Annotated in this window: 48 protein-coding genes (2 of these 48 only partly in view); 32 read left to right on the forward strand and 16 right to left on the reverse strand. The window is 66.4% G+C overall.

What is annotated here, in order from left to right:
* Nucleotides 1-71 carry the start of a YiiX/YebB-like N1pC/P60 family cysteine hydrolase gene (locus WS45_RS12760; RefSeq protein WP_059700151.1) on the reverse strand. The gene continues 493 nt to the left of window position 1, outside the view, so 71 of the gene's 564 nt are visible here — the first part of the coding sequence; it begins with the start codon at nucleotides 69-71; the stop codon falls past the left edge of the window.
* Nucleotides 72-191: 120 nt separating this feature from the next.
* Between WS45_RS12760 and WS45_RS12765 the strand changes: the two genes are divergently transcribed.
* The 4 genes from WS45_RS12765 (at nucleotide 192) to WS45_RS12780 (ending at nucleotide 2,853) form a co-directional block, all read left to right on the forward strand.
* The gene (locus tag WS45_RS12765) at nucleotides 192-929 is read left to right on the forward strand and encodes a helix-turn-helix domain-containing protein (protein WP_059525085.1); all 738 of its coding nucleotides are present in this window, start codon (nucleotides 192-194) and stop codon (nucleotides 927-929) included.
* A 77-nt stretch (nucleotides 930-1,006) separates the two neighbouring features.
* Nucleotides 1,007-1,996 carry a pca operon transcription factor PcaQ gene (gene pcaQ / locus WS45_RS12770; protein ID WP_059700153.1) on the forward strand — a complete coding sequence of 330 codons (990 nt, stop codon included), beginning with the start codon at nucleotides 1,007-1,009 and terminating at the stop codon, nucleotides 1,994-1,996.
* A 130-nt stretch (nucleotides 1,997-2,126) separates the two neighbouring features.
* Nucleotides 2,127-2,486 (forward strand): type II toxin-antitoxin system RelE/ParE family toxin, encoded by a 360-nt coding sequence (locus WS45_RS12775; protein WP_059525089.1) that lies wholly within the window; start codon nucleotides 2,127-2,129, stop codon nucleotides 2,484-2,486.
* 70 nt (nucleotides 2,487-2,556) lie between these two features.
* Entirely contained in the window at nucleotides 2,557-2,853 is a 297-nt protein-coding gene (locus WS45_RS12780) for an XRE family transcriptional regulator (protein WP_059466239.1), read from the forward strand.
* 96 nt (nucleotides 2,854-2,949) lie between these two features.
* On the opposite strand, the gene WS45_RS12785 is transcribed toward WS45_RS12780, so the two are convergent.
* The 3 genes from WS45_RS12785 to WS45_RS12795 all read right to left on the reverse strand — a co-directional run bounded on the left by WS45_RS12785 (nucleotide 2,950) and on the right by WS45_RS12795 (nucleotide 9,654).
* Complete coding sequence (locus tag WS45_RS12785) at nucleotides 2,950-4,224, reverse strand: APC family permease (protein ID WP_059525091.1); 1,275 nt, start codon at nucleotides 4,222-4,224, stop codon at nucleotides 2,950-2,952.
* Nucleotides 4,225-4,355: 131 nt separating this feature from the next.
* Complete coding sequence (locus WS45_RS12790) at nucleotides 4,356-8,852, reverse strand: DEAD/DEAH box helicase (RefSeq protein WP_059700155.1); 4,497 nt, start codon at nucleotides 8,850-8,852, stop codon at nucleotides 4,356-4,358.
* 277 nt (nucleotides 8,853-9,129) lie between these two features.
* Nucleotides 9,130-9,654, reverse strand: a complete 525-nt coding sequence (locus tag WS45_RS12795; protein ID WP_059700157.1) for a metal-dependent hydrolase — start codon at nucleotides 9,652-9,654, stop codon at nucleotides 9,130-9,132.
* A gap of 400 nt (nucleotides 9,655-10,054) precedes the next feature.
* On the opposite strand from WS45_RS12795, the gene ggt reads away from it, so the two are divergent.
* The gene (gene ggt / locus WS45_RS12800) at nucleotides 10,055-11,776 is read left to right on the forward strand and encodes a gamma-glutamyltransferase (protein ID WP_059525097.1); all 1,722 of its coding nucleotides are present in this window, start codon (nucleotides 10,055-10,057) and stop codon (nucleotides 11,774-11,776) included.
* Between the two features lie 244 nt (nucleotides 11,777-12,020).
* The gene (gene ppk2, locus WS45_RS12805; protein WP_059700159.1) at nucleotides 12,021-12,971 is read left to right on the forward strand and encodes a polyphosphate kinase 2; all 951 of its coding nucleotides are present in this window, start codon (nucleotides 12,021-12,023) and stop codon (nucleotides 12,969-12,971) included.
* 55 nt (nucleotides 12,972-13,026) lie between these two features.
* Here the strand turns inward: ppk2 and WS45_RS12810 are convergent, their stop codons facing one another.
* Nucleotides 13,027-13,314, reverse strand: coding sequence for an H-NS histone family protein (locus WS45_RS12810; RefSeq protein WP_059525101.1), 288 nt, complete (start codon nucleotides 13,312-13,314; stop codon nucleotides 13,027-13,029).
* A 209-nt stretch (nucleotides 13,315-13,523) separates the two neighbouring features.
* A complete protein-coding gene (locus tag WS45_RS12815) occupies nucleotides 13,524-14,111 on the reverse strand; it encodes an IMPACT family protein (RefSeq protein ID WP_059700161.1) in 588 nt (195 codons plus the stop codon).
* Between the two features lie 435 nt (nucleotides 14,112-14,546).
* Between WS45_RS12815 and WS45_RS12820 the strand changes: the two genes are divergently transcribed.
* From WS45_RS12820 to WS45_RS12905, 18 genes are read left to right on the forward strand one after another with little or no spacing between them, the layout of a single operon-like run.
* Nucleotides 14,547-15,233 carry a beta-ketoacyl synthase chain length factor gene (locus WS45_RS12820; RefSeq protein ID WP_059689929.1) on the forward strand — a complete coding sequence of 229 codons (687 nt, stop codon included), beginning with the start codon at nucleotides 14,547-14,549 and terminating at the stop codon, nucleotides 15,231-15,233.
* Nucleotides 15,217-16,011, forward strand: a complete 795-nt coding sequence (locus WS45_RS12825) for a lysophospholipid acyltransferase family protein (protein ID WP_059700163.1) — start codon at nucleotides 15,217-15,219, stop codon at nucleotides 16,009-16,011. The genes WS45_RS12820 and WS45_RS12825 overlap by 17 nt, the downstream gene beginning before the upstream one ends.
* Complete coding sequence (locus WS45_RS12830; protein ID WP_059525678.1) at nucleotides 15,986-16,291, forward strand: phosphopantetheine-binding protein; 306 nt, start codon at nucleotides 15,986-15,988, stop codon at nucleotides 16,289-16,291. The genes WS45_RS12825 and WS45_RS12830 overlap by 26 nt, the downstream gene beginning before the upstream one ends.
* A complete protein-coding gene (locus WS45_RS12835) occupies nucleotides 16,288-16,536 on the forward strand; it encodes an acyl carrier protein (RefSeq protein WP_059525109.1) in 249 nt (82 codons plus the stop codon). Before WS45_RS12830 ends, WS45_RS12835 begins: the two co-directional genes overlap by 4 nt.
* A gap of 2 nt (nucleotides 16,537-16,538) precedes the next feature.
* Entirely contained in the window at nucleotides 16,539-17,174 is a 636-nt protein-coding gene (locus WS45_RS12840; RefSeq protein WP_059525111.1) for a hypothetical protein, read from the forward strand.
* Nucleotides 17,171-18,862, forward strand: a complete 1,692-nt coding sequence (locus WS45_RS12845; RefSeq protein ID WP_059700165.1) for an AMP-binding protein — start codon at nucleotides 17,171-17,173, stop codon at nucleotides 18,860-18,862. Before WS45_RS12840 ends, WS45_RS12845 begins: the two co-directional genes overlap by 4 nt.
* Nucleotides 18,859-20,565, forward strand: coding sequence for a glycosyltransferase family 2 protein (locus WS45_RS12850; protein WP_059700166.1), 1,707 nt, complete (start codon nucleotides 18,859-18,861; stop codon nucleotides 20,563-20,565). The genes WS45_RS12845 and WS45_RS12850 overlap by 4 nt, the downstream gene beginning before the upstream one ends.
* Complete coding sequence (locus WS45_RS12855; RefSeq protein WP_059700584.1) at nucleotides 20,552-22,162, forward strand: HAL/PAL/TAL family ammonia-lyase; 1,611 nt, start codon at nucleotides 20,552-20,554, stop codon at nucleotides 22,160-22,162. Before WS45_RS12850 ends, WS45_RS12855 begins: the two co-directional genes overlap by 14 nt.
* A complete protein-coding gene (locus WS45_RS12860) occupies nucleotides 22,159-22,587 on the forward strand; it encodes an acyl-CoA thioesterase (protein ID WP_059525117.1) in 429 nt (142 codons plus the stop codon). Before WS45_RS12855 ends, WS45_RS12860 begins: the two co-directional genes overlap by 4 nt.
* Nucleotides 22,578-23,246, forward strand: coding sequence for a LolA family protein (locus WS45_RS12865; RefSeq protein ID WP_059700168.1), 669 nt, complete (start codon nucleotides 22,578-22,580; stop codon nucleotides 23,244-23,246). The genes WS45_RS12860 and WS45_RS12865 overlap by 10 nt, the downstream gene beginning before the upstream one ends.
* Nucleotides 23,246-25,657: an MMPL family transporter gene (locus tag WS45_RS12870; RefSeq protein WP_059700170.1), complete on the forward strand. Its 2,412-nt coding sequence runs from the start codon at nucleotides 23,246-23,248 to the stop codon at nucleotides 25,655-25,657. Before WS45_RS12865 ends, WS45_RS12870 begins: the two co-directional genes overlap by 1 nt.
* Nucleotides 25,654-26,841 carry a beta-ketoacyl-[acyl-carrier-protein] synthase family protein gene (locus WS45_RS12875; RefSeq protein ID WP_059700583.1) on the forward strand — a complete coding sequence of 396 codons (1,188 nt, stop codon included), beginning with the start codon at nucleotides 25,654-25,656 and terminating at the stop codon, nucleotides 26,839-26,841. The genes WS45_RS12870 and WS45_RS12875 overlap by 4 nt, the downstream gene beginning before the upstream one ends.
* Nucleotide 26,842: 1 nt before the next feature.
* The gene (locus WS45_RS12880) at nucleotides 26,843-27,346 is read left to right on the forward strand and encodes a hotdog family protein (protein WP_059700172.1); all 504 of its coding nucleotides are present in this window, start codon (nucleotides 26,843-26,845) and stop codon (nucleotides 27,344-27,346) included.
* Nucleotides 27,343-28,068, forward strand: a complete 726-nt coding sequence (locus WS45_RS12885) for a 3-ketoacyl-ACP reductase FabG2 (RefSeq protein ID WP_059525124.1) — start codon at nucleotides 27,343-27,345, stop codon at nucleotides 28,066-28,068. The genes WS45_RS12880 and WS45_RS12885 overlap by 4 nt, the downstream gene beginning before the upstream one ends.
* Nucleotides 28,068-29,297 (forward strand): beta-ketoacyl-ACP synthase, encoded by a 1,230-nt coding sequence (locus WS45_RS12890; protein ID WP_059700174.1) that lies wholly within the window; start codon nucleotides 28,068-28,070, stop codon nucleotides 29,295-29,297. Before WS45_RS12885 ends, WS45_RS12890 begins: the two co-directional genes overlap by 1 nt.
* Complete coding sequence (locus WS45_RS12895; RefSeq protein ID WP_059700176.1) at nucleotides 29,294-30,514, forward strand: beta-ketoacyl synthase N-terminal-like domain-containing protein; 1,221 nt, start codon at nucleotides 29,294-29,296, stop codon at nucleotides 30,512-30,514. The genes WS45_RS12890 and WS45_RS12895 overlap by 4 nt, the downstream gene beginning before the upstream one ends.
* A 32-nt stretch (nucleotides 30,515-30,546) precedes the next feature.
* Nucleotides 30,547-30,972, forward strand: a complete 426-nt coding sequence (locus WS45_RS12900) for a hypothetical protein (RefSeq protein WP_059700179.1) — start codon at nucleotides 30,547-30,549, stop codon at nucleotides 30,970-30,972.
* 11 nt (nucleotides 30,973-30,983) lie between these two features.
* Nucleotides 30,984-31,418, forward strand: a complete 435-nt coding sequence (locus tag WS45_RS12905; protein ID WP_179949243.1) for an excinuclease ABC subunit A — start codon at nucleotides 30,984-30,986, stop codon at nucleotides 31,416-31,418.
* A gap of 45 nt (nucleotides 31,419-31,463) precedes the next feature.
* On the opposite strand, the gene WS45_RS12910 is transcribed toward WS45_RS12905, so the two are convergent.
* A complete protein-coding gene (locus tag WS45_RS12910) occupies nucleotides 31,464-32,183 on the reverse strand; it encodes a class I SAM-dependent methyltransferase (RefSeq protein WP_059700181.1) in 720 nt (239 codons plus the stop codon).
* Nucleotides 32,184-32,293: 110 nt separating this feature from the next.
* Between WS45_RS12910 and WS45_RS12915 the strand changes: the two genes are divergently transcribed.
* A complete protein-coding gene (locus WS45_RS12915; protein ID WP_059700183.1) occupies nucleotides 32,294-33,541 on the forward strand; it encodes an NAD(P)/FAD-dependent oxidoreductase in 1,248 nt (415 codons plus the stop codon).
* Between the two features lie 127 nt (nucleotides 33,542-33,668).
* Here the strand turns inward: WS45_RS12915 and WS45_RS12920 are convergent, their stop codons facing one another.
* The gene (locus WS45_RS12920) at nucleotides 33,669-35,870 is read right to left on the reverse strand and encodes a glycoside hydrolase family 3 C-terminal domain-containing protein (RefSeq protein ID WP_059690209.1); all 2,202 of its coding nucleotides are present in this window, start codon (nucleotides 35,868-35,870) and stop codon (nucleotides 33,669-33,671) included.
* Nucleotides 35,871-36,369: 499 nt separating this feature from the next.
* Nucleotides 36,370-37,629 (reverse strand): flippase, encoded by a 1,260-nt coding sequence (locus WS45_RS12925; protein ID WP_059700184.1) that lies wholly within the window; start codon nucleotides 37,627-37,629, stop codon nucleotides 36,370-36,372.
* A 571-nt stretch (nucleotides 37,630-38,200) separates the two neighbouring features.
* Here WS45_RS12925 and WS45_RS12930 point away from each other — a divergent pair.
* The gene (locus WS45_RS12930; protein ID WP_059700585.1) at nucleotides 38,201-40,057 is read left to right on the forward strand and encodes a serine aminopeptidase domain-containing protein; all 1,857 of its coding nucleotides are present in this window, start codon (nucleotides 38,201-38,203) and stop codon (nucleotides 40,055-40,057) included.
* A 162-nt stretch (nucleotides 40,058-40,219) separates the two neighbouring features.
* On the opposite strand, the gene WS45_RS33415 is transcribed toward WS45_RS12930, so the two are convergent.
* On the reverse strand, nucleotides 40,220-40,639 hold the full coding sequence (locus tag WS45_RS33415) for a hypothetical protein (RefSeq protein ID WP_082721908.1): 420 nt from the start codon (nucleotides 40,637-40,639) through the stop codon (nucleotides 40,220-40,222).
* A gap of 127 nt (nucleotides 40,640-40,766) precedes the next feature.
* On the opposite strand from WS45_RS33415, the gene WS45_RS12940 reads away from it, so the two are divergent.
* The 4 genes from WS45_RS12940 to WS45_RS12955 all read left to right on the forward strand — a co-directional run bounded on the left by WS45_RS12940 (nucleotide 40,767) and on the right by WS45_RS12955 (nucleotide 46,982).
* Nucleotides 40,767-41,993, forward strand: a complete 1,227-nt coding sequence (locus WS45_RS12940) for a polysaccharide biosynthesis/export family protein (RefSeq protein ID WP_059700187.1) — start codon at nucleotides 40,767-40,769, stop codon at nucleotides 41,991-41,993.
* 58 nt (nucleotides 41,994-42,051) lie between these two features.
* Nucleotides 42,052-44,325: a polysaccharide biosynthesis tyrosine autokinase gene (locus WS45_RS12945; protein WP_059700189.1), complete on the forward strand. Its 2,274-nt coding sequence runs from the start codon at nucleotides 42,052-42,054 to the stop codon at nucleotides 44,323-44,325.
* Entirely contained in the window at nucleotides 44,322-45,725 is a 1,404-nt protein-coding gene (locus WS45_RS12950) for an oligosaccharide repeat unit polymerase (protein ID WP_059700192.1), read from the forward strand. Before WS45_RS12945 ends, WS45_RS12950 begins: the two co-directional genes overlap by 4 nt.
* Before the next feature lie 87 nt (nucleotides 45,726-45,812).
* Nucleotides 45,813-46,982, forward strand: a complete 1,170-nt coding sequence (locus WS45_RS12955; RefSeq protein ID WP_059700194.1) for an acyltransferase family protein — start codon at nucleotides 45,813-45,815, stop codon at nucleotides 46,980-46,982.
* 139 nt (nucleotides 46,983-47,121) lie between these two features.
* Here WS45_RS12955 and WS45_RS12960 read toward each other — a convergent pair whose 3' ends face one another.
* From WS45_RS12960 to WS45_RS12970, 3 genes are all read right to left on the reverse strand, one after another.
* The gene (locus tag WS45_RS12960; RefSeq protein ID WP_059700196.1) at nucleotides 47,122-48,201 is read right to left on the reverse strand and encodes a glycosyltransferase family 4 protein; all 1,080 of its coding nucleotides are present in this window, start codon (nucleotides 48,199-48,201) and stop codon (nucleotides 47,122-47,124) included.
* 27 nt (nucleotides 48,202-48,228) lie between these two features.
* Nucleotides 48,229-49,377, reverse strand: coding sequence for a glycosyltransferase (locus WS45_RS12965; RefSeq protein WP_059700198.1), 1,149 nt, complete (start codon nucleotides 49,375-49,377; stop codon nucleotides 48,229-48,231).
* Nucleotides 49,378-49,833: 456 nt separating this feature from the next.
* Nucleotides 49,834-50,883: a glycosyltransferase family 2 protein gene (locus WS45_RS12970; RefSeq protein WP_059700200.1), complete on the reverse strand. Its 1,050-nt coding sequence runs from the start codon at nucleotides 50,881-50,883 to the stop codon at nucleotides 49,834-49,836.
* 415 nt (nucleotides 50,884-51,298) lie between these two features.
* On the opposite strand from WS45_RS12970, the gene WS45_RS12975 reads away from it, so the two are divergent.
* Nucleotides 51,299-52,588, forward strand: coding sequence for a right-handed parallel beta-helix repeat-containing protein (locus WS45_RS12975; RefSeq protein WP_059700201.1), 1,290 nt, complete (start codon nucleotides 51,299-51,301; stop codon nucleotides 52,586-52,588).
* A gap of 114 nt (nucleotides 52,589-52,702) precedes the next feature.
* On the opposite strand, the gene WS45_RS12980 is transcribed toward WS45_RS12975, so the two are convergent.
* On the reverse strand, nucleotides 52,703-54,277 hold the full coding sequence (locus WS45_RS12980) for a mannose-1-phosphate guanylyltransferase/mannose-6-phosphate isomerase (protein ID WP_059700203.1): 1,575 nt from the start codon (nucleotides 54,275-54,277) through the stop codon (nucleotides 52,703-52,705).
* Complete coding sequence (locus WS45_RS12985) at nucleotides 54,274-54,858, reverse strand: drug:proton antiporter (protein WP_059525690.1); 585 nt, start codon at nucleotides 54,856-54,858, stop codon at nucleotides 54,274-54,276. Before WS45_RS12985 ends, WS45_RS12980 begins: the two co-directional genes overlap by 4 nt.
* A gap of 1,299 nt (nucleotides 54,859-56,157) precedes the next feature.
* Between WS45_RS12985 and WS45_RS12990 the strand changes: the two genes are divergently transcribed.
* A complete protein-coding gene (locus tag WS45_RS12990; protein ID WP_059525160.1) occupies nucleotides 56,158-57,549 on the forward strand; it encodes a sigma-54 dependent transcriptional regulator in 1,392 nt (463 codons plus the stop codon).
* Between the two features lie 45 nt (nucleotides 57,550-57,594).
* Here WS45_RS12990 and WS45_RS12995 read toward each other — a convergent pair whose 3' ends face one another.
* Nucleotides 57,595-57,671: the 3' end of a glycoside hydrolase family 2 protein gene (locus tag WS45_RS12995; RefSeq protein ID WP_059700205.1), read on the reverse strand. The gene runs 2,398 nt beyond the window's last position; 77 of the gene's 2,475 nt are visible here — the last part of the coding sequence; its start codon lies beyond the right edge, outside the window; it ends in the stop codon at nucleotides 57,595-57,597.

Below are 57,671 nucleotides of genomic sequence, written 5' to 3' on the forward strand. Positions count from 1 at the left end.
TCGGTGTCGCGGGCATCGCGCCGAGCAGCATGCTGCGGATCGAAGGAATGGGTGTCGGTTCGGGTGTTCATCGCGGCTCCGTCGGTGCGTGACAGGACGGAGCGGATTATGCAGACGAGTATCCAAAAGTGCTTGATCGGATGCGCGAGTAGCCTAATATCCGACCATTAGCATCATTTTTCGATACCAACATGACCGAGACCGCCCAACTCATCGAAACGCTGAAGCGCCAGCTGAAGGCGCAGGGGATGACCTACCGCGACGTCGCGCGTGCGCTCGACGTTTCCGAGACGAGCGTGAAACGGCTGTTCGCGAGCGGCCGCTTCACGCTGGAGCGTGTCGCGGAAATCGCGCAATTGCTCGGCTACACGCTCGCCGAGCTCGTGCAGGAGGCGTCGGCGTCCGCGCCGCGATTGCGCGTGCTGACCGAGCAGCAGGAGGCGCTGCTCGTGTCGGACGAGAAGCTGCTGCTCGTCGCCGTCTGCGCGATCAACTACTGGACCGTTCAGGACATCGTGTCCGCCTATCGCGTGACGCAGGCCGAGTGCGTGAAATACCTGCTGATGCTCGACCGGATGAACGTGATCGCGCTGCTCCCGGGCGATCGGATTCGCGTGCGCGTCGCGCGCGATTTCGACTGGCTGCCGGGCGGGCCGATCCGCCGCTATTTCCATGCGCACGTGCTCGACGACTTTCTCGGCAGCCGCTTCGACGGCCCGGGCGAGACGATGACGTTCTCGCAAGGGATGCTGACGGACGCGGCCGCCGCGGAACTCGAGCAGGAACTGCGGCGGCTCGGCAGCAAGGCGGCGGCGCTGCATGCGGAGTCGTCGTCGGCACCGCTCGGGCAGAAGCGCGGCACGGCCCTGCTGATCGCGAAACGGATCTGGGAGCCGACCGGATTCCACGCGCTGCGGCGTCATGCGTGACACCGCGCCGAATGCTTGGGCCTTTCCGGAAAGTTATGCAAAATGGCATTTCATCGCCACTCGCATAACTGCTCGTTATGAATAACCGTATCGCCGACGGCCGCGTCAAGTTCCGGCACCTGCAGTGTTTTCTCGCGGTCGCGCAACTGGGCGGCGTGCAGAAGGCGGCCGAAAGCCTGTCGATCACGCAGCCGGCCGTGTCGAAGACGATCGCCGAACTGGAGTCGATCCTCGGCGTGAAGTTGTTCGAACGGGGGCGTCACGGCGCGCAGCCGACCCGCGAAGCGCAACTGTTCATCCCGCATGCGAACGCGTGCGTGCTGGCGCTGCGGCAGGGCGTCGGGCTGCTCGCGCGCGAGGGCGGCGCGGCCGCGGCGACGCTCGAAATCGGCATGCTGCCGACGGTTGCGGCATCGCTCGCGCCCGCGCTGATGAAGGCGCTGACCGCACGCTGGCCGCGCATCGTGGTGCGGATCGCGACGGCCGCGAACACCGAGCTGCTGGAGCGCCTGAAGGCCGGGACGATCGAATGCGCGATCGGGCGCCTGTCGGAGCCGGAGCGGATGATCGGCCTCGCGTTCGAGCAGCTGTACAACGAACCGCTCGTCGCAGTCGTGCGCGCGGGCCATCCGCTGCTGACGAGCGCCACGCCGGCTGTCGAGCTCGCGCGCTACCCGGTCGTGCTGCCGCCGTTCGGCACGCTGATCCGCCAGTCGGCCGAGCAACTGCTCGGCGCGTGCGGCGCGCCGCCGCTGGATTCGTTCATCGAGGTGCTGTCGGTGTCGGTCGCGCGTGCGCTTGCGCTCGAGAACGACGCCGTGTGGTTCGTGCCGCTCTATGCGGCCGAATACGACCTGTCGGCCGGTGCACTCGCGCGGCTCCCGCTGCCGTCCGCGGGCACCGACGAGCCGGTCGGGCTCGTGCTGCGCACCGACGCGCAACCGTCACCCGTCGCCCGGACGTTGATCGACGCCGTGCGCGAGATCGCGCAGGCGCGGTTCGGCGATGCGCCCACCCGTCGCACGCCCCCCCGCGACGCGCGCAAGCCGGCTCGCCGCGCGCGTTGAGCCGCCGGGCAGGGCGTGGGCGGGCGGTGTCCGGCCGCCTTTCACCTCCATTCGTTAGCCGTTCGGTCAGTAGCGGGCCTCGTCATGCTTGGCATATCGTACCGTTTTTGATACGCTTGATGACACGACGATGGCGAGACAGCAGATTCAGATCACGCTCGGCGTGCGGTTCTTCCGCACCGCGCGTGGTAACGAGCCGGTGCGCGAATGGCTGCAGGCGCTCGGGCAGATCGAGCGCAGGGTGATCGGCGAAGAGATCAAGACCGTTCAGCTCGGCTGGCCGCTCGGCATGCCGCTGGTCCGGAAGATGTCTGCGGATCTTTGGGAAATCCGCGTGATGCTGCCGCGGCGAAGCGCGCGCGTGCTGTTCACGATCGTCGGCGACACGATGGTGCTGCTGCATGCGTTCTTCAAGCAGTCGCAGGCCACGCCGTCCGACGATCTCGATGTGACCGTCGCGCGGCTGAAAGCGCTCACGCGCGCCATCTGAATTCCCCCGGCTGCGCCGCCACATGCGATCGGCGATGTGCCGGCCGGCAACGCCATGCACTGGAGTACCCATGACGACCACGAACAATCCGCATATCGGCAGCGACTTCGACACGTTCCTCGAGGAGGAAGGGCACCTCGAAGCGGCCACCGCCACCGCGATCAAGCGCGTGATCGCGTGGCAGATCGGGCAGGAAATGAAGGCGCAGCACATCACGAAAACCGCGATGGCCGCGCGGATGAAGACCAGCCGCGCCGCACTCAACCGGCTGCTCGACGAAACCGATACGAGCCTCACGCTCGCGACGCTCGCGAGCGCCGCCACCGCGCTCGGCAAGCGGCTCAGCTTCGAGCTCGTGCCGGCCTGACGCACCGGGCGAAGCGGTGCGCGGCCGATGCACGGCGTGCCGGTGCATCGCGGCGAACGGGCGCGCGCTCGGCCGCACACGGGCACCGGCACGCGATCACGTGCGCTGCCCGGCTATCCGCAGATACAGCAGCGCACCGCCCGCGAGCAGCAGCGGGCACAGGAAATACCATCCGGTCGTCAGGAACAGCCCGGCGACGGCGACCAGCGAAATCCATGCGCAGCGATACGCAATGCCGCCGCGCGGCAGCAGTTTCAGCGCGGCGGCCGCGCCGAGGCCGTACACCATCACGAAGCATCCGGACGTGACGAGCACGAGCGGCTTCGGCCCGACGTCCGAGAGTGTCGTCGCGGCCAGCGCGACGGCCGCCAGCATCGCGATCACGCCGAGGCTGCGGCGCGGCACGCCGCCGACCTGGCTGCCTTGCGCGAGCCATGCTGGCAGTGCGCCGTCGCGCCCGAGCGCCGCGCCGAGCTTGGCCGCGCCCGCGAAATACGCGTTCATCGTGCCGAGCGTGAGCAGCAGCGCGGCCGCGGCCGCCAGCACCTGCGCATGACCGCCGATGCCGCCCGCGATCAGTTCCGCAAGCGGCGCACCGGACGCGCCGGCCGACGGCCCGAGCACCGTCACGCTCGCGGCCGCGACCGACAGGTACAGGAAGCCGACGACCACGACGGCGATCCCGGCCGAGCGCGGCATGTCGTGCGCGGGCCGCCGAAATTCGGCCGCGAGATGCGTGATCGCTTCCCAGCCCGCGAAGCTCCACACGAGCAGTGCGGCAGCCTGGCCGACCGCGAGCCACCCGTGCGGCGCGAACGGATGCAGGTTCGCCGGGCGCGCATGTGGCGCGGAGGCGAGCACGGCGGCCAGCAGCAGCGCGACGAGCAGCGCCGACAGCACGAGCTGCATGCGGCCCGACACCGTGACGCCGAACGCATTCGCGGCCGACACCGTCGCGATCAGCGCGGCAGCCGTGACGATGACCGTCGTATGTCCGCCGCCCGTGACGGCCGCGACGTACGCGCCACCGAACATCGCGGCGGCCGGCGCACCGGCCGGCACCGCGAAATAGAAACACCAGCCGACGATCGCCGCGGCCTTCGGCCCGAACGCGCGTCGCGCGTAGGTCGATACGCCGCCCGCGTCCGGATAGCGCGCGCCGAGTGCGGCGAAGGTGGCCGCAAGCGGCCCCGACAGCACGACGAGCGCGGCCCACGCAAGCAGCGACGCCGGGCCCGCGACCTCGGCGGCGAGCGCGGGCAACGCGATGACGCCGGTGCCGAGCACCGCGCCGATATACAGCGCGGCGCCCTGGAAAATCGTCAGCGAGCCCGCGTGATGAGCGGCGGGCGAATCGGCATGCGAGGACATGAAGGGCAGTCTCCGGGAGGCTTGTTATGCGCGCGGACGGCCGCGCGGTGAATCGCTCGATGCTACCCGAACGGGCGCGGCGATGCGGCGTGGCGTTCAGTAGTCCGCGACGTGCCGCGTGTCAGTCGATGTCAGTAGCGGCGTGCGAGCCGCAGCCGCGCATCCTCGCGTGCAGCGGGCGGCAGCTCGGGCACGTAGTGGAACGTGCCCGATACGAGCGACGCGACCGGCACGCCGTCGCGGAACAGCACGCGATTGCCGGCCAGCGCCGGCACCTTGTCGCCGGGCAACAACGTGCCGGCCAGGTTCAGCGGATCGGCGCCCGTCACGCACACGTACTGGCCGTCGCCCGGTTGGCGACGCAGTTCGCGCAGGATCGGGATCGCTTCCGGCAGCGCGAACTGCTCGCCCGCGAGCCCCGCGACGAAGCGTCCGCCGCGAATCTCGCCGCGCGCTTCGAGACGTTGCAGCACGCGCACGAGTTCGCGCCAGCTCGGCAGCCAGTCGGCCTCGCGTTCGAGCAGCCGCCAGAACACCACGCCATAGCGGCGCAGCAGCGTCCAGACGATATGTTCGAGTGCGTCGGGATCGGTCGCGGCCGGGCCGCGCTTCGGTGCGGGCGCACCGTCCGGTGCCGAAGCGCGTTGCACGAGCGCCCAGCGACCGGCGTCGTCCATTCCGCCGATCAGCGCGCCGCCGCGCCGCGTGCGCGGCGCATACGTCGCGCTGCGCTTGACCGCGGGCTTCAGTAGCGCGCGCAGTCCGGCGAAGCTGTCCGCATTCACGAGGCCGGCCGACACGAGTTCGCCGAGCGCCTGTTCGAGTTCGACGGGCAGCATGTGCAGTTCGTCGAGCAACGCGTCGAAGAACATCGCACCATGCGCGGCGAGTGCGTCACGCACCTGGGTCGCGCGTGCGGACAGCGCCGGTTGCGCGTCCGGGTCGCGCAGCGCCTGCCATGCGCCGAGGTGGCGGCGCGGCAGCAGCACGACCGGCGTCGTTTTCACGGGGGTGCCGGCCGCGCGGGCCGGCGCGCCGATGCGCGTCCACACGAGCTTGCCCGAGCGGCACAGCTCGTCGAGGCCGCCCGCCGTGTAGTCGGTCAGGCGCGCGGGCAGCAGCGCATCTTCCCATGCGCTCGCCGCGGCTTCGTAGCCTTCGAGCTGCTCGACGACGGCCGCGAGCGCGTCGCGGCCCGTGCCGCGCGTGTCCGGCGTCAGGTGTTGCCAGTGAAACAGGAAGCGCATGAAATCGGCGCGCTCGACCGGTTCGATCTCGCGGCGCAGCCGCTTGACCGTGTAGCGATGAATGCGCGCGAGCAGGTGACGTTCGCACCATTCGTCGGTCGTCGCGCCCGGCGTGAAGCGGCCGCGCATCACGTAGCCTTCGCGCTCCAGTGCCGCGAGCGCGGTCGCGATCGTCGCGGACGGCAGGCCGAGCGGCTGCGCGATCGCGTCGAGCGTCAGCGGCCCGAAGCCGGTGAGCCGCGCCCGGATCACGTCGACGAGCGCGGCATCGACTTCCCAAGGTTGTGCGCAGGCGGCGGGCACCTTCAGCGCCGGCGCGACGCGTGCGTCGGGGTGCAGCGCGCGCATGCAGACCAGCCGTTCGACCGGCACCCACAGCGCGGCGCCGTCCGACGTGACGAGCTTCGTCGCGCGGCGGCGTTCGGCCAGTTCCGCGAGCCGCTCGGGCCAGCCGTCGTGCGCATGCGCTTCGCTGTCGGCGACGCAGGCGAGCGTGAGCAGTGCATCGTGCATTTCGTCGGCGTCGCGCACGAGCGGCCATGCCTCGTCGCGCACCGCGTCGATTGCGTCGGCGTCGAGCGCGCCGAGATCGTCGGCCGATTCGGGATCGCTCCAGCGGCGCGACTGCACGGCCTGCGTGCGGCGCTCCTCGAGCGGCGCGTCGTCGAGGAACGCATAGGGCTTCGCGTTCAGGATCTCGGCCGCCAGCGGCGACGGCGCGGGCAGGTCGCGCGCGATCAGCTCGATCGCGCCGCTTTCGATCCGGCGCAGCAGCGCGAGCCAGCCGTCGGTATCCATCGCGTCGTGCAGACAATCGTCGAGCGTCTGGTCGACGAGCGGATGATGCGGGATCTCGCGTTCACCGACGATGTTCTCGAGGCACGCGACCTGATCGGGGAACACGGTCGCGAGCAGGTCGTCGCTCTTCATCCGCTGCAGCTGCGGCGCGGTGCGCCGGCCGCCGGTGAAGCGCGGCAGCGCGAGCGCGGTCGTCGCGTTCCAGCGCCAGCGCACGCCGAACATCGGCGCGTCGAGCAGTGCCTGGACCAGCACGTGCTCCGCGCTGGCCGAGCGCAGGTAGCGCCACACTTCGTCGAGCGCGAAGCTGTGCGCGAGCGACAGCGACAGAATGATCGCGTCGTCGGTCGCGGCGGCCTGCAGCTCGAAGTTGAAACTGCGGCAGAAACGCTTGCGCAGCGCGAGCCCCCACGCACGGTTGATGCGACTGCCGAACGGCGAATGGATCACCAGCTGCGTGCCGCCCGATTCGTCGAAGAAGCGCTCCATCACGAGCGTGTCCTGAGTCGGCAGTGCGCCGAGCGCCGCGCGCGTGCGTGCGAGATAGTCGGCGATCTGGCGGGCCGCATCGGGCGACAGATGAAGTTCGTCGACGAGCCAGCGCAGCGCCGGCGTGAGGCGGCTTTCGGCCGGGCCGATCGCGGTGCCGACGGCGTCGTCGCGCGAATCGGTGGCGGCACGGGCTTCCGCCGCCGGCCTGGCGTTGCCGCGCGTGCCCGTCTTGCCGGCTGGGGCACCGCTCGCGTGCTTGCGTCCGCCGGCCTTCGTGTGCCGATCGCCTTCGGCGAACAGCCCGTCGAGCCGCGCGCGCAGCCGGCCGACCGCCGCCGACAGCTCGTCGCTGCGCCCGGGCGCCTCGCCGAGCCAGAACGGAATGCTCGGCGACTGGCCTTGCGCGTCCTCGACACGCACGCGGCCCGTTTCCACGCGAATGATCCGGTACGACTGGTTGCCGAGCTGGAACACGTCGCCCGCGAGGCTCTCGATCGCGAAATCCTCGTTGACGGTGCCGACCTGGATGCCCTGGGGCTCCAGCAGCACCGCGTAGTCGGCCATGTCGGGAATGGTGCCGCCCGATGTCGTCGCGGTCATCATCGCGTTGCGGCGCCCGCGCACCGTGCCGCCGACCACGTCGCGATGCAGATACGCGCCGCGCACGCCGCGACGGCTGGTGAAACCTTCGGCGAGCATCTTCATCACGTCGTCGAAGCGTTCGCGCGACAGGCTCGCGTATGGCGCCGCGCGCGTGAAGCTCGCGTACAGCGCGTCCTCCCGCCATTCCGCGCAAGCGACTTCGGCGACGATCTGCTGTGCGAGCACGTCGAGCGGCGCTTCGGGAATCCGCAACGCGTCGAGCTCGCCGCGTTGCACGCAGTCGAGCAGCGCCGCGCATTCGACCAGCTCGTCGCGCGACAGCGGGAACAGGCGGCCCTTCGGCACGCCGCCGACATGGTGCCCCGAGCGGCCGACGCGCTGCAGGAACGGCGCGATCCCGCGCGGCGAACCGACCTGGCACACGAGATCGACGTCGCCGATGTCGATGCCGAGTTCGAGCGACGCGGTCGCGACGAGCAGTTTCAATTCGCCGCGCTTGAGCCGCTGTTCGGCGTCGAAGCGATGCTCCTTCGCGAGACTGCCGTGATGCGCCGCGATCGCGTCCTTGCCGAGACGGTCGGCGAGATGGCGCGCCATGCGCTCCGCGGTGCGCCGCGTGTTCACGAACACGAGCGTCGTGCGGTGCGCGGCGGCGAGCGCGGCGATCCGGTCGTACACCTGCTCCCACACGTCGGTTGCCATCACCGGTTCGAGCGGCACATTTGGCAACTCGAGTGCGAGGTCGCGTTCGCGCGTGTGACCCGTGTCGACGATCGTGCAGTCGCGCGGCGCGTCGGCCGGACCGCCGACCAGGAAGCGCGCGACCGCGTCGATCGGTTTCTGCGTGGCCGACAACCCGATGCGCGGCAGCGCACGACCCGTCAACGCGTCGAGGCGTTCGAGCGACAGCGCGAGGTGGCTGCCGCGCTTGGACGATGCCAGTGCGTGGATCTCGTCGACGATCACCGAACGCACGCTGGACAGCATCTGTCGGCCCGACGTGGACGACAGCAGCACGTACAGCGACTCCGGCGTCGTCACGAGGATGTGCGGCGCGCGTTTGCGCAGCGCGGCGCGCTCGGCCTGCGTGGTGTCGCCGGTGCGCACGGCGGTGCGGATCGTCGGCACCGGCAGGCCCAGTTGCGCGAGCGATTCGGCGATGCCGGCGAGCGGCGCGTCGAGATTCACGTGGATATCGTTCGACAGCGCCTTCAGCGGCGACACATAGACGACGAGCGTCGCGTCGGGCAGCGCGCCGTCGTGCGCGAGCGCATCGCGCACGAGATCGTCGAGCGCGCACAGAAATCCGGTGAGCGTCTTGCCGGAGCCGGTCGGCGCGGCGACGAGCGTCGACCGCCCGGCCTTGATGTGCGGCCACGCGAGCGCCTGCGCGCCGGTCGGCGCGGCAAACGCACGGCGGAACCACGCGGTGACGGCCGGGTGGAACACGTCGAGCGCGTTGGGGGGGCGGGTGGCTGTGACGTCCATCGGAGCGTTGAATTGGGGTGCGAGCGCGTGGGCGGCACGCGAATCGTCAGTGTGCCAGACGTCGCGTGCGCGTGCCGGACACCGCGGGCGAGAGAACGCGCGCGTCGGAGATTCAGATGAGGTGCGATGCCGGCATTTCAACGGGCGGGCGCGCGGAACGGCACCCGTTGGGTCGCGGGTGCCGGATCGGCGAGAGGAGGACGTCGCGTTCGACGTGCGTCGGGCGGTTGCGCGGCTCGATTCGCGGCCACGCGAAACTGCACGCGACTAAACGCAACTACACGCGATGCAGCCAGCCGAGCCAGTGTTCGAGGAACGGGGCGCGCGTCCACAGCGATTGCGCGAGCCACAGCGTGCCGCCCCATGCGGCGGCCACGACGATCAGGTCGCAATGTCCGCTGTTCCACAGGTTCAGCGAATGGCGCCGCCAGATCCACGGCACGCCGAGCGGATTCGGCCAGTCGGCGAGCAGGTGCATCACGCCGCCGCACGCGAAGCCGAACAGCGGCGCGGCCCACAGCGGATGCGGACGATGCGTGAGCCCGTGCCATCCGAGCGCGAGCAGCGCGATCCAGCCGATGCCCCAGTGCGTGACGGTGCGGTGCGTGATCCACAAGCGGCGCTTGCGGGTCCACCACGCGACTTCGAGCCAGTCGGGCGCGGTGCCGCCCGCGACGCCGGCCGCGAACGCGGCGAGCAGGCCTGCGTGCCAGGGACCGGTCGCGCCGGTTTGCGCGACGAGGACGGCGGCGGCGACGCCGGCCGCGAAGCCGGACGCGTGATGCGCATTGTGTGATGCCATAGGAAACGAGACGAAAAAGCGTGAAGCAACGGCAGACGAGCGGGAACGATCGGCCGCGAAAGCGGGGCGCTATCTTCTCAGATCGGCTCGCGCAGCGGGCGGTCCGATCGCGGTTTTTTTGCATGCACGGCACCGCGCAAGCGCCGCGTGCCGTGATTTTCCGATTGTGCGATGCGCGTCGACTTCGCCGCATGCAATTTCGACCGATCCGCCGGCCCGCTTTTTGCTCCGCCGTGTGGCCGAGCGCACAGGATTCGCGATGATTCGTAGTGAGCGGCGCGTTTTCCGTCCCGGCGCATTTATTTACTACGAAAACGGCATGGGACCGACCGCGTGCCAGCGGCTATAAGCGGATCAGGGGCTTATTCCAGCTCGCCGGAGAATCCATGGGGGACATTTAATGACTACGCTGAATCGTTTCAAATCATCCGCTGCCGTGCTCGCGACGGTGGCCGGCATCGGCTTCCTGCCGAATGCGCCGGCCTATGCGAAGGGGCCGCAGCCGGCGGTCCTGACGAGCGCGGCGGTCGCGGTGGCCGACAAGTACAGCGCGGACGCCGCCGAGCAGATCTTCAAGGAAGGCGGCAACGCCATCGACGCGGCCGTCGCGATCGCGTTCACGCTCGCCGTCACGTATCCGGAGGCCGGCAACATCGGCGGCGGCGGCTTCATGACGATCTACAAGGACGGCAAGCCGTACTTCATCGACTATCGCGAGCGCGCGCCGCTCGCCGCGACAAAGGACATGTATCTCGACAAGGACGGCAATGTCGTCAAGGGCATGAGCCTGTACGGGCCGCGCGCGGCCGGCGTGCCGGGCACGGTGTCGGGCATGTGGGAAGCGCAGAAGCGCTTCGGCAAGCTGAAGTGGAAGCAGGTGCTCGCGCCGGCGATCCGCTATGCGCGCGACGGCTTCGTCGTCGACGAACAGCTTGCGCAGCGCGGCGTCGACGCGTCGAAGGAGTTCGGCGGCAAGACCAACTTCGACAAGTACTTCTCCACGATGAAGGCCGGCACGAATTTCAAGCAGCCCGATCTCGCCGACGTGCTCGCGCGGATCGCGAACGACGGCGCGAACGGCTTCTACAAGGGCAAGACGGCCCGGTTGATCGCCGCGTCGATGAAGACCGGCGACGGCAACGGGCTGATCACGACCGAGGATCTCGCGCAATACCGTGCGGTGTGGCGCCAGCCGGTGCAGGCGAAGTGGAACGGCTATGACGTGATCACCGCGCCGCCGCCGAGCTCGGGCGGCATCGGCCTCGTGCAACTGCTGAAGATGAAGGCGGACCTCAAGCAGGACTTCGAGGGCGTGAAGCTCAACTCGCCGCAATATGTCCACCTGGTCGCGGAAATCGAGAAGCGCGTGTTCGCCGATCGCGCGCAGTATCTCGGCGACCCCGACTTTTACAAGGTGCCGGTCGCGCAGTTGACCGACGACGCGTACATCGCGAGGCGAGCGGCCGAAGTGAGCCCGACGCAGATCGCCGACACGAAGAGCGTGCAGCCGGGCCTCGGCACGTCGATGCCGGAGAAGGCCGAGACGACGCACTTCTCGGTCGTCGACAAGTGGGGCAACGCGGTGTCGAACACGTACACGATCAACGGCTACTTCGGCTCGGGCGTGATCGCCGACGGCACCGGCATCGTGCTGAACGACGAGATGGACGACTTCTCCGCGAAGCCGGGCGTCGCGAACATGTTCGGCGTGGTCGGCAGCGATGCGAATGCAATCGAGCCGAAGAAGCGCCCGCTGTCGTCGATGTCGCCGACGATCATGACGAAGGACGGCAAGGTGTCGCTCGTGATCGGCACGCCGGGCGGCTCGCGGATCTTCACGTCGATCTTCCAGGTGATCAACAACATCTACGATTTCGGGATGCCGTTGAAGGAGGCCGTCGGCGCGATGCGTTTCCACCATCAGCTGCTGCCGCCGAACACGATCTTCTGGGAGCCGTACCACCCGATCGAAGGCGAACTCGCGAAGCAGATCGAGGCGCGCGGCTACACGCTGAAGGGGCAGGACTTCAGCGGCGACATCCAGGTGATCAAGATCGACGGCAAGACGCCGGAGGCGATGGCCGATCCGCGCGGACGCGGGGTCACGCGGATCATTCAGTGACGGAGGCGGGTTGGGGTACTGCTCGATCACGTGCCCGGCTTTTCCCGTTGCGCACGAGGATCAGACTCGACGTCAGCCCGCCGAACCGGAGGCTGGCGTCCAATACCTTCGATATTTCCCGCGAACCCGGTGCGGCTCGGATTCCGCTTGTGAGGGGCGGATCGGCCCCTTTTTCATCAATTTGACGCGAGACGCTGGGATAATGGTGGAGTTTGGCTGCGTCAATTGAAGGAAGGAGGCCCCCATGGGCGATAACGATTCCCGCACCGAGACCGACAACTTCACCGATTCGGCATCGCTCGAGTCGCGCCAGCGCCGTTTCGAGGAAGACCTCGTCGACGCGTACGACGAAGAACTCGAAATGGAGCTCGACGACCGCCGCTTCGATGACAACGAGGATCTGCTGTTCTCGCCGGAGCGCCGCGAAGCGCGCAAGCAGTATTTCCGCGAGCTGTTCCGGCTGCAGGGCGAGCTCGTGAAGCTGCAGGACTGGGTCGTGAACACGGGGCACCGGCTCGTCGTGATTTTCGAGGGGCGCGACGCGGCGGGCAAGGGCGGCGCGATCAAGCGCATCACGCAGCGCCTGAACCCGCGTGTGTGCCGCGTGGCGGCGCTGCCGGCGCCGAGCAACCGCGAACGCACGCAATGGTACTTCCAGCGCTATGTCGCGCATCTGCCGGCCGGCGGCGAGATCGTGCTGTTCGATCGCAGCTGGTACAACCGCGCGGGTGTCGAGCGCGTGATGAATTTCTGCACCGAAGACGAATACGAGGAGTTTTTCCGCTCGGTGCCCGAGTTCGAGAAAATGCTCGTGCGCAGCGGGATCCAGATCGTCAAGTACTGGTTCTCGATCACCGACCACGAGCAGGAGCTGCGCTTCCAGAGCCGGATCGAGGATCCGCTGAAGCAGTGGAAGCTGAGCCCGATGGACCTCGAGAGCCGCCGCCGCTGGGAAGCGTACACGGCCGCGAAGGAAGAGATGATGCAGCGCACGCATATTCCCGAGGCGCCGTGGTGGGTCGTGCAGGCGGTCGACAAGAAGCGCGCGCGGTTGAACTGCATCCACCACCTGCTGACGCAGGTGCCGTATCACGAGGTGCCGCGGCCGACGATCGATCTGCCGCAGCGTGAGCACCACGAGGACTACATTCGCCGTCCGACGCCGGACAGCATGATCGTCCCGGACGTTTATTGAGCGGCCCGGGCCGGCCGGATCGACCACTGAGGCGCGCCGTGCAATGCGGCGCGCGTTACTCCCGGATCAGGAACGCGCTGCGGTCGCGGCCGGCGATCCACGCGGGCGCACGACCGCGTCCGCTCCAGGTGGCGCCGGTCACCGGATCGTGATATTTCGCCCCGACGGTGAACAGCTTCGCGCGATTGCTGTAGCCCTGCCCGAAGACTTCCCGAGCGGTCAGCGCATGGGTCTTCACGAGCTCGCGTACCTGCACCAGCGCCGCGTGGCGTTCGCGGCGGCGCGCCGCCCGGATGCGTTGATCGAGTTCCGTAAGTTGGGCTTGTAATTGCTGCAGTTGCATGCGTCCGATATCCCCGTAGCTGAATTCTGATTGTTGGCTGTCGCGCGATGTGCCGCGTGTCTGTACATTCGGCCAGACGTTTGCAGGGCGCGTCGCGAGGAACACGGGAGAGATTAAGTTTCGGCGCGCGGATTTTCTATCGGACGTATCTGAATTTTCACGGGCATCTGTGCGAGACCGTGATGGCGATGCCGGGAAGACTGCCCGCCTCAGAGGTCGGGGAAGCCCGAGCGCCCCTGCGTCAAGTCGAACAGCTCGGCCTTGGCCGCCGCCTCGGCCGTTTCCGGCAGCTTGATCACGAGCTTCACCGTCATCCCGTACGCGCTGTCCACCAGCTCATAACCCGCCTGCTCGATCCAGCGGCGCACGCGCGCCTCGTCCGGGTAGCCGATTTCGATTGCGAACCGCGTATGGCGAATGCGTTCGACCCGCTCGGCGTCGAGCAGCGCGGAGGCGATCGCATCCGTATAGGCGCGCACCAGGCCGCCCGCGCCGAGCTTCACGCCGCCGTAGTAACGGACGACCGCACCGAGCACGCCGTCGAGATCGTGATGACGCAGCACTTCGAGGATCGGCCGGCCGGCGGTGCCCGACGGTTCGCCGTCGTCTGACATGCCCGACTGGCCGCCCGCAAGCAGCGCCCAGCACACGTGGGTGGCCGTCGGGTGCTCGTCGCGCAGGCGCTGCAACGCCTGCATGGCGGCATCGCGGTCCTCGACGGGGATCGCGAATGCGATGAAGCGGCTCTTGCGGATTTCGAGTTCGCGCGTGTAAACAGTAGCGAGTGAATAACTCATTGAACGGAAAACAGGTCGTGTGGGGGCGGCATCGAGCGCATTATGAGCCATTCCGGTGCAGGATCGACGCAAGGCACGCCGGGTCGGGGATCGGTTCGATAACCGACGATGCGCGATTTTCTCGAGAAATTGATAAATGGTTAAATCTGGAAGGCGCCTCGCGCAGTGGCGTTGATCTTTTGTAACGGCCCTGTTACAGTTCCGGCGCACTGATATGCCGCTCATTCAATCGCAGCGATTGACAATCCGGGTGCCGGCTTCGCAAACATTACGATTCCCGATTTTTCCAGGTAGTACCGGAAGGGGGAGTCGATGGCGCGAGTCCGGTGGTCAATACGCGATGGGCGGCTTTCATCGAAAGCGGAGCGCAACCGCCTGATGCTGGGTGGCGCGATATAAAAACACCCAAGAGAAGCAATCCTAACGAGAACAACAATGGCCGATTTGCATTGGACCATGCCAATCGCCAGATGGACGTCGATTTCGACCGCGGGGGTGCCGGGCGTCGAAGCCCTCGATCCGATGGTGCGACGCCGCTTGAGCCGGCTGTCGCGGCTCGCGCTCCAGGCGGCCTACGATTGCGCCGGAACGGAAAATCCGTTGCGCATGGTGTTCGCATCGCGTCACGGTGAACTGGTGCGCACCACCGGCATTCTTGCCGACATCGGCGCCTCGGAACCTGTCTCGCCGACGGCCTTCAGTCTCTCGGTTCTCAATGCCGTTACGGGTATTTTCGGAATCGCCCGTCGCGACCGAACGGCAGCCACGGCGATCGCGGCCGGCCATGAAACGCTAGGCTACGCGCTGCTCGAAGCCTTTTCCCAGTACGCAACGTCGCCGGGCTCGCCGGTGCTGCTCGTCTATGCGCACGAGCCAGCCGATCCCGTTTATGGCGATGTCGATGACGATCCTGAAAGTGTCGGGCTGGCCATTCTGATTGGCGCCGGTGAATCGGCCGACTATCTGACCTGTGAGATGGCGGCGGGCGACGCGGGCGATGCCGACGATGCGGCCGGTACGCAAAGCGAGGCGGTGCTGCGTTGCCTGTCCGCGCGCACCACGGCGTCGTGGCGCTGTCAGCACGCATCCTGGCGATGGAGCTTGCATGATCGCGCGGCTTGACTACGGCTGGCGTCTGTTCGCGACCGGTGCGAGCCTGGCGCTTTTCGCGCTGTGCGGATCGGCGTTCTCGTTGTTGGCGATCGTCGTCGGCGGATTATGGCCGCATCGGCGCTCGCGCCAGCGCGGGGTGACGCTTGTCATCCATTATTTCTTCCGCGCGCTGGTCGCGATGCTGCAACACATCGGCGTGATGAGGCTCGAGCTGAGCGGCACGGAGCGCCTCGCAAAGGACGGCCCTGCGATCGTCGTCGCGAACCACCCGACCTGGCTCGACGTCATGGTGCTGCTGTCGCTGACGCCGAAGGCGTGCTGCGTCGTAAAGCGTGGTCATTGGGGCAACCCCTGTTTCTGGGGTATCGTCCGCGCGGCCGAGTACGTGAGCAATGCCGATGCCGTCCATCTCGTCGAGGCCGGCGCGCGACAACTGGCGGCGGGTTACACGATGATCATCTTCCCGGAGGGGACGCGCAGTCCGGGCGGCAATCGCCTGCATTCGTTCTCACGCGGTTTCGCACATATGGCGCTGCAGTCCCGCACCCGGATCCAGCCGGTGCTGATCGATTGCGACCCACCGGTATTTACCAAGGCGCTGCGCTGGTATCACGTGCCGGCTCGAGCATTTCGTATGCGCATCGACGTCCTCGAGCCGATGGACCTGAACCGGCTGGCGCCGAACGTGACATCACCGTCGATTGCCGCTCGCAGCATCGCCCGCGAGGTGGAAGTGCACATTACTCAAAGCCTGTTTCAGCATGGATACTTTAAAACTGCAAATTAAGCAGCTTCTGATCGAGATGCTCGATCTCAGCGACATGGCGGTCGACGACATCGACGACGATGCGCCACTGTTCTCGACGGACGGAATCGGACTCGATTCCGTCGATGCGCTCGAAGTCGGCATCATGCTGCGCAAGAAATTTCACCTGACGATCGCGGCGAACGACGAACGCACGAAAGCGCATTTCCGTTCGATCAACACGCTGGCGGCGTTCATTGCCGACCAGCAGTCTCATCAGGCATCGCAAGAAGCCGTGCTGGAAAAAGGGAGTCACTCGTGACCGACGCAGAAATCCTGGAGCGCATCCGCGCCATCTTTCATGAGAATTTCGCGATCGAGCCGGAGCGGGTGACGCCCGATACGCACCTGTTCGAAGAGCTTGATCTGGACAGCATCGACGCGGTCGATCTGGCCATCAAGCTTCAGGAAATGACAGGCAGGCGCATCAAACCGGAAGAGTTTAAATCGGTACGGACCGTCGGTGACGTTATCGCCGCCGTTCACGTGTTGCTCACGCGCGCTTGACGATGGTGGTGACGGGCATGCGGGCTACTACGGGCACGGTCCTGCCGCGCTGGGCAGGTGTCGCGACCAGGGCTGCACTGGTCCTTGCCTATCCGCTCGTCATCCTGTTTGCGTGGCAGAGCATGTCGCCGCGTTACGTCGGTTGCCTGTTGATCGCATTGCTGTGGCTGCAGCGCACGGTCGGCAAAGGCACGCTGGCGAAGGCGCTCAAACGCCTCACGCTGCTCGACTGGGGCGTGGCCGGTGCATTGACCGTGTTGTCGGCCGCGATTGCCGTGACCGATAGCGAACGACTTCTTCATCTCTACCCGGCATGCGTGAGTGTCGGCTTGTTGGTCGCGTTCGGCGCGACGCTGCGGCACGGTCCGACCATGATCGAAAAATTCGCACGACTGACTTATCCCGAACCGAGTCCGGAAATCGTCGGGTACACGCGGCGCGTCACACAGGTGTGGTGCGCGTTCTTTATCGTAAACGGCAGTTTTTCGGTTTATACGGCGCTGTACTGGAGCCGTGCGGGATGGGCGCTTTACAACGGGCTGATCGCGTATGTGCTGATCGGTGCGTTGATAGCAGGCGAGTGGCTGTGGCGCAGGCGCTTCATCGCCGTCGCGCGAAAGCGAACGGGTGTCGCATGATTGCGCTGCACGAGATCCTGTGTGCCGAAGCGGATAGCGGAGTGGCGGTTTGTCGCGATGGCGCCGAGGTGCTGACGCTGGGTGATCTGCGCGCTCGCGCCGGCGCGATTGCGAGGCTAGTGGAAGCGAGCGGCGCGCGACGCGTTGCGATTTGCACGGATGATCCGTACGAGTTCGCGTGTGCATTGTTTGCGGTTGCGGCGGTGCACGGGGAAGTCGTGATTCCAGCCAGCAGCGCACCCGGCTATCTTGATGCACTGGCGCATGCATACGACCTCGTGCTGGATGCGCCGGCACTGGCCGCATGCGGGCACGACACGGATGCCGGATCTGCACGCTTCACCCGCCCGATCGATGCTGTCGCAGCGGTGACGCTTTACACGTCGGGCAGCAGCGGCACCGCGAAGCCGGTGCGAAAGTCGCTCGCGCAGCTTGATGCCGAAGTGCGCACGTTGCAGCGCGAATGGGGCGACCGGACAGGTGCGGCAGTGACACTGTCGAGCGTACCGCATCATCACATCTACGGACTGCTCTTCAGGATCCTTTGGCCGCTGGCGGCCGGCCGCGCGTTTGACCGGATGACGGTGCTTGAACCGCTGCAACTGCAGCAGCGGCTGGCCGAATACGGTGGTGGTGTCGTGGTCTCCACGCCGTCGCAACTGATGCGCTGGCCGGCGTTGCCCGGTTTTCCGATGCGGGCGCCCATGCCGTGCGCGTTCTTCTCGTCGGGCGGCCCGTTGCCGGCCGATGCGGCTTCGGCCTATTCGAACGCATTCGGCGCTGCGCCGCTCGAGATATTTGGCAGTACCGAAACCGGTGGCATTGCATGGCGTCGCCAGGACGTCGCACACGCGTGGCAGCCGCTAAACGGCGTCGACGTGCGCTGCGACGACGATGGCGTGCTGTGCGTTCGCTCTGCCCATCTCGGCCACGATCGCTGGCACCGCACCGACGACGCCGCACGATTCGACACGAACGGTCGCTTTGCGCTCGCAGGACGACGCGATCGCGTCGTCAAGCTGGACGGCAAGCGCGTGTCGCTGCCGGAGCTCGAGGCGCGGATACTCGCGCATGCATACGTCGAGCAAGCGGCGGCCGTGGTGGTCGACGGCACGACGCGCGCGCACGTCGGCGTCGTGGCGGTATTGACCGCGGCGGGGCGCGATGCGCTGGCGGCGGATGGACGGGTTGCCGTTGCCACGACCTTGCGGCACGCGCTCGGTGCATATTTCGACGCGGCCGCATTACCGCGCTACTGGCGGTTCCTGCACGCAATGCCGTTCGATGCACGCGGCAAGTTGCCCGCCGCCGCGCTGGCGGCCGCATTCACGGCTACGCCGGAGGGCTTTGAACTGCTCGCATCATGGCGCAGCGACGACGCGTTGCATTACGAGTTGCGCGTGCCGCCCACGCTCGCGCATTTCGATGGTCATTTTCCGGGGCTGCCGATCCTGCCCGGAGTCGTGCAAATCGACTGGGCTGCGCGCCTGGCTGGCCGCGAGATGCCGACCGTGCGCGAAATCCGTTCCGTCGAACACCTGAAATTCAAGGCGCCGGTGCCGCCGGGCGCGGTGCTGTCGCTGCGTATCGCGCATGACCGTGTACGCGGCTCCACGCGCTTCGCGTTCCGTTGCGGCGACCGCGAATGCACATCGGGCGTTCTGGTCTATGGCACGGCGGCCCGATGAGCGACACCTGCATCGTCATTCCGATCTACAACCATCGCGCCGCGATCGGCGGCACGCTGGCGCGCCTCGCCGTGCACGGCCTGCCGATCCTGGTGATCGACGACGGCAGCGACGAGCCGACGCAACAGGAGCTGGCCACGCTGGCGGCGCGCTACGCGGGCCTCGTGACGCTGCTGCGCTTGCCGGTCAACGGCGGAAAGGGTGCGGCGGTCATGGAAGGATTGCGCGCCGCGCGTGCCCGGGGCTATCGGCACGCGATTCAGATCGATGCCGATGGCCAGCACGACGCGGCCGATGTGCCGAAGTTCGTCGCGGCCGCACAGGCCGAGCCGGACGCCGTGATTCTCGGCCGGCCGCGTTTCGACGACAGCGTTCCGAAGGCGCGCCTGTACGGCCGCTACCTCACGCATGCATGGGTGTGGATCGAAACCCTGTCGCTGGACATTCCCGATGCGATGTGCGGGTTTCGTCTTTATCCGGTCGACATCGTCTGCGAACTGATCGACGCGGTATCGATGCCGACACGGATGGCTTTCGACAGCGAAATCCTGGTCCGTCTCCACTGGCGCGGCCTCGCGTTCAGGACGGTTCCGACGCGAGTCATCTACCCGGTCGACGGTGTGTCCCATTTCGATGTCTGGCGCGACAACGTGCGCATCAGCCTGAGCCACACACGGCTCGTCGCGGGGATGCTCGCGCGCGCGCCGATGCTGCTGACACGCCGTCTGGCTGGGCGGCGCGGCGCGGCGCCGACGGGCCGCACGCGCGCATGGTGGCGCATGCCGGAGCGCGGTAGCCGGATCGGCATGGCGTTGCTGGCGCTCAGCTGCCGCTGGTTCGGCAAGGGCTTCACGTCGTTCTGGCTGCATCCCATCGTCGGCTATTTCGTGCTGACGAATCGTACGGCGCGCACCGCGTCGCATGCGTATATCGCGCGCCTGCGCGATGCGGAGGCGGCGGCCGTGCCGAAGCCGGGATGGCGCAGTGCTTACCGGCACATGCTCGCCTTTGCACAGGCAGGATTCGACAAGTTCGTCGCGTGGTCCGGCCGTCTCGACGAGCTCGACGTGCGTTTCGACGATTCGTCCGCATTCGATGCGCTCGCGGCGAGCGGGCGCGGTGCACTCGTGATCGGCGCGCATCTGGGCAACCTGGAAATGACACGGGCGCTTGCGCTGCGCGACGCACACACGAAGGTGACGGCGATCGTCTACACCGAGCATGCGAAGCGTTTTACCGGCGTGCTTGCCGGCGCGAACCGGGAATTCGGCAAACAGCTCGTCGAGGTGTCGAACTTCGGACCCGATACGGCGATGATGATGCAGTCGCGCATCGACGCGGGAGAGTTGCTCGTGATCGTCGGCGACCGCGTGCCGCCGCGTGATTCCGGTAAAACGGTCGACGCCCGTTTTCTCGACGCGACTGCGCCGTTCGCGCAGGGCCCGTATATCCTCGCCCACGCCCTTGGTTGTCCTGTCTACCTGTTCTTCTGCCTGAAGGAGGCGCACGGCTACCGCCTTTATTTCGAGCCGTTCGCCGACCGGATCGAGCTACCGCGCCGTGAGCGCGCCGAACACGTCGCGGCATGGGCGCAGCGCTACGCCGCGCGGCTCGAACATTATTGCCGCAAGGCTCCCTACCAATGGTTCAACTTCTTCGATTTTTGGGCGCGGCCCGATGGAGGTCCGCGTGGCGGAGCATGACATGAACGACGTCGCGGCATGCACCGCCGCGGATCCGAATCGGCCGGCCGTGGTGGTCGGAGGCCGGCATCTGACGATCGAGGACGTCGTCGCGATCGCCCGCGACGGTGCGCCCGTCGCACTGAACGCGGGACCCGAATGGCGCGCGCGGATCGAGCGCGGTGCGACCTGGCTACGCGCCTATCTCGCGAATGGCGGCACGCTGTATGGCGTAACCACCGGATATGGCGACGCCTGCGTGGTAGAGGTGCCGCCGTCGCTCGTCGAAGCGCTGCCGCTGCAGCTGACCCGCTATCACGGGTGCGGCATGGGTGACTGGTTCGATGCGACGCAAACGTTGTCCATCATCGTCGCCCGGCTCAACTCGCTTGCCTTCGGCTACTCGGGCGTGCGGTTCACGTTGCTGGAACGGCTGGCCGACATGGTGAATCACCGCATCCTGCCACGTATTCCATCGGAAGGCTCGGTCGGCGCGAGCGGCGACCTGACACCGCTGTCCTACGTAGCCGCGGCGCTGGTCGGCGAGCGCACCGTCGTGTTCGACGGCGCCGAGCGGGACGCGCGGGAGGTGTGGCATGCGATCGATCGCACGCCGCTGACGCTCGCGCCGAAGGAAGGACTGGCGTTGATGAACGGCACGGCGGTCATGACCGGGCTGGCCTGTCTCGCGTTTGCGCGCGCCGACTACCTGACACGTGTGGCCGCTCGCCTGACGGCATTGACCACCGTCGCGCTCGACGGCAGGGCCGGGCACTTCGATGCGCGGCTGTTCGACGCGAAACCCCACGCGGGGCAGGCGGAGGCGGCGGCGTGGATCCGCGCCGACCTGGTCGGGCGCGACGAATTGCCCGGACGCCGGTTGCAGGATCGCTATTCGGTACGTTGCGCACCGCACGTGATCGGCGTGGCGCGCGACGCATTGTCGTGGATGCGCCGCGATATCGAGAACGAGCTGAACAGTGCGAACGACAATCCGCTGATCGACCCGGACGAAGGGTGCGTACTGCATGGCGGCAATTTCTACGGCGGTCATATCGCGTTCGCGATGGATGCGCTGAAGACCGCGGTCGCCAACCTCGCGGACCTGATGGATCGCCAGCTTGCGCTGCTGGTCGACGACAAGTTCAGCAATGGACTCCCGCGCAACCTGACGGGCGCCGGGCCGGAACGCGCGGCGATCAACCATGGATTCAAGGCCGTGCAGATCTCGTCTTCCGCGTGGACGGCGGAGGCGCTGAAGCTCACGATGCCGGCGAGCGTGTTCTCCCGCTCGACGGAGTCGCACAATCAGGACAAGGTCAGCATGGGGACGATTGCTGCCCGCGATTGCCTGCGCGTTCTGACCTTGACCGAACAGGTTGCGGCGGCGCATGTGCTCGCGACCGTGCAGGCCACCCGGCTGCGACTTCGCGATAATCAGCAGACACAACTTTCGCCCGCGCTTCGCGCGTTCGTCGACGATGTGGATCGTCAATCGCCGCTGGTGGTCGAGGACCGGCCGCTCGAAGCCGAGTTGCGCGCGCTGACCGCGCGCCTTGCCGCGTGCGAGGCGATCGGCGGCGCGTACGGCGGAATCCGGCACGGGGAGGCGGCATGAACGCATCTCGTCCGCCGCTGACCGCGACGGCCCGTGTCGAGGTCCTGTTTCACGACGTCGATGCCATGAACGTCTGCTGGCACGGCCATTACCTGAAGTACTTCGAGAGCAGCCGTGCTGCGTTGCTGCGCATGATCGACTACGACTATCCCGCGATGCTGGCGTCGGGCTATATGTGGCCGGTGGTGGAGGCGCATCTGAAGTACGTTCGTCCGGCCCATTACAGTCAGCAGCTCGACGTGCGCGCGACGCTGCTCGAATTCGAGAACCGGCTGAAGATCGGGTACGAAATCGTCGACGCGGCGTCCGGCGAGCGCTTGACGAAGGGGTATACGGTGCAGCTGGCCGTCGATGCGACGACGCGCGAACTGCAGTTCGTGTCGCCGCCGACCCTGATCGAAAAGGTGCATGCACAATGGGCCTGAATTCGCACTACCGATGGTTTGCGGCGGTGACGCTGACCGTATGCATGACGCTCTCCGGCGGCACGGTGCTGGCCGCCCCGGCGCCGGTTGCGGCGTCGCGGCAGTCGAATGCCGCGCTCGTGTCCGACGTTGCGGCGCGGCTCGCGCGCGTTGGCGCGATTCGCACGGATTTTCGGCAGACTCAGACGCTGTCGGCGATGAAGCAGCCGCTCGTCAGCACTGGATCGATGTTGTTCGATCGCAGGTCGGGTGTCGTCTGGCGAATCGAGACGCCTTACAAGGCCACTTACGTGATCACCGATAGCGGCGTGCGCGAGGTCGGCGCGGACGGGCACCTCGTCGCGCCCGGCGGTGGCGGCCGCGGCGTCGCACAAGTGTCGCGCATGATGCGCGACATGCTCGGGGGTGACCTGTCGGCGCTGTACGCGCAATTCGACGTCGATGCGAGCGGAACGCCGGAACGGTGGCGGATGGTGCTGCGGCCGAATCAGCCGCAGCTTGCCCAGGCGGTTCGTGTGCTCGAAATGAGCGGAGGCGCCTATCTCGGCCGGCTCGACTTGACTTTTGCGAACGGCAATGTGACATCGCTGGAGTTCGCTCGGTCGACGCCGGTCGACGCACCCGCGCCGCTCGAGCGCGCGTGGCTGGAGGCCCGGTGATGGATGCGGCGCGTGATGTCGTCGACGCATCGGGCGAACGCGCACGGCGGCGCGGACTGTGTGCTGCATGGCTGCTCGTTGCGCTCGTGGCGGCTGCGTACATCCTATGGCGCTTCTCGAGCGGGGCCGCGCCGCTGCAGACGAACCTGCTCGCGTTGCTGCCGGCTACCGAGGCAAACCCGGTTGCCGAGCGAGCGGTCGACATGCTCGGAGATGCGCTCGGCAACCGTACCGTCTACCTGGTGACCGACCCGGACGCCGCCCGCGCCAAGGCCGCTGCGAAGCGGTTCGGTGCACGGCTCGACGCCAGCGGAGCATTTCGTTCGGTGACGGTCGAGGTGCCGCCATTCAATCTGTCGGATATCTCGGCCACCTACATGCCGGCCCGTTTCGGTCTGCTGACGGATGCGGATCGCCGGTCGCTCGAGCAGGGCGGGGCCACGCTCGACGAACGATTGGTCCGGCGTCTCTATGCACCGCCCGTCGACGGCTTGCAGACCGCCGTGGCGGACGACCCGTTCGGCTGGTTGCAGCACTGGCTCGGCGAGCTGCCGCTCGCGGCGTCCAATCTGTCACTCGAGGACGGCATGCTGGTGTCGCATCGCGACGGCGCAACTGGCGTCCTCGTGATGACGTCGTTGCCGGGCTCGGCTTACGAATCGAAGATCCAGCACGCCGTGCGCGTCGCGACGGACGATGCGGAACATGCGCTCGCGGCCGAGTTTCGGGGCGTTCGCGTCGACCGCGCCGGCGCGGTCTTTCATGCGGAAGCAGCGCGTGCCAGCGCCGAGCGCGACGTACACGTGATCGGCGCGGTATCGCTGGGCGGCATCGCGCTGCTGCTGATGAGCGTATTCCGTTCGCCGCGCCTGCTGGTGCTCGCGTTCGCGTCGACGGCATTCGGCATCGTGTGCGCGCTGGCGGCAACGCTGCTCGTATTCGGCAAGCTGCACCTGTTGACGCTGGTGTTCGGTGTGAGTCTGATCGGCGAAGCCGTCGATTATTCGATCCAGTATTTCGTCGCGTATCTCTCCGCGGGGCGGCAATGGGATGCGCGTCGCGGTGCGGCGGCGGTCAGGCCGGCACTCATGGTGGCACTGGCGACCAGTCTGCTGGGTTACGCGATCCTGATGTGGGTGCCGTTCCCCGCGCTCAAGCAGATCGCGTGCTTTGCAATCGTCGGAATCCTCAGCGCGTTCGCGGCCGTCACAGGCTTTTTGCCGCTCATGCTGACGAAGGGGCCACGGCGCGTGCCGTCCGGTGTTTTCGCGTGCGCGGCCCGCCTGCTGCGCGGATGGCAATCGCTGCTGGCCGGTCGGCGCGCCCTGTTCGCTGCCATGCTGGTTGCGCTGGTTGCGATCCCGGGTTGGACCCTCTTGAAGAGCGACGACGACATTCATCTGCTGATCCAGCGCGATGCGGACCTCGCGCGGCAGGAGAACAATATCCGCGCGGCGGTCGGGCTGGCGAACACGGCACAGTTTTTCGTCGTTCAGGGCGCAACGCCGGAGGAGGTGCTCGAGCGTTCGGAGGCACTGATCGGGTCGCTCGATCAGCAGCGGGTCGGCCGTGTCCAGTCGGTCACGACGTTCGTGCCGTCGGCCAAGCAGCAGGCGCATGACCGTGCGGTGCTGGACGCGCACGTGTTTGCCGATACCGCCACACTGCGCGGGACGCTGGCGCGCGCGGGCTTCCGCGACGAGGCGGTCGATGCGTGGATCAACGCGTATTCCCGCAATGCCCCGGAGACACTCTCCATCGACACGTGGCTGGCGGCACGCTGGTCGGCGCCGTTCCGCTATTTGTGGCTCGGACGAATCGAGGGCGGCGCCGGTCCCGTCGATGCGGCGCTAGCAATTCCCGAGCGGGTCGATGCGGCGAATGCCGAAACTTTCGCCGCCGTCGCGCGCACGCTGCCGGGCGTATCGTGGGTAGACAAGGCATCGAGTGTGTCGAGCCTGTTCGGTGCCTATCGGGTCGACAGCGGCCTGTGGCTGGCTGGCGCGCTCGTCGTGGTCGCCGGGCTGCTGATGTGGCGCTACGGCGTGCGCGGCGGCATCGCAACGACGTTGCCGGTCGTGTTCGCCATTGCGTTGACGCTTGCCGCGTTCGGCTATGCACGGGTGCCGCTTACGCTGTTCAATTGGCTCGCGCTGATGCTGGTACTCGGCGTGGGCGCCAACTACGCGGTGTTCCTCCGCGAAGGCTGCATGCGAGACAGTGCCGGCATCGGCGCAGTGTGGACCGGCGTGCTGCTGTCGGCGGCCACGACGTTGCTGTCGTTCGGGATGCTCGGAGCGAGCGCGATGCCCGCGCTGCGCAGCTTCGGCACGACCCTCGCGATGGGCATCGTGTTTTCGGTGCTGTTCGCGCCGCTTGCCACGCCGTCCACGAAGGAGTGTCGCGCATGAATTCGAAACAGGCGCCGGTTTATCTGTCGGCACCCGGCATGATCAACGCGCTTGGCGCAACCACGGACGAAATCGTCGACGCATTGTGCGCCGGCATCGCACCGGGCATGGCGCCGCGCACCGATGTTCCCGCCGGCGGCTGGGTCGGGCGCGTGCGGTCGGCGCTCGATGTCGCGCCGCCCGAATCCCTCGCGCATTTCGATTGCAGGAACAATCGCCTGCTGCTTGCGGCGCTGGCGCAGATCGGATCCTGCGTCGACGCGGCGATCGCGCGTTACGGCCCGCGCCGGGTTGGCGTCGTGATCGGCACGAGTACGTCCGGGATCCAGGCCGCAGAGCAGGCACTCGCACAGCGTGCCGCAACGGGCGCGATGCCGGCCGGATTCGATTATCGGCAGATGGAAATCGGCACGGCGGCGCCGTTCGTGCGTGCGGCGCTGGGTGTGGCCGGGCCGGCCTACACGCTGTCGACGGCCTGCACATCGAGCGCGAAGGCATTTGCAGCCGCGCGCCGCCTGTTGCAGTTGAGGCTGTGCGACGCGGTCGTCGTCGGTGGAGCGGATTCGCTGTGCGAGCTGACATTGCAAGGCTTCGCCTCGCTCGAATCGGTCAGCCCGGGGCGGACCAATCCGATGAGCCGGAACCGGAGCGGCATCAATATCGGCGAAGGCGCCGCGCTGTTCGTGATGTGCCGCGACGAAGCCGCGGTCCGGCTAGCCGGCGTTGGCGAGTCGAGCGATGCGCATCACATCTCGGCGCCGGACCCGGCAGGATATGGCGCGGAGGACGCGCTGCGCGCCGCGCTCGCGGACGCCGGCGTGGCTTCGTCCGCGATCGGCTATGTGAACCTGCACGCGACGGCGACGCGCCTGAACGACGAAATGGAAGCGAAGGTGACGGCGCGGGTGTTTCCGCACGGCGTGCCGGCGAGCGGGACCAAGCCGCTGACGGGGCACATGCTGGGCGCGGCTGGCGCGACCGAACTCGGATTCGGCTGGTTGACGCTGGCCCGCGGGATCCCGCTGCCGACGCACGTCTGGGACGGCGAGCACGATCCGGCGCTGCCGAAACTCGATCTCGTCCACGGCGAGCGCCGCCTCGCGGGCGATGCAACAGGGCGCTATGTAATGAGCAATTCGTTCGCTTTCGGCGGCAGCAATGCCAGCCTGATTCTGGGAGCCTGACATGCATGCCGAACCTTTGATCGACGCGTTGCACGGCGGTGCGGATATCCCGGTCGGGAACGTGCCGGACGTATTGCCGCATCGCGGCACGATGCTGCTGCTCGATGCGATCGAGCGCTGCTCGGAAACCGGCATCGAAGTGAGCGCGACCGTGCGCCGCGATGCGTGGTATGCCGACGGCAGCGGGGCGATGCCGGCGTGGATCGGCATCGAGCTGATGGCACAGGCGATCGCCGCGCACGTCGGCCTGCTCGCGGCACATGCGGGCGGCCGCGCGAAGCCGGGCGTGCTGCTCGGGGCCAACCGCTATGTCGCGTATCGCACGACGTTCGGCGCGGACACGGTGCTGCGCATCGTCGCGCGGGAACTGTTGCGCGGCGACGAGGGGCATGGCGCATACGAATGCGCGATTCATGCCGAAGGTCAGTGTTGCGCGGAAGCCGTCGTCAAGGTCTACCAACCAAACGATTTCCAATCTTTTATCGAAGGGAGCTTCAATTCATGACTCGGCGAGTTCTCGTGACAGGGGCGAGCCGCGGCATCGGCCGCGCCGTGGCACTGCGCGTGGCGTCCGACGGCTTCGCCGTGACGGTTCATTGCCGCACCGGGCGCGAGGCAGCGGAAGCGGTCGCCGCGACGATTCGCGCGCAGGGCGGCACGGCCAGCGTGTTGCAGTTCGACGTGCGCGATCGTGCGGCATGCCGGCGCGAGCTGGAGGCCGACGTCGAAGCGAACGGCGCTTACTACGGGATCGTCTGCAACGCAGGCGTGACGCGGGACGGTGCATTTCCGGCGTTGTCCGAAGAGGACTGGGACGTCGTGATCGAAACCGGGCTGGACGGGTTCTACAACATCGTTCATCCGCTGACCATGCCGATGGTGCGCCTGCGTAGCGGCGGACGCATCGTGACGATCGCGTCCGTGTCGGGCGTGATGGGCAATCGCGGCCAGGTCAACTACAGCGCCGCGAAGGCGGGCTTGATCGGCGCGACCAAGGCGCTGGCGGTCGAACTGGCATCGCGCAAGATCACGGTCAATTGCGTTGCTCCGGGGCTGGTTGACACCGGCATGCTCGACGACGTGCCGCTCGAGCACGCATTGAAGACGGTGCCGATGGGCCGCGTCGGTCAACCCGACGAAGTCGCGGCGGTAGTCGGCTTCCTGATGTCGGATGCGGCGACCTACGTCACCCGGCAAGTAATCGGCGTCAACGGCGGGATGGTGTGATGAAGCGAGTGGTCGTGACGGGGATGGGTGGCGTGACCGCCTTCGGCCAAAGCTGGCCGGAAATCGAGGCGCGCTTGCGCGACGGGCGCAATGCGGTGCGGCGCATGCCGGAATGGGATTGCTACGAAGCGCTGCATACGCGGCTCGCGTGTCCGTTGCCGGCCTTCGAGTTGCCGGGCACGTATCCGCGCAAGAAGACGCGTTCGATGGGGCCGGTTTCGATGTACGCGGTGCGCGCGAGCGAACTCGCACTGGCGGATGCGGGGCTGACCGACGATCCGTCGATCCGGGACGGCCGGATGGGCGTCGCGTACGGGTCGTCGTCGGGATCGGTCGAACCGATCCGGGCGTTCGGCACGATGATCGAGACGGGTTCGATGCGGGACGTCACATCGAACAGTTACGTGCAGATGATGCCGCACACGACGGCGGTCAACGTCAGTCTGTTCTGGGACCTGAAAGGCCGGATCGTGCCGACGTCGTCCGCCTGCGCGTCCGGCAGCCAGGCGATCGGCTATGCCTACGAGGCGATCGCGACGGGCAAGCAGACGCTGATGCTGGCGGGCGGTGCGGAAGAATTGTCGGGCCCGGCGGTGGCGGTGTTCGATACGTTGTACGCGACCAGCACGCGCAACGATAACGCGAACCTGACGCCGCGCCCGTTCGACGCCGATCGTGACGGCCTGGTTGTCGGGGAAGGTGCGGCGACGCTGGTGCTCGAGGAATACGAGCACGCGATCGCACGCGGCGCGACGATCCATGCGGAGGTCGTCGGCTTCGGCTGCAATTCCGACGGTGCACATATCACCCAGCCGACGGCCGGGACGATGGCGGTCGCCATGCGTCTCGCGCTGGGTGACGCGGGGCTCGATGCCGATGCGATCGGCTACGTCAACGCGCACGGTACGTCGACCGATCGAGGCGATGTGGCGGAGAGTCACGCGACGGCGTCCGTGTTCGGTGAGCGTATGCCGATCAGTTCGCTGAAAAGCTATGTGGGTCATACATTGGGCGCATGCGGCGCGCTCGAGGCGTGGTGGACGATCGAGATGATGAAGCGCAACTGGTACGCCCCGACGCTCAATCTCGAGACAGTCGATCCAGCCTGTGCACCGCTTGACTACATCGTCGGCGACGCGCGACGGATCGATGTGGAATTCGCGATGAGCAACAACTTCGCATTCGGCGGAATCAACACGTCGTTGATTTTCCGGCGGGCCGGCCGATGACGGCGCGCGTCGTCGTCACCGGGCTCGGCATCGTGTCGTGCCTCGGTAATTCGCTGGACGAAGTATCGGCCGCGCTGCGAGCCGGTCGCTCGGGCGTGAGTCACGTGAGCGCATGGCGCGAGCGCGGGTTTCGCAGCCAGGTCGCAGGGGTGGCGTCGGTCGCATCGGCGGCGCGTTTTTCGCGCAAGCACGAACGGTTCATGGGCGACACGGCGCGCTTTGCGGCGCATGCGGCCGCGTCGGCGCTCGACGATGCGGGCATCGATGCCGGGATGCTTCGTTCGCCGCGCGCGGGCGCGATCGTGGGGTCGGGCATCGGATCGATGGCCGATTACGACGATGCGATGACGATTGCGCAGCATCGCGGTATCGACAAGACGCCACCTTATGTCGTCCCGAAGGCGATGGGCAGCACGGCGTCGGCATGTGTTGCGCAGTTGTTCGGCATCGAGGGCGTGTCGTACTCGCCGTCGTCCGCGTGCACGAGCGCGGCGCTCGCGATCGGGCAAGCGACGCAATTGATCCGGTCCGGTTGCCAGGACATCGTGCTTGCTGGCGGGAGCGAGGCGCTGCACGACAACATGACGTTGATGTTCGACGCGATGGGTGTGTTGTCCGGCAGTTTCAACTGTACGCCGGATAGCGCGTCGCGTCCGTATGCGCTTGGCCGCGATGGCTTCGTGATCGCGTCCGGCGCAGGCATTCTCGTGCTCGAATCGCTCGAGCACGCGCGTGCGCGTGGTGCGCGAATTTACGCGGAGGTCACCGGGTTCGGCCAATGCACGGACAGCGCCGGCATGGCGACGCCTCACGCGGCGGGGATCGCGCGGGCGATGCGCGGCGCGCTGGACGGCGGCGGACGGCGTCTGGACTACGTCAATACGCACGCGCCATCGACGCCGCTCGGAGACATCGAGGAACTGAAGGCGCTCATCGACGTATTTCGGGGCGACGTGCCGGCGTTCTCGTCGACGAAAGGCATGACGGGGCATCCGCTCGGCGCGAGCGGGGCGCATGAAGCGATCTACACGATCCTGATGATGCGCGACGGATTTGTCGCGGGCACCGCTGTCGGCCGCGAGCCCGATCCGGCAATCGCCGGCATGCCGCTCGTTCGCGACGCACGCGAATGGACGATCGAGCGGGCGCTGTCGGTTTCGTTCGGATTCGGCGGCAGCTGTGCAAGTGTGTTGTTGGACGCCTGGAAGGGCGATTGATGTGAACTTACTGAGCTGAGAGGACGATAACAATGAAGCACAAACGACATCTGGCCGGCATGTTGGTCGCGGCATCGTTGCTGACGGGGTGCGGCACCGTGGTCCGTTCGCTGCCTCTGCCGGCAGCGGCGACGGCATCGGACGCGAGCGGCGTCGCGATCTATTTCGGTGCGCAGCCGCACCCGGACGTCAAGACCAGCATCGGTCCGCGTTCGGAATCGGTCCGTGTGTCGCGCGGGACGCAAGCGGAACGGCCGACGTGCGACCAGGCGTTGGCCGAAGCGCTGAACCGTCTGCGCGTCTATGCGAAGAATCATGGCGGGAATGCGGTCATCAACGTGACGACACGTTTTCATGAGAAGCGCTCAAATTCGACGAGCGAATATACGTGCGGCGTGAGCGGCAGTGCCGGTGCGATCGCCGTGTCGGGCGACGTCGTGCAGCTGAACGCGCAATAACGGGAGCGCACGTGAAATATCGCATTGCACTGGCGCTGTTCGGCGCGATGTTCGCGGTCTCGGTTGCACATGCACGCGACACGATCAACGATTATCCGATCGAAAGCGCATTGAAGAGCGAGGAAGGCAAGCTCGACAATGGCATCGCGCTCTATTTCGGCGATCAGGCGCATCCGCGCGTCATCAAGTCGTACGGTTCGTTCGCGACCAACAAGAAGACCAATTCATTCGGCAAGAGCGACGAGGCGGCGTGCCAGCACGTATTCCTGTCGGCCGTGATCGAGCTTCAGGCGCGCGCGCGAAAGGAGGGCGGCAATGCCGTCATCGGCATCAAGAGCAATTACCGCAACGTGTTGCGATCCAGCGCGACCGAGTTCACGTGCGGTGCCGGTGCGATCGTGGCCGGGGCAGCACTGACCGGCGAGATCGTGACGTTGAAGCCGTAATCGGCACGCGTCGGGAAGGGGCCGCCAGACGGCGGCCTTGTTCGCTCAGGCAGGTTTGCGTGCAGCGACGTTGACGAGCGTCTCGCGGCGCTTGCCAGGCTTCGGTGCATACAGGCCGATGCGCTCGAGCAGGCCGAAGTCTTTCGCGCGGCTCCACCAAAGGTAGGGAAACGACACGTTGCACGGTTCGAACGCAAACCCGGCGTGGCGGAGCATCGCAAGGTAGCCGTCGGCGCTTTTCTGAACCTGCATCGGGTGACGGAACAGCAGACGGATCACCCATGACTTGATGTACGCATCGGTCGATTCGGCGAACAGCAGCAGCCCGCCGGGTTTCAGCACGCGGCGAAAGTCGGCCAGTGCATGTTCCTGGTCGACGAGATGGTGAAAGGTCTGATGGCAGAACACGATGTCGACGCTCGAATCGGCAAGCGGAATCTGCGTGCAGTCGGCGCGATGCAGTTCGACGGGCGTTGCGCAGCGATGCGCCTCTTGCGACGCATGCTCGAGCGAGTCATCGTGGCAATCGATGCCGATGATCTTGTCGGGCGAGAACGCTTCACTCAGCAGGCGGAACGATTTACCCTGGCCGCAGCCTGCATCGAGGATGACGGGCGCCGTCGGCAGCGGCGCCGCGACAAGCCGCTTCAGATCGTCGATGGCCACCCTGAGCACGTGATGTTCCCAGGTATGCGTGCGAAGAAACCAGATGCCGAATCGGGTTTCGGGAACATAGGCGGGAGCGTGCGTGCGGTAGGACGTCATGGGCCTCTCGTCGGAATCTTGGATTTGTTGAGCGCCTATTGTAATTTGCAACGTCAAATCGTGGCGTGAGAAACGTAAGATACCCAATCAATCGAAGTGAATTGGCAAGCATGAGTGAAATGAAATCGAATTCGATCGATGTCGCGATCATCGGGGCAGGGCCGTCCGGTGCAGTCGCAGCCGCGCTGCTGCGCAAGGCCGGCCGCTCGGTGCTGGTGCTCGAACGTCAGCATTTTCCGCGCTTTTCGATCGGGGAAAGCCTGTTGCCCCAGAGCATGCGGTATCTCGAAGAGGCGGGCATGTTGCAGGCAGTCGTCGAGGCCGGCTTCCAGTTCAAGAACGGCGCGTATTTCGTTTATCGCGACAGGATGTCGTCATTCGATTTCCGCGAGAAGTTTTCCGAGGGCTGGGGAACGGCGTATCAGGTCGAACGCGCAACGTTCGACGATCTGCTGATCCGGTGTGCGGCCGAACAGGGCGCGGACGTGCGATTTGGCCATACCGTACGCGCTTTCGAGCCCGGCGATACGCCGCGGCTCGACGTCGTCGACGAGGCAGGCCACGAATATTCCGTTCAGGCGTCGTTCGTACTCGATGCGAGCGGGTTCGGTCGTGTGTTGCCGCGCTTGCTGGGGCTCGAGGCGCCCACCGGCCTGCCGACGCGCGCGGCCATCTTTTCGCACGTCGAAGACAGCTTGCCTGCTGGATCGACCGATCGAGACAAGATCTGCATTGCTGTCCATCCGGTGCGCCGCGATGTGTGGTTCTGGATGATTCCGCTGACGAACGGACGTTCGTCGGTCGGGTGTGTGGCCGACGCCGGATTTCTGGACGTGCCGGAGGCGCAGCAGGAATCGCAGTTGCGCGAATTGCTGCAGAGCGAGCCGACACTGTCGCGGCTTGTCGGCAGCAAGCCCTTCGTGATGCCGGTGCGTCGCATTTCGGGCTATGCGTCGAATGTCGAGTCGCTGCACGGCCGCGGCTATGCATTGCTCGGTAACGCGGGCGAATTTCTCGATCCGATCTTCTCGTCGGGCGTGACGATCGCGCTGCGGTCCGCTCATCTGGCCGTTGCCGTGCTCGAACGGCAGTTGCGCGGTGAGACCGTCGACTGGGCGCGCGATTACGACGTCGCGTTGCGCAAGGGCATCGACACCTTCCGCGCCTTCGTCGAGCGTTGGTATTCAGGGACGCTGCAAGACATCGTGTTTCATGAAGACAAGGCATCCGACGTGAAGCGTATGGTCTGCTCGATCCTGGCCGGCTACGCGTGGGACGAGTCGAATCCGTTTGTGCGGGAACCAGCGCGCGGCCTCGACGTGCTCGCCGAATTCTGCCGTTCCGGCGGCCTCGGCTGATTCACCTGTCAGCCGAGCGGGCGGGTGCGCGCTGGCGCGCCTGGCGCATCATTCGTCGCGACAATCGTGGCGGCGCGCGCCAGGCGCCGAGGGAGGCCCCCGACGCCCGGCTCGCCTGGCTGTCTGATCAGCTCCCCTGCAGCCGGATATCGCGCGACGACGCGCCCACATACACCGTCCCGCCCGGCACGACCTTCCATCCGTTGCGCGACGTGTCCCACACGCTCTGCATCCGCGGCGACACGATCACGCGGACATGCCGTGCCTCACCCGGGTTCAGCCGGATCTTTTCCCAGCCGACCAGCCGCTTCGGCGGTTCGTCCTTGTACGGCACGCCGAGATAGACCTGCGGCGTTTCCGCACCGGCGACGCGGCCGTCATTGCGCACGGTAAACGCGACGCTCAGCGAACCGTCCCGTTGCCGCGACACCGACAGGCCCGAATACGCGAAGTGCGTGTACGACAGCCCGTAGCCGAATTCGAACATCGGCTTGATGTTGCGCGCGTCGTACCAGCGGTAGCCCATGTTCAGCTTCTCCGCATAGACCGGATCGTTCTCGAACGCGCCGTTTTGTCCCCACGCCGGCGAATCCTGGTCGCGCGCCGGGAACGTGACGGGCAGCTTGCCGGACGGATTGACCGCGCCGAACAGCACGTTCGCGATGGCCTTGCCGCCGCCTTCGCCGGGATACCACGCCTCGACGATCGCCGACACGTTGTCCTTCCACGGCATCAGCACCGGATTGCCGCTCTGGACGACGACGATCGTATGCGGATTCGCACGCGCGACCGCTTCGACGAGTGCATCCTGGTTCGACGGATTCGCAAGGCTCAGGCTTTGCAGGTCACCGAAATCCTCGCCGGCCGGCTGCGCGACCACGACGATCGCGACATCCGAGCGGCCCGCGAGTGCCGCGGCCTGGTCGATTTCCTGTTGCGTGTACGCGCGGAACGGCGACTGCTGATCGCTGTTGCCCGCGAACGTGACCTGTGCCGCCGGCGCGAGCGCGCGGATCGCCGCGACGATCGGCACGTCGACCTTGAGCCACGGATTGCGCCACCAGCTGCAGCCCGTCGACGATCCGAACGTCAGCCCGCCGCAACCCGCGAACGAACCCGTGACCGGATCGCGCGTGTTGCCCGAGCCGCCGCCCGACAGCACGGCCGCGTCGGCGTGGCCGCCGATCACGGCGATACGCGACAACGCCGCGGCCGCCAGCGGCAACTGGTTGCCGTCGTTCTTCAGCAGTACGATCGACTGCTCGGCGACCCCCTGTGCGAACCGATTCGCGGCCGCGAAATCGATCGTGCCGCCGCCCTTGGCCGGATCGTCCATCACGCCGACGCGAATCATCACGGCCAGCTTGCGGCGCACCATGTCGTCGAGGCGCGCGGTCGACACCGAGCCGTTCGCGATCGCCTGCTTGACGGCGGCCGGCGTCAGGTAGACCGACGGCCCGACGTCCTCTTCCTCGTCGAGCCCGGCGTTGATCGCGGCGGCCGTGCTGTGCGTCGCGCCCCAGTCGGATTGCACCTGCCCCTGGAAGCCCCATTCGTTCTTAAGCACGTCGTTGAGCAGGTGATTGTTCTCGCACGCATACGTGCCGTTCAGGCGGTTGTAGCTGCACATCACGCTGCCAGGCTGCCCGCGTTTCGCGGCGATCTCGAACGGCAGCAGGTAGAGCTCGCGCAGCGTGCGCTCGTCGATCTGCGTGTTGCCGCCCATCCGGCCATGCTCCTGTTCGTTGCCGGCATAGTGCTTGATGGTCGCGATGACCTTCTGCCGCTGCGTGGCGAGTGTGCGCTCCGCGAGCAGGTCGCCGGCGAGCAACGGATCCTCGCCGAGATACTCGAACAGGCGGCCGCCGCGCGGTTCGCGAGCGAGATTGGTGCCGCCGGCGAGGCCCATGCCGAACCCTTGCGCGCGCAACTGGATCGCGACCTGCTTGCCGAAGTCGTACGACAGGCGGCGATCCCAGCTCGCGGCGACGGCGATCGTCGCGGGAAACGTCGTACTGGCCTGCGACGTGCTGCCGGAACCGGTCGCCGAGTCGACCATGTTGAGATCGGGAATGCCGAGCCGCGGCACACCCTGGATGTAGCCGGCCCCGCCGCCCGGCACCTTCGACATTTCGTATTGCGAATGGATGAACTGAAGTTTCTCGTCGAGCGTCATCTTGCGCACGAGGAGGTCGGCGCGTCGTTGCACGGCGGAAGACGCGAACGCGTCGGCGGCGTCGCCCGGTGCATTGAAATCGGCGTTGCCCGCGTAAGCGGTGGTGCAGAGGGTCGCTGCCAGCACGGCGGCCGGCCAGAGTGTGTCCCGCATGTTGCTCTCCATGATCGTATTGCCGGTTGTTCGAATGATGTCTGGAGCTGCGCACGCCCGGTGGATTCGCACCGGACGCATTCGGCTGGCGATGCAGGGTGATTGCGCGTCGGCATGCCAGGCCAGGCGGGGAATCGTTACGGCCGGTTGGGCCCGATCGAACAACGCGGACGGCGACGCGGACCGTCCGACGCTGCCGAATCGGATGTAGCGATTCTCTGCAGCGGCCAATCGTACGAATGTAGTTTGACTACAGCATCGGTATTTCTACCGATACGTATGATCTTTTTTCGAGATGGTCGCGCGGTGTGGGGAAAAGGCAGTAAGCGTTCCTGATTGTGCGTCTGCAGCAGGGTAAGAAGTACCTGCGCGCGAGCGTTTGGAAGGGGGAGGCGCAGAGGCGTGTGCCCGTGCGACGCCGCTCGTTGCGCGCGCATCGAACGCGACATCGCGGCGCTCCGGCCGCTTCGGCGAAATCGGGGCGGCCTGTCCGGACTCGCTAGCCGCGTCGCGCGACGGGGCTGCCGGGCAGCGGTATCCCGGCGCGATAGACGACGGTTGCAAGCGCCGCGGCGACGGCAGCCTCGGCCGTCAGTACGGCGGCGGCGGCGCCCAGTTCGGCGAAGTACTTCGCGAGCACAGGCACGAGCACGATGTTCAGAATGCCCGATGACATGAGCACGCGAGTGAATTCGGACTTCATCCCGAGCGGCAGCATCGTCTGCACACCGAAGAGGTCGGTCATCCCGGCCATGAAGGGAATGAAGGCCATCCACCGCAGAACCTGGACCGTCGGTTCGTACGAAGGCCCGTACAGGATGCGCACGGCGAGCGGCGCGCCGAAGAAGATCGCGAGCGAGATGCCGAGCACCATCGCGACCTGCACGACGAACAGCTTGCGCAGGAAGGAAAACGCATCGTTTCGCGCATGCCGCATCAGATAACTGATGCGTGGATAGGTGGCGGCCTTCAGCGGCTGGAGCATGCTGAGCGCCGCGCGGATCAGCTTGTCGCCGGCGGCGAAATAGCCGGCCGCGACGTTGCCCGACACGAAGCCGAGCAGCACGGTGTTGGTCGACGCATAGAACGCAATCGACGTCGATGCGAGGAACACCTGCCAGCCGCCTTTCAGCGATTCGGCGATGTCGGCGAAACCGACGCGAACGAAATCGATTTCGCGCTGGGCATACAGATAGACGGCCAACACGAGCGCGGACAGCGTCGGGACGGCGGCGTTGACGATCATCGCGCGGTCGATGTCCGCCGGGCTGTGCACGAGCGCGAACATCGCGGGCAGGCTCAGGATGCGGCCGACGAACAGGATCACGCTCAGCGCGCGCAACTTCTCCATGCCCTGGAAATACCAGCCTGGCGTGAACGCCACGCCGGCCACCATTCCGAAGCCGATCAGCAGCAGGTCGCGGTCCTCGCCGAAGCGGCCGACGAGGACGATCAGCCCGATCAGCACGACGAAACAGATCACCGCGATGCCGATCTGCGCATACAGCGTCGCCCAGAAGATGCGAGAGCGTTCGGCGCGGTCGTCGCGGGCGAGCGCGATGCGCGGCGTGGCGGTCAGGTCGAAGCTGTAGCTCGTGCAGTTGGTGAGATACGCGATGACCGCAAGCGAAAACGCGAGCTGTCCGTAGCCTTCCGGGCCCAGCGCATGCGTGAGCAACGGTGCGATCAGCAGCGGCACCGCATACATCGAAATCTGCAGCGTCAGCAGCAGCAGGAAATTCTTCTTGATGTTTGACATTCGCTTGGTCGGCGCCGTGGGTGTCGCTGGGCGGCGGCGCGCGTGCCGCCGTGCGCTCGCGCGGCCGGTCGGCGCTGACCCGGCTGCGTGGGTTCGCGGCCCGTTCCGGCTGGCGCCGGTTTCATCCGGCGATGCCGGATACGGCCACATCGTATGGCGGTCATGATACGGGCCGAGCGGGACGGCAGTGTTCGCGAGCCTACCTTTCGAGGATTCGGTGCGCATGTGCGGCGCGAATCGCGACCGCGCGCGCCTCGTTGTATCGCCGCAGTGATGAATGCATTTGTAAGCTGGCGCACCGAAGAATGCTCGGGCCGAGTGCTCTAATCGAACGACTGTTTGGGTTCGCGGCGGAAAGGCTTGACGACGACTCAGGCCGGCAACCTGCCGCAGCGGGACCGGGACAACGCATGGCGAAGGTCGAACGAGTCGCGCAGGGGCGCGGCGAAGGTCTGTCGCCTGAAGGCCGTGCTTGTCGCGCAGTCACATGATCGTGGAGTGACCGATTCCGGTGGAGCCGCCGGAACGCGTGTTCGCATCCGATAACAAATACCGATCCGAGGAGTACCGATTGAAGCCGATAACGTTCGGCAGCTGCGTGGGGTGGCTGCACGAAGGACAGACGACACAAGGCGTGATCCTGTGCGAATCGCTGGGTCACGAAGCTTCATGGACGCACAAGCTCATGCGGGCGATCGCTGAGCGGTTGGCCCGCGAGGGCGTCACGGTGTTGCGATTCAGCTATCCGTGCACCGGCGACTCGGCGGGCGACGATCGCGATGCCGGTCGACATGCCGCGAGCGTCGCTAGCATTCACGACGCGATTGACCTGCTGCGCGATCAGGCCGGCGTCACCGCGCTGACGCTCGTCGGGATTCGCGCGGGCGCGCTGTTCGCGATGCTGGCCGCCGCGGGTTTCGGCCCGCGCCCGGCGCCGCGTGTCGACGCACTGGTGGCGCTGGCGCCCGTGGTGCGCGGCCGCGCCTACCTGCGCGAGCTGTCGTTCGTGCATCGCCAGTGGCTCGATACCACGTCTCCCGCCATCCGCGTCGCGCATCGCGACGAACCGTGCATGAACGTGCTGGGGCACCGCTTTCCCGCCGATTTCGTCGACGCGCTGAAGGCGGTCGATCTGTGCGACGTCGTGCGCGATGCGCCGACGTTGCCCGGCGCGATGTTGCTGATCCAGCCCGATCAGGGCGACGGGCCCGCATTGCGTGAAGCGTTGCTCGAGCGCGGCGTGAACGTGGCCAGCGATCCGTTCCGCGAATGGCCGACGACGATGCTGGACGGCACGCGCTCGCGCCTGCCGCTCGCGGCGATCGACACACTCGCGAACTGGATCGTCGCACGCGCGCCGGGTATGGCGACTGGCGTCGAGACGCCGTCGCGAGCGGATCCGGCGTGGAATGGCGAATCGGCCGTCGCGCTCGACTTGCACGACATGACCGAGCAGGTCGTCGCGGTCGGTCCGGACCGGCTGGTCGGCGTGCTGTGCCGTCCCGCCGACACGCGGCCGACGAATCCGGTGGGGCCGGCGGTCGTGATCGCGAACACGTCGACGAATCCGCGCAGCGGCGAAGGGCGCTTCAGCGTGCGCCTCGCGCGCACGCTGGCACGCGCCGGCGTGACGACGTTGCGGATCGACGTGCAGGGCGTCGGCGATAGCGGGCCCGCTGCGCTGGACGATCAGTCGGGCGTCGTGTATTCGGCGCAGTCGAGCGACGACGTGGCCGCTGCCGCGGACTGGTTGCGCGCGCTCGGTCACCCGGAGGTCGCCGCGGCCGGCATTTGTTCCGGCGCCTATGCCGCGTTGCATGCGGCCGTGAAGACGCCGTCGCTCGGCGGCGTGATCGCGATCAATCTCGCCCGCTTCGTGTGGCCGGCCGGGCTCTCGCTCGAGGTGGTGCAGAAGCAGCGGAACAACTCGGTGCGCGGCTACTGGCTGTCGGTGCGCGACTGGCAGAAGTGGAAGCGTCTCGTGCGCGAACGGCGCGACCTGCGGCCCATCGTGCGGGCCGTGGCCGCGAATGCGATTGCGCGGGTCAGCGTGCCGGTGAAGGAACTCGCCGCGCGCGTCGGCTGGAAGCCGGGCATCGGCACGCCACGCGGCGTGATGCACGAGCTTGCGCGGCGCGACGTATGGACGACGCTGGTATACGGCGCGCTCGATCCCGGCATCGACGATGTCCGGCGTCACTTCGGCGCAATCGAGTGTGCGTTCCGGCGCTCGCGTCACGTGCGTCTGCATCTCGAGCCGCAGGTCGACCATGCGGTGTACGGCGCGGTCGGCACGGACATCGTGATCGACCGGTGCATGCAGGCGCTGGGCCGCGACGCGGCCCGACCGGTCGCGCGCGTCGCCGATCCGGCCACACCCGAAGCGGCCGCGCGATCGTACGCGAGCGTGTCGGTCGGCCGGTCGTGATGCGTGCGGCATCGTACGCGTCGGGCGCTTCGGGGTGCGATCCCCGTTACATATGAAGATCGGCGTTCGGTGGGGTCCCTCACAGACGCGCCGTTCGCCGTGGTGTCCAATCCCGTATCGGCTCACCGCCTGTCACGTCGCGACATGACCGGCCGGGATGCGTCAGTCCGGAACACCCGGTTGCTCATAGGGCGACTTCGCGTAGGGCGACTCGTACAACCTGTCGCTGCGCCATACGTCGTCGGCGGGAGCAACGGCCACGCGCGAGCGATGCGGCCGCCCCGGCACGAGCGGCCGGCGCAGCATGCCACGGGCGCGCGTGTCGGGCTGGACCGCGGCGCTGGCGGCGGGACGCATGAAGGCGGGCGTCGCGACCCCGGAGGCGGTTGCTGCGGGACCGGCGGCGTCGTTTGTCGCGGCGGCTTGCGCCGAACGTTGCAGCGGTGCCGGCGGAAGCACCGCCGACGATGCGAGCGCCGGCGCGTCGGCCGGGACGGCGGGCAACGTCTGCGCATTGACGGCGCAGGCAATGCCGGCCGAGATGATGCAGACGAGTGACGAAAGCGACGAAGAGCAGTTCATGACGAATCGTACGGAATGACGTGCGGTGTAGAGGGAGGTGCGGCGCCGCGATGCGAGCCGCGCCGGCAAGCGTAATGCCGGAATTCGCCGCGTTCGGCGGGTTACCACACAGTTTTGGAAGGGCACGATGTCAATCACCACGCAACCCGAATCGACGCCAGGGACGCCGCGGCCATGCACGGGCGGCACCCGTCGCGCACCGTGGCTGTCGCGCATGGCGATCGTGGCGGCCGCGTGCGCGCTGAGCGCATGCGTGCTGTCGCCGGGCATGACGTACCGGGCGCCTGCCGACCGTGACGCGAACGCGCGCGTGAGCGCCGATGCGTCGGGCTCGGGCGGCCTCGACGGCGTGCAGAACGTGTCGAGCGAGGAGCTGATCGAAATCACACCGGCATTCGTCGCGCAGCAGCACGCGGGCCGGCCGGCCGATGTCGACGCGGAAATCCGTCAACTGTTCGGCAAGCCGAAGCCGTACGCGATCGGCCCCGGCGACGTGCTCGGCATCGTCGTGTGGGATCACCCCGAGTTGAACTTGCCGACGACGCAGACGATGGGGAGCGGCGACGGTGTCGGCGCCAGTTCGGTTGCGACCGGTTACACGGTTGACGCCAACGGCAACGTGCAGTTTGCGTACGCCGGCCTCGTGCACGTGGCGGGGTTGACCGAGGCGCAGGCGCGCGCGCTGCTGACGAAGCGGCTCGGCGAATACGTGCGCAAGCCGCAGATCGCGCTGCGCGTGCAGACCTATCGCAGCAAGCGTGTCTATCTCGATGGCGAGGTGCGCACGCCGGGTCTGCAGATCGTCAACGACATGCCGATGACGTTGCCCGAGGCGATCGACCGCGCGGGCGGCTTCACCCCGACGGCCGACCGCTCGCAGGTCTCGGTCACGCGCGGCGACAGGACCGTGAACGTGAGCCTGCCCGCGCTGATCGCCGCGGGCGTGAACCCGTCGAACATCCTGCTGCGCGACGGCGATCTCGTGCGCGTGCGCGCGGCGAGCGACGCGAAGGTGTTCGTGCTCGGCGAGGTGTCGCGGCCCGCGACGCTGACGCTGACCGACGGCCGGATGAGCCTCGGCGAAGCGCTCGGCGACACAGGCGGCGCGAGCCAGTACACGTCGGACGCGCGCCAGGTGTTCGTCGTGCGGCGCGGCCCTGACAACCGTCCGCGGGTGTACCACCTCGACGGCAGTTCGCCCGCGTCGTTCGCGCTGGCCGACCAGTTTCCGCTCCAGCGTCGCGACGTCGTGTTCGTCGATGCGTCGTCGCTGGTGCGCTGGAGCCGTGTCGTCAACCTGTTGATTCCGTCGTCCGCGCAGGGCGCGCTGACGGCCAAGGCGATTTCGCCGTGACCCTCGTGACCCATTTCGTCATCGCGACCGCGCGTCGCGCCTACGGGACTGATACCGTATGACTTCTTCGACCCTGCCCGACCCGCACGGCGGGCCCGCCCTGCGGCCGTCCTATCCGGTGCGCCGCTACTGGAGCATGCTGTACGGCGGCCGGCGCCTGATCCTTTGCACAGCGCTCGCGGGCGCGCTCATCGGCGCCGTGTATGCGCTGTGTGCGGCTCCCGTCTACCGGACCGACATCCTGTTCCAGGTCGAGCAGAGCCCGACCGACTCGAAATCGACGTCGCCCACAGGCGATCCGTCATCGGTGTTCGACCTGAAGACGGACGCGTCGACCGAGATCGAAGTGCTGAAATCCCGCGCGGTGCTCGATCGCGCGATCGACAGCACCAATCTGGCCGTCGACGCACGGCCGCACTACCTGCCGCTGATCGGCTGGCGGCTCGTGAACGCGGCCGACGGGGTGTCGTCGCCGTTGCCGGGCGGCTATGTGTACGGCACCGAGCGCATCGACGTGCCGACCTTCGACGTGCCCAAGCGCCTGCTCGGCAAGCGGTTCGCACTGACCGTCGGCGACGACGGCGCCTACACGCTGCAGCGTACCGGCTGGTTCGGCCGAAGCGGCCCGGCATGGCAGGGGCGCATCGGGCAGCCGCTGCATGTCGAGACGCCGCAGGGGCCGCTCGACATCTTCGTGCGCGGCGTGGCCGGCAAGCCCGGCGCACGCTTTGAGCTGACGCGCTACAGCGACGAGGAGGCGACGGCCTGGCTGCAGAAGAACGCACTGATCTCGGAGCGCGGCAAGCAGTCGAACATGGTCGGCGTGACGCTCGACGGGACCGATCCCGTACACGACAGCCGTGTGCTGAACGCGATCGGCGACGCGTACCTGGCGCAGAACACGCAGCGCAAGTCCGAGGCGGCCGACAAGCTGATCCGCTTCATGGACGCCCAGTTGCCGCAGCTCAAGGCGCAGCTCGAAAAGGCGGAAAGCCGCTTCAACGCATTCCGGGCCTCGCACGGGACGGTCAATACGAGCGACGAGGCGCTGGCGTTGCGCCAGCAGTCGGTCGACATCGAGACGCGCGTGCAGACGCTGCAGCAGCGGCGCGAGGAATTGCTGACGCGCTTCATGCCGAAGCATCCGGCCGTGGTGGCCGTCGATGCCCAGCTCTCCGACGCGCAGCGTTCGCTCGACACGACACGCAAGCAGATTCAGCAACTGCCTACCGTCGAGCAGGGCGTGCTGCAGTTGCAGCGCGATGTGGCCGTCGACACGGCGCTGTACACGAACCTGCTCAATACGCGTCAGCAGATGATCCTCGCGCGGGCCAGCAAGACTGGCACCGTGCGGATCGTCGATACGGCGAAGGTCGCCGAGCAGCCGATCGGTCCGCATCGCGGGGTCGCCGTGATCGCCCTGCTGATGGTGGGCCTGCTGGCAGGCGCGGCGATCGTGATCGTCCGGCAGCGCATCGTCGGCACGATCGGCGATGCCGAGGAAATCGAATGGACGACAGGGCTGCCCGTGTTCGCGACCGTGCCGCACAGCCCGGCCGCGGCGCAAGCGGAATTGCGCCCGAAGGCCGGACGGCGCGGCGCGCGCACGCCGGTTCCGCCGGTGGCCGTGCAGGACGCGGCGCTCGAAAGCCTGCGCAATTTCCGCGCGGCGCTGCAACTGTCGATGCCGGGCGCGTCGAATCCCGTCGTGCTGATCTCCGGGCCGACGACGGGCGTCGGCAAGTCGTTCGTCGCCGCGAATATCGCATCGCTCGTCGGCGCGGCGAAGCGACGAGTCCTGCTGATCGATGCCGATCTGCGCAAGGGATCGCTGCACGAGCGGTTCCGCTATAGCCGCGCACCGGGCCTGTCGGACGTGGTGGCAGGCACCCACAGGCTCGACGAAGCGACCAAGCGCGGCGTCGTGCCGGGTCTCGATTTCATCGCGATGGGCAGCGTCGTGCCCGATCCGGGCGAACTGCTGCTGCAGCCCGCGCTCGCCGAACTGATCGAGCAGGTCGCATCGCGCTACGACATGGTCGTGATCGACGGGCCGCCGTTGCTGCCGGTGGCCGATGCGCTGGTGCTCGGTCGCCTCGCGGGAACCGTGTTCCTCGTCGCGCGCAGCGGCGTGACGACGCTCGCCGAACTCGACGAAAGCGCGCGACGGCTCGAACACGCGCATATCGACGTGCGCGGTGTGGTCCTGAACGATTACAAGGGCGCGCCGGGACGTTACGACTACGGCTATACGGATACGAACACGCATCAGGCCGCGTCCGGATATGCCGGGGTGATCGCGCCGCGTCAACGGGTGGAACGGGTGTCATGAACCGGCGAGCGGGCGGCGCACGGGGCGAGCCACGACAGCGCCCGGCGACGATGCGCAGGATGGCGCGCGTGCGCGGTGGCGGGGGCGGTTATACGGGCTATTGGTGGGAGGATCCGGCGCGCCTCGTGCTGATGTTCATCCTGCCGTTGTACGGATTGCTGTCGCTCAGCCTGCTGGGTGACCAGAAGTCGATTGCGCGGATCTACTTCGACGGCTACTACGCGTTCGTCGGCGCGCTGTTCCTGATGGTGGTGATGGCGGCGTCATGGCTCGCGACGACCGAAGTGCGGACGCGACGCGGCCCGCCGCCCGCCGAGGTCGAACTGTCGCCTCGCGTGCTCGATTTCGTGTTCGCGCTTGCGCTGTTCGGCTACGCCTTGTTGCTGAGCGGCATCGTCACGCATCCTGCACTGCTGGTCGCGTTCGTCCGCGGTGAAGCGAATGCATACGACATGCTCGATCTGAAAGGGCGCATCACGGGCCTCAGCACGTTCACGCAGGCGACCGCACCGTACGTTGTCCTGTATTTCTATGTGTTCAGGACCCCGGTAAAGGGACTGAATCGCTACAAGATCTACTTCGCCGTGCTCGCGGTGCTGACACTGCTGCGCAGCTTCATCTTCGCCGAGCGGCTCGCGCTGATCGAAATGGTGATGCCGCTTGCGCTCATGGTCGTGCGATTCCGCCTCGGCGGCAGGTATTCGCGGTTGCTGACGTTCGGCCCGTATGCGGCGATCCCGCTCCTGTTCGGGCTGTTCATCGCGAACGAGTACAACCGGTCGTGGGAAGCCTATTACGTCAACATCTACGACAACCTGTTCGATTTCGCGCTCGAACGTCTCGGCCTGTATTACTCGACGTCGTTGAACAACGGCGCGGGAATACTGAGTGTGCTGGGCTGGGACCAGGGCCACCCGATGTTCACGTTCGACTGGCTGCTGCGTTTCCCGATCATCGGCGCGACGTTGCAGCCGTGGCTCGACTCGGGAGACAGCATCAACCTGTTCCTGAACGGCTACGCCGATCCGGAGTTCAATAATCCGTCGGGGATTTTCGTTCACTTCTACGAGTGGGGCTGGTTCGGCTTGTTCGACGCGCTCGTGCTCGGCTGGGCGGTCGGCCGCAGTTATGCGGGCTGGCGGAGCGGGAACGGCTTCTGGTGTTGCGTACACGCGGTGCTGTTCGTGTCGGTCATGGAAGTCATGCGGACTCCAAACCTGTTCAGCGGGCGGAATTTCGTTCCGGTCGTACTGCTCATCGCCGTATTTCACTGGTTCGCCAAGGCTCGGGCACGCGCGGCGCCCGATGTCGCCGGCGCCGGATCAGATGGAGACGGAAGCAGGCGCGCCATCGCGCGCGGGAATCGCGCCGCGGACATCGATCCAGTGTTGTCGCGATAACAGCAAGGGTCGCGCGGTACGGGGCATGCGACCGCTTCATAGATTGCCGGGTCCCAAAACCAATATTTCCCGGAGCCACTACTTTTCATGGCTACTCACAAGCAGAAGTTTGAAATTCTGGACGGATTGCGCGGTATTGCGGCAATCAGCGTGATGTTCATGCATTTCCTTCAGGATCTGCCGATTCCGATACTGCAGAGCGCGTATCTTTCGGTGGACGTTTTTTTCATGCTGAGTGGATTCATCCTGACGCACTCTTACGGCGAAAGATTGCGGCAGGAGTCGTGGTGGGGCGAGTATCTGAAGCGCCGCGTGATACGCCTGTATCCGATGATATGCATCGGGCTCTCGATCGGGTTCGCGAGCCTCGTCGTCATGCGTATCCACGCGTCGGCTGCGTTTTCGATGGGTAACTTGGCGGCAGCCACCGGCCAGAACTATTTCCTCGTTCCGTATCTCGGTCGTTTCTCGGTGTCGGGCTTCGTCGGCGCGGCGAACCACGGCTTGCCGGCGGTCGATGACCCGGGGGTGTTTCCTCTGAATCCGCCTGCATGGTCGCTGTTCTTCGAGCTGTTCGCGAGTGTCGTCCTGATCGCGGCGATCAGGACGAATGCGCGGAATCTGCTGCGACTGGCGTATGCGTGTCTCGGCGCTTTCGTCGTTTATGGATGGCTCGTGGGCCTCGACAACGACAAGCTGACCGTCATCCTGAATCAGGGTTGGTCGGCCGATAACTTCATCGGTGGGTTCTTCAGAGTCGGCTACGGGTTCCTGCTGGGAGTGGCGATCGGGAAGATGCACGACGCCAGTCTCTCGGCCAGGCCGCACTGGTTTGTCGCCGGGCTCATCAAGAACGATTACATGCTGTTTGCCGCTTTCCTGCTGGTTGTCGTGTTTCCGACGTCGATCAAGGGAATTTACGCGCTGGCCGTGCTGTGGTTCGTCGCGCCCGCGCTGGTTTATCGGGGCGCCACGCTGGCTCCGAGCGGCAGGGTCATTGCCCGTATCAGTGCATTCCTCGGTTGGATCTCTTACCCGCTCTATTGTGTGCATTACCCGATCGGAAGGCTGGTGTTCGCGTATGCACCGCATGGCGACATCCACGTCGTCAGAACGGCGATGCTCGCGGCGTGCGTTTCGATCGTCTCCGCTGCCGTCCTCGCGAAATTCGTCGAGGAGCCGATCAGGTCGTATCTCGGCAAGCGCCTGTTCGGAAATCGACGGGCCGCGACCGGCAGCACGGTCAACGTCGCGTAATTGCGTCGATTCGCCGAGCATGTCGGCCGGTGGCGGCGCGACTACATGAAACTGCTAGTGTCGATCGGGACGCCGGGAGGTGCATGAGAGAAGGGCGTGTCGATCGAACGTTTTCCGATGACGACACGCCGCGATCGACCTACAGCGACTCGAAGATCTCCTTCATCATCTCCGCACTTCGGCTCCAGCGATATTTCTGCGCGTGCAGGCTTCCCTTGCGTTTGAGCTCGGCCCTGAGATCGGCGGAATCGAGCAGGCTCCGCAACTTCTGCGCGATGTCGTCCTGCGAATACGGATCGCAGTACAACGCCGCATCGGCGCAGACTTCCGGCAGTGCGGCCGATTTGCCGACCACCACAGGACAGCCGTATCGCATCGCCTCGAGCGGCGGTATGCCGAAGCCTTCATAGATCGACGGGTAAAGGAAGCACGCCGCGTTCTGGTACAGCGCCTTCAGTTGCTCGTCGCTGATGTAGCCCACGTACTTGATGTTCGGCTCGGCTGCCGAGAGTTGATCCTGCTTGCCGAACACGGTGGCGTTCTGCATGCCGACGATGACGAGATCGACCGACGGATCGTTGATCTGCCGGAACGCCGCGATCAGCCGTCCGAAGTTCTTGGTGGGATTCATGCTGCTGACCGCGAGCACGAACCGGCCCGGCGTCAGCGCATGCTTGTCGAGCACGCTCGTGTCCGGTTCCAGGGCGTCGAGGTGATCCGCGCCGAGCGGCACGACGCTGATCTTCTCCGCGGAAACGCCGCAATGATGCGCGAGGCGATCCCGCGAGAAACGGGAGTTGGTCAGCACGCAAACGGAGGTTCGCGCGAGGATCCAGAACATGATCCGGTACCACGCGCGAAACGCCCTGGAGAAATGCGCGGGCGTGTCGAACACCGCCGCGTCGTGCATGTAGATGATCTGGTTGCCGATGAAAATGGATGCCGAATTGCTGAGATTGACGATGCGGCCGCGCCGCGCGAACAACGGGAGAACCAGCTGCTCCCAGACCACGCCCTTGTAGAACCCCACCTTGACCGTCTTCGCGCCACTTACCTCGACGCCCGGCTGCGGCGGCACCAGCACGGTCACCGGATCCTGCGGCTGAAACTTGATCAGTGCGGCGATCAGTTCGCGCGCGACGCGTTGCACGCCGGTCGTTTTTTGCGTCGTGAATCGGCCGTTGTAGACGAGTTGCTTCGATTTCTTGAAAGCGGTCATGTCGATAAGGGAATGTCGAATTCGGAATCAGGCTTTGACGTGATCCGGAACAACCGGCTTGAAGTCGCGCGTGTCGACACGCGGCTCGTCGGTGTCGAGTCCGTAAAGGGCGTGCCACTGACGGAAGATCGCGTTCATCGAAAATCGCTGAATCGCCCGTTGCCGGGCAGCCGCACCCATTTCCTCGCGAAGCTGCCGGTCGTCGCGGAGCAGGCTCAGATATGCGGTCATCTCGTCGGCGTTCGACGCGACGTAGCCGGTCACGCCGCGAATCACCACGTCGCGATTGCCCACGACGTCCGTCACCACGGCCGGTATGCCGGCGACCTGCGCTTCGATCAGCGCGACCGGCATGCCTTCCCAGCGGGAAGTCTGGACATAGATGTCCAGTTCCGACGTCAGCTCGAGCGCGCGTGCGCGGGTTACCCAGCCGCTGCAGACGACGGCGCGACGCTGGCCGGGGTCCGGAATTTCGGCGGCGTCGCCGCCGATCCAGAGAAACTCGACGTCCGCGCCGTGCAGCGCGTCGGCCAGACGCACGAATGCTTCGTGATTCTTCTGGAACGACGCCCGACCGCTCATCCCGATGACGACCTTGCGATCGTCGCGCGTTCGACGCAGCGGAATCTCCGCCGCATTCACGCCGTTTTCCACCAGGACGGCCGACTTCGCACGAACCTTTCCCCTGATCTCGGCGAGTTCGCTGCCCGAGCACGCGACGATGGTTCCGCCGATATGCGCCGCGATGCGTTCGAAGCTCAGATAAGCGTATTGCTTCATGCGCGATACGTCTCGGCGCAGGAACGAGAGTCCGTGCGGCGAGTAGAGGACCCTTGCGTCCGGGGCGGCGATCCGGGCGGCGACTCGCCCCAGCACGCCGGCCTTCGACGAGTGCAGATGAATCGCGGTCGGCTTGCAGTCGCGCAGGTTCCGGACCAGCGCACGCAAGCTCCGCAGATCCTGTTTGATGCTCACCTCGCGCGCCATCTCGACGTATACGAGCTTCACATCGGGCAGGAAAAGCGTTGAAAAATCGGCCGGAGTTTCCGGTCGGATCGAATGCAGCACCGTCACGTCGACACCGGATGCCGCCGCATGGTTCGCGAGATGGGTCAGCATCGAAAGCACGCCGCCGCCAAATGCCTCGGCAATATGAACGATCTTTTCTTTGGTCATCTTTGGGTCTGGCGATCCGATCGCACACTCATCGCCCATCGTGACGATGAGTCGCCTGCAAATCGTGCGGTCTCGGTGTCCGGTTCGTTAAACTATGCATTCCTGATTGATAAATGCATGGTGTCCTTGACCATTGGATCCTGGGGTCGCGGTCGCATGTATGAGCTGGCGAGGCGGCCGGATGATTTCAGCCGATGCAATATCGGGTAGACGTAGCCGGAGAGCACCGAACACGATGCGGTACGGAGAATCCATGCGGCGCGCTACGCGTCGGCCGGATTTCTCCGAACATCGGATGCCGGTGTTCGACTACGACGACTGGAGAGAACACGGCGAGATCCGGTCTGCGCGCGTGAATCCACTGGTCCGGATCATTGTGCAGCCCATGCGCGACCCACTGGGTGCGATGGCTTACCGAAGGAGCGATTTGGCGCTGGATGCGCTGGCCCGACGCGGCTATCGAGCGTCGGCGCGATGCCCGGATGACTTGCGCACGCGTGCGAGAGGGTTGGAGATGTAGTGAATCGCGCGATTGCTGAGCGTTGCCGACGGCAGCAGACATGCCAGTGAAAGCCCGGCGACGGCTACTTTCTTGGCAGGCCCCCAGAACGGATTGCGCAGCACGGTTTGCCAGTAGCGGCCGGATTCGCACAGGAACCAGCGCCAGCGCCGCACGAGCGGAGCGCGATACAGCGTGCTTGCGAAGCGGGCCTTCTCGATCGCGAAGTCGAGCGGCGCGATCGGCAATGTCTCGTGCAGCCTCGTGCCGGCGATCATGCGCAGCGTCGACCAACGGCGTTCAGCTTTCAGCGCGCCGGTCGCGGCGTCTTCCGAATTGGTGAGGGCAAGTGACGGCGTATCCTCGGCCGGCCGCGTATCCGACTGCTGATGCACGCGATAACCGCCGAGCGTTGCATCGATCATGTGCACGGCGCCGAGCAACGCGATACCGTAGATCGCGTAGAAATCGGCGCCATGCAGATTGTCCGGCGTGACGGGAACCGGAAAGATGCGCTTGAGCGCATCGACCCGATACGCGTTGCCGGATGCCGGCGGCGACGGGTACAGCCAGCCCGCGCGCAACAGTCGGCCGCAATCGGTGTCGACGGCCGACTGCGGCACGCTCGCCCCGGTCACCGCACCGTCCCGCGCGATCACGTCGAGCCGGAAATGCACCTTCACGAAGTCGCCGGACGCGAACGCGGCCAGCACGCGGATCGCGGCGTCGTCGTAGAGCAGGTCGTCCGCGTCGAGCAGGATGACGTAGCGCGTCGTGACGTGCTCGAGCGCGCGGTTGTATGCGGCGACCTGACCGCGATTCTCCTGAAACACCGCCGTCACCCGCTCGCCGTACGAGCGAATGATGTCGCGCGAATCGTCGGTGGAACCGTCGTCGACGACCAGCACGCGTACACCGCGCGCGGTCTGTGCGAGCGCCGAATCGATCGCGTCGCGCAAGTAAGCGCCATGGTTGTAGTTGCAGATTGCGATGGTCAGGTCGGTCATGAACGGGTTCTGGACGAGCGAAGAGCGGACGATGCGGGTGCGGCGCGCATGGGACCCCGTCGGGACCACGACGCCGGATCGGCGGCGGCCGGTGCCTTTTGGTTATGCCGCAGCGCGGTCGCGTCGCACGATGACCATGATACGCGTCGCCAATGTGCACTCGGTTCGCGAGCCTACCGTTCGGCGATTCGCGTCACGGGAGGCGCGACGAATGATCAACGGTACGTGAGCGCACGCCGCGCAGGACGGAGGCATTGGTCTGTTGACGCACCGAAACGCGCCTGGTTCGAATGATCTAATCGAACGTATCGCGTCGCCCGCTTCGGCGGTATCACGGGCTGGCAATCCGGCTGGGATCCCGCGTTCGGATGCGCCAGCCGACGCGCCTGAAGTCATTCGAGGGAGTCGATTCGATATGTATAGATCACCAAGCCCGTTTCTCGCATGCGCGGCGATCGCCGGCATGTGCGTGGCAGGCTGGCTGGCGTGGCCGGGCGGTGCCATGGCGGCGCCCGGCACGCCCGCACCCGGCGCGCTTCATGCGAGCATACCGGATGCATACGTGCGTCCCGCCGCGGACGGTGCAGATCAGGCCGACATGCTGCAACGTGCGCTGGACGCATTGCAGCCGGGCCAGCGACTGATATTCGCGCCGGGGCGGTACGTGATCGGCCGTTCGCTGGTCGTGAGGCAGCCGAATGTGGTGTTGTCGGGCTACGGTGCGACGCTGATCGCGACAACCCCCGACGACCAGACGATCGAGATGCGCGGCGACGGTACGACACTCGTCGGCTTCCGGCTCGCGGGAACCGGCACGACTCGGCTCACGACGCCCGCATCGACGAAGGTCGAGGTCACGGGGCGCGGCGTGCAGGTGCTCGACAACGTGATCGACGGCGGCGCCGGCGCCGGCATTTTCGTGTTCGGCGGCGCGGACGTCGCGATCGTCGGCAACGAGGTGCTGTCGACGCTGGCGGACGGCATTCACATGACGCACGGTTCGCACAACATACTCGTGCAAGGCAACGTCGTGCGCGGCACCGGCGACGACATGATCGCCGTGGTGAGTTACCAGGCGGAAGGCGTGCTGACGCGCAACGTGCTGATTACCGGCAACTCGCTGGAGGGCAATCCGTGGGGCCGGGGCATCACGGTGGTCGGCGGCGCGAACGTCACCATCTCGAACAACATCGTGCGCAACGTGCAGGTGAGCTCGGGGATTCTCGTCGCGCAGGAAGACAGCAACCGCACCGCCGGCTCGTCCGATATCCGCATCGAGAACAACTCGATCGCGGATATCCAGACCGCGGCGGGCCGGCCCGATCCTCGCCCGATCACACAGCAGGCGGCGATCGAGGTCAGCACGTGGTCGGGTTCGGTGTCGCGCGTGACCGTGATCGGCAACCGCGTATCGCATGCGCGATTCGACGGCATTCGTCTGTGGGGAAACGTGTCGGGCGTGCGTCTTGCGGACAACGAATTATCGGAGATCGGCGGAATGCCGGTCCGGATCGACCCGGCGCACGATTGCGCGACCCGCCGGCCGGTGACGGCATCGGGAGGGCGGGCGAAGGGCACGCAGTGTGCGGCCGGGCATCAATCGCCGTCGGTGGCGGGTGACGCGGTCGGCGCGGATACGTCGTTGTTGCCGCGCGCGCGCGAGTCCGTCAGGCAGGCGCGCTGGTCGCAAGGCGGAATCGACTGATGGTGCGACGCGTGGGCCGCCGGTCCGAGGCGACATACGGTGAACGGACCGCCGCCGCTTGTTCGCGCGGCGGCGCTCGTCATCGTCACGCGCGCCGCCGCGATTCGCACGCGCCTACCGGATGACGTCGCGTTCCGCGGCTTCCTCGTCCGGTTCGCGCGAGGCGAGCGACGGTCGCTGCCGCGCAGCCTCGACGACCGGCCGTCCATATTGATCGTCGAACCGCACGATATCGTCTTCGCCGAGATAGTTGCCCGACTGCACCTCGATGATCTCGAGCGGAATCCGGCCGGGATTCTCGAGACGGTGAACCTCGCCGACGGCGATGTAGGTCGATTCGTTCTCGCTGAGCAGAAAAGTTTCGTCGCCGCGCGTGACCTTCGCGGTGCCGCGCACGACGATCCAGTGCTCGGCACGGTGATAGTGCATCTGCAGCGACAGCCGCTTGCCGGGCTCGACGACGATCCGCTTCACCTGGAACCGCTCGCCGAGATCGATCGAATCGTAGTGTCCCCACGGCCGCTGCACCTTGCGGTGTTCGCTTGCCTGCGGGCGCTGCTCGGTCTTCAGGCGCGCGACGATGTTCTTCACGCGCTGGACGTCGTGCTTGTTCGCGACCAGCACCGCATCGGGTGTCTCGATCACGACGACGTCCTTCATCCCGACGCACGCGATCAGCCGGCCTTCCGAGCGCACGAGACTGTCCTGCGTGTCCTCGAACACGATCGGGCCACGCGCGACGTTGCCGTGATCGTCCTTCGGCATGATTTCCCAGATCGCATCCCAGGTGCCGACGTCCGACCAGCCTGCGGAAAGCGGGACCACGATGCCGTCGATGCCAAGTTCGGGGTTCTCCGCGAGACGTTCCATGACCGCGTAGTCGATCGAGTCGGACGGACACGCGTCGAAAGCCGCCGCGTCGATGCGGAAGAACGGATCCTCGACGGTGCCCGCGCGCCATGCGGCGTCGCAGGCCGCATGGATGTCGGGTGCGAGCGCGCCGATGGCCTTCAGCCAGATCGATGCGCGCGTGATGAAAATCCCGCTGTTCCACCAATAATCGCCCGAATGCAGGTAGCGTTCGGCGAGTGCGGCGTTCGGCTTCTCGACGAACCGCCCGATTGCATAGCCGCCTTGGCCGCCGAGGCGACCGGCGCGCGGTTCGCCGACCTGGATGTACCCGTAGCCGGTTTCCGCGCGGCGCGGCAGCACGCCGAGGGTGACGATCGAGCCTTCCTGTGCGTAGCGCGCCGCGCGTCCGATCGCTTCCTGGAATGCGGCGACGTCGCCGATCACGTGATCGGCCGGCATGACGACGAGGATGGGATCGTCCGCAAGCGCACTGGCGTCGAGCGCCGCGAGCGTCAGCGCAGGTGCCGTATTGCGCGCGGACGGTTCGAGCAGGATACGGGGAGGCGCCGCGCGCCCGACCACCTGAGCGGCGCTCATGATGCGATGCTGTTCGCCGCATACGAGCAGCAGCGTGTCGCCGAGTGCCGCGTTCGCGATGCCGTTCAGGCGGCGCGCGGTCGACGACAGCGGCGATTCGTTCGAGGTCAGCTCGATCAACTGCTTCGGATACTGCTCTCGCGACAACGGCCAGAGGCGCGTGCCCGAACCGCCGGCGAGAATGACGGGCAGGATGCAGGGCAGCTCCGGTTCGGGAACCGGGCGAAGGGTGGCGCTCATCGATTGGCTCCGGTATCGGCGGACAGCCGGTTGTGCGCGCGGCCGTCGACGCGCGCGTCCTCGTTTCGCGATCGCGGCGCGGAGATGGCCCGTGACAGGAGCTGGCGCAGCGCGCCGGCGGCGCGGTCTGCCGGTCGGACGAGACCGACGAACGGCGCACCCTGTTCGAGATAGGGGCCGTAGGCCTTGCGGAATCCGAAACGCTTGTAGAAGGACTGGCGTTGTGCGGGCACGTGCGTGCGCACAGCCACGTCGGGCCATGCGGCTTGCGCGGCCGTGAGCGCGCGCTGCATCAGCTGTTCGAGGGTGCGGTCGTCGCGACATGCCTCGCTTGTCAGTACCTTGTCGATCACGACGTCCGGATCGGCGTCGTCGCCGGGGAGGACGCGCGCATAGGCGACGACTTCCGTCGTGTCGCCCTTGTGCATGCACGCGAACACGTGCAGTGCGTGCGCATCCTTGCCGTCGATGTCGAGATGCGTGTGCGCGTCCTCGACCACCAGCACCGCGTTTCGCGAGCGCAGGATTGCGTAGAGATCGATGGGGCTCAGATGTTCGAATTCACAACAATGCCATTCCATGATGCGGTCCTCGTGTGAAGCCTTCAGCACGCCGTGCCGCATGAACGTGTTCGTTCCGTGCGGCCCGACGATATCCATGATGCGGATGCGGCGCACGGCGGTCTGTTCGAAAGCGTACTCACGCTCCCGTTATTCCTGTTTCGCGCGGCCGATGCCGGCTGCGCGACACGGGCCGCGTGCCGCGAACGGGGCAATGTGCGGTAGCACACGGTGGCCGTATGGCGGCTTTCCCATAATTGAATCGTCGCGACGCACCACTGCGAAATCCGTAGCGATGTCGTCCGCATCGAAGCGATTGAAGAACCGGGGCCGTACTTGAAGATTGCGATCGTTCACGGCAGGCAGGTCGCGCCTCGCGATCGGCTGTCGCTCGCAAGCCAACGTCCATCGCATCGCCGGTTTCCGCGCGGTGCGCACATCCTTCATCGGGCCGCGATCATTTCGCCGCGCCGGTCAACACGCGCATACTTGCCATGTACTGCTGCGCGACTCTTTTCGGGCTGCATGCGGGCTTGCACCAGCGCGGTGCCTGTCGCATCGGCACGTCGGCAGCGACAGGGGGCGCGACAGGCATGGAGGTCATGCTGCATCGCGGCAGGAGACGGATGGTCCGGCCGGCCGCTTCGTTACGATGTTGTAACGAACACGCCCGGTTTGCTCGCGTTCGATGCGTCATGCTGCGTCGCGCGCGACGCACGATTACCGACGTGTGGAACATGCATTGCGGACTTTTTGTGCGATTCAGGCGAGAATCGCGGGCAATGGGAGGGGCCGATCTTGCAGAAAAGTGGGATTTGCCACTGATTGACGGGAATGGTCGTAGATAATCAAATCTGAGTCGCTAAACGCGCGCCGCGCAGGCGGAGCGGCACCGTAATCGGCTGAATCGATGTTTAGCTTTTGGTAACAAGGGCATCTCGATACGGGATGTAAATTCAGGAGCGGATGAAATGAGGTCACCATTCCGAAAGCGGGTTGGCGGCCATCCGGTTCAGCATCGGGCGCGACTGTCGTGTACGACGCGACGCAAATGCGGACGGAATTCCCGTTTGCCGACGTGCTCCGCCTGACGGCGCGTCGCATGAAAGCCGGAACGCCGCGGCTCCCGCGGCCGTGCGTTCCCTTCGAGTTCGATGACAACGAGGCCGGATGACATCCGGCTCGACCTCCGGGGGCTCTCGCCGTGTGCAGTTTCGATCTTCGCCAAAGCTGCGGAAACGCAGCGCGGACAGGCGGCCATGCGCCGCCGTCCGCAGCGCACGCGAACGGTTCGCGGAGTGGAGAAAGTGATGGTTCGTTATGAATATGCCAATAACGCGCGATAAGAGCGCCGGCGGGGGGAGGACTACCGGGCAGCGTCCTCTGATTTACTGGACCCGGTCGCCGTCCGTCATGCTGCGCAAGGAACTTGCCCGGCGTGACTGGAAAGTGACGGTCGTTGCGCACGCAAACGAATTGCGCGACACCTCCGGCGAAATCACCTGCGGCATCCTCGATCTGAGCGGCGGCCACGCCGACGCGATCGGCAGCATCGCGTCGACCTGCGCGTCGATGCGCGATGTCGTATGGGTCGCGCTCGTCGAAACCGGTCAGACGGCGTCGCCGAACGTGCGCGCACTGTTGCGCGACTATTGCTTCGACTACATCACGTTGCCCGCGTCGCACCAACGAATCGCCGATACGGTCGGCCATGCGTACGGAATGGAATGCCTGTTCGCGCGCGATCGCGAAGCGCTCGAATCGCGGGAGCACGGCATCGTCGGCACCTGCAGCGCGATGCTGCGGCTGTTCGATACGGTGCGGCGCTTCGCGCGCACCGACGCACCGGTGTTCGTGTTCGGCGAAACGGGAACCGGCAAGGAACTGACGGCCGTCGCGATCCATCGTCATTCGGAACGGCGCAACGGCCCGTTCGTCGCGGTCAATTGCGGTGCGATCCCGCCCCACCTGCTGCAATCGGAACTGTTCGGCTACGAGCGCGGCGCGTTTACCGGCGCGAACGCACGCAAGATCGGCTACGTCGAGGCCGCGAACGGCGGCACGCTGCTGCTCGACGAAATCGGCGACCTGCCGCACGAGAGCCAGGCGAGCCTGCTGCGCTTCCTGCAGGAGCGTGCGATTCATCGCCTCGGCGGCAGCGATCCGGTGCCGGTCGACGTGCGGATCGTCTCCGCGACGCACGTCGACCTGCGCGAAGCGATGGAAGAAGGGCGTTTCCGCGCGGACTTGTTCCACCGTCTTTGCGTGATGCGCATCGATCAGCCGCCGCTGCGTGCGCGCGGCAAGGACATCGAGCTGCTCGCGCATCACATGCTGGAACGCTTTCGTGGCGACGCGCGCCATCGCGTGCGCGGCTTCTCGACGGATGCGATCACGGCGCTCTACAAGCACGACTGGCCGGGCAATGTCCGCGAGCTGATCAACCGCGTGCGGCGCGCGGTCGTGATGACGGAAGGGCGCCTGATCACCGCGCAGGACCTCGAGCTCGAATACTGTCTCGACGCGGCGTCGCCGTCCGTTGCCGATATCCGCAAGTCGATCGAACGCGAAGCGATCGAAACCGCGCTGCTGCGCACGCGCGGGCGCGTCGCCGCTTCCGCGCGCGAACTGGGCGTGTCGCGTGCCACGCTCTATCGCTGGATGGAAGCGTACGGAATCGAGCGGCCGCGCGGCACGGGCTCGTCGGACTGACGTGCGCGGCGCGGCCGTGCGACCGTGTGAGCGGTCCCGCCCGGGTTAGCCGGCCAACGCGGCGCGCACGGTTCGCGCGGCGTTGACCGCACGGATCTCGACGGTCGGTGGCGCGCCTGCGG

It is taken from the genome of Burkholderia sp. RF2-non_BP3 (assembly GCF_001522185.1).
Classification (GTDB): domain Bacteria; phylum Pseudomonadota; class Gammaproteobacteria; order Burkholderiales; family Burkholderiaceae; genus Burkholderia; species Burkholderia diffusa.

Bases quoted from the DNA above. Each gene is read 5' to 3' on its own strand.
- WS45_RS12885 (WP_059525124.1), top strand. From the start codon at position 27,343: ATGACTCGGCGAGTTCTCGTGACAGGGGCGAGCCGCGGCATCGGCCGC.
- ggt (WP_059525097.1), top strand. From the start codon at position 10,055: ATGACTACGCTGAATCGTTTCAAATCATCCGCTGCCGTGCTCGCGACG.
- WS45_RS12845 (WP_059700165.1), top strand. From the start codon at position 17,171: ATGATTGCGCTGCACGAGATCCTGTGTGCCGAAGCGGATAGCGGAGTG.
- WS45_RS12970 (WP_059700200.1), bottom strand. From the start codon at position 50,883: ATGACCGACCTGACCATCGCAATCTGCAACTACAACCATGGCGCTTAC.
- WS45_RS12900 (WP_059700179.1), top strand. From the start codon at position 30,547: ATGAAGCACAAACGACATCTGGCCGGCATGTTGGTCGCGGCATCGTTG.
- WS45_RS12975 (WP_059700201.1), top strand. From the start codon at position 51,299: ATGTATAGATCACCAAGCCCGTTTCTCGCATGCGCGGCGATCGCCGGC.
- WS45_RS12945 (WP_059700189.1), top strand. From the start codon at position 42,052: ATGACTTCTTCGACCCTGCCCGACCCGCACGGCGGGCCCGCCCTGCGG.
- WS45_RS12880 (WP_059700172.1), top strand. From the start codon at position 26,843: ATGCATGCCGAACCTTTGATCGACGCGTTGCACGGCGGTGCGGATATC.
- WS45_RS12785 (WP_059525091.1), bottom strand. From the start codon at position 4,224: ATGTCCTCGCATGCCGATTCGCCCGCCGCTCATCACGCGGGCTCGCTG.
- WS45_RS12780 (WP_059466239.1), top strand. From the start codon at position 2,557: ATGACGACCACGAACAATCCGCATATCGGCAGCGACTTCGACACGTTC.
- ppk2 (WP_059700159.1), top strand. From the start codon at position 12,021: ATGGGCGATAACGATTCCCGCACCGAGACCGACAACTTCACCGATTCG.
- WS45_RS12990 (WP_059525160.1), top strand. From the start codon at position 56,158: ATGAATATGCCAATAACGCGCGATAAGAGCGCCGGCGGGGGGAGGACT.
- WS45_RS12895 (WP_059700176.1), top strand. From the start codon at position 29,294: ATGACGGCGCGCGTCGTCGTCACCGGGCTCGGCATCGTGTCGTGCCTC.
- WS45_RS12795 (WP_059700157.1), bottom strand. From the start codon at position 9,654: ATGGCATCACACAATGCGCATCACGCGTCCGGCTTCGCGGCCGGCGTC.
- WS45_RS12960 (WP_059700196.1), bottom strand. From the start codon at position 48,201: ATGACCGCTTTCAAGAAATCGAAGCAACTCGTCTACAACGGCCGATTC.
- WS45_RS12765 (WP_059525085.1), top strand. From the start codon at position 192: ATGACCGAGACCGCCCAACTCATCGAAACGCTGAAGCGCCAGCTGAAG.
- WS45_RS12875 (WP_059700583.1), top strand. From the start codon at position 25,654: ATGAATTCGAAACAGGCGCCGGTTTATCTGTCGGCACCCGGCATGATC.
- WS45_RS12850 (WP_059700166.1), top strand. From the start codon at position 18,859: ATGAGCGACACCTGCATCGTCATTCCGATCTACAACCATCGCGCCGCG.
- WS45_RS12950 (WP_059700192.1), top strand. From the start codon at position 44,322: ATGAACCGGCGAGCGGGCGGCGCACGGGGCGAGCCACGACAGCGCCCG.
- WS45_RS12790 (WP_059700155.1), bottom strand. From the start codon at position 8,852: ATGGACGTCACAGCCACCCGCCCCCCCAACGCGCTCGACGTGTTCCAC.
- WS45_RS12920 (WP_059690209.1), bottom strand. From the start codon at position 35,870: ATGCGGGACACACTCTGGCCGGCCGCCGTGCTGGCAGCGACCCTCTGC.
- WS45_RS12985 (WP_059525690.1), bottom strand. From the start codon at position 54,858: ATGGAATGGCATTGTTGTGAATTCGAACATCTGAGCCCCATCGATCTC.
- WS45_RS12810 (WP_059525101.1), bottom strand. From the start codon at position 13,314: ATGCAACTGCAGCAATTACAAGCCCAACTTACGGAACTCGATCAACGC.
- WS45_RS12775 (WP_059525089.1), top strand. From the start codon at position 2,127: ATGGCGAGACAGCAGATTCAGATCACGCTCGGCGTGCGGTTCTTCCGC.
- WS45_RS12965 (WP_059700198.1), bottom strand. From the start codon at position 49,377: ATGACCAAAGAAAAGATCGTTCATATTGCCGAGGCATTTGGCGGCGGC.
- WS45_RS12890 (WP_059700174.1), top strand. From the start codon at position 28,068: ATGAAGCGAGTGGTCGTGACGGGGATGGGTGGCGTGACCGCCTTCGGC.
- WS45_RS12955 (WP_059700194.1), top strand. From the start codon at position 45,813: ATGGCTACTCACAAGCAGAAGTTTGAAATTCTGGACGGATTGCGCGGT.
- WS45_RS12820 (WP_059689929.1), top strand. From the start codon at position 14,547: ATGGCCGATTTGCATTGGACCATGCCAATCGCCAGATGGACGTCGATT.
- WS45_RS12870 (WP_059700170.1), top strand. From the start codon at position 23,246: ATGGATGCGGCGCGTGATGTCGTCGACGCATCGGGCGAACGCGCACGG.
- WS45_RS12865 (WP_059700168.1), top strand. From the start codon at position 22,578: ATGGGCCTGAATTCGCACTACCGATGGTTTGCGGCGGTGACGCTGACC.
- WS45_RS12860 (WP_059525117.1), top strand. From the start codon at position 22,159: ATGAACGCATCTCGTCCGCCGCTGACCGCGACGGCCCGTGTCGAGGTC.
- WS45_RS12825 (WP_059700163.1), top strand. From the start codon at position 15,217: ATGATCGCGCGGCTTGACTACGGCTGGCGTCTGTTCGCGACCGGTGCG.
- pcaQ (WP_059700153.1), top strand. From the start codon at position 1,007: ATGAATAACCGTATCGCCGACGGCCGCGTCAAGTTCCGGCACCTGCAG.
- WS45_RS12915 (WP_059700183.1), top strand. From the start codon at position 32,294: ATGAGTGAAATGAAATCGAATTCGATCGATGTCGCGATCATCGGGGCA.
- WS45_RS12840 (WP_059525111.1), top strand. From the start codon at position 16,539: ATGGTGGTGACGGGCATGCGGGCTACTACGGGCACGGTCCTGCCGCGC.
- WS45_RS12830 (WP_059525678.1), top strand. From the start codon at position 15,986: ATGGATACTTTAAAACTGCAAATTAAGCAGCTTCTGATCGAGATGCTC.
- WS45_RS12815 (WP_059700161.1), bottom strand. From the start codon at position 14,111: ATGAGTTATTCACTCGCTACTGTTTACACGCGCGAACTCGAAATCCGC.
- WS45_RS33415 (WP_082721908.1), bottom strand. From the start codon at position 40,639: ATGAACTGCTCTTCGTCGCTTTCGTCACTCGTCTGCATCATCTCGGCC.
- WS45_RS12980 (WP_059700203.1), bottom strand. From the start codon at position 54,277: ATGAGCGCCACCCTTCGCCCGGTTCCCGAACCGGAGCTGCCCTGCATC.
- WS45_RS12910 (WP_059700181.1), bottom strand. From the start codon at position 32,183: ATGACGTCCTACCGCACGCACGCTCCCGCCTATGTTCCCGAAACCCGA.
- WS45_RS12925 (WP_059700184.1), bottom strand. From the start codon at position 37,629: ATGTCAAACATCAAGAAGAATTTCCTGCTGCTGCTGACGCTGCAGATT.
- WS45_RS12940 (WP_059700187.1), top strand. From the start codon at position 40,767: ATGTCAATCACCACGCAACCCGAATCGACGCCAGGGACGCCGCGGCCA.